The organism is Agreia sp. PsM10 (assembly GCF_030433855.1).
GTDB lineage: Bacteria > Actinomycetota > Actinomycetes > Actinomycetales > Microbacteriaceae > Agreia.
This window is the reverse complement of sequence record NZ_JARUXC010000020.1, coordinates 1-47,231: the sequence shown is the minus strand read 5'-3', so window position 1 is coordinate 47,231 and position 47,231 is coordinate 1. Positions and strand designations below refer to the sequence as shown.

At 68.0% G+C, this 47,231-nt stretch carries 37 protein-coding genes and 1 pseudogene; 24 read left to right on the top strand and 14 right to left on the bottom strand.

The genetic code is table 11. From position 1 onward, the window contains the following. The 3 genes and pseudogenes from QCD70_RS18040 to QCD70_RS18030 all read right to left on the bottom strand — a co-directional run. Positions 1 to 536, bottom strand: a pseudogene (locus QCD70_RS18040) (DEAD/DEAH box helicase); the annotation flags it as partial. A gap of 357 nt (positions 537 to 893) precedes the next feature. Continuing rightward, positions 894 to 1,355 (bottom strand): DUF805 domain-containing protein, encoded by a 462-nt coding sequence (locus tag QCD70_RS18035; RefSeq protein ID WP_301218860.1) that lies wholly within the window; start codon positions 1,353 to 1,355, stop codon positions 894 to 896. Positions 1,356 to 1,468: 113 nt separating this feature from the next. Further along, complete coding sequence (locus QCD70_RS18030) at positions 1,469 to 4,729, bottom strand: efflux RND transporter permease subunit (protein WP_301218858.1); 3,261 nt, start codon at positions 4,727 to 4,729, stop codon at positions 1,469 to 1,471. Between the two features lie 172 nt (positions 4,730 to 4,901). Here QCD70_RS18030 and QCD70_RS18025 point away from each other — a divergent pair, with 172 nt between their 5' ends. Then, entirely contained in the window at positions 4,902 to 5,264 is a 363-nt protein-coding gene (locus QCD70_RS18025) for a hypothetical protein (RefSeq protein WP_301218856.1), read from the top strand. 4 nt (positions 5,265 to 5,268) lie between these two features. Here the strand turns inward: QCD70_RS18025 and yczR are convergent, their stop codons facing one another. Continuing rightward, positions 5,269 to 6,705 carry a MocR-like transcription factor YczR gene (gene yczR / locus QCD70_RS18020; RefSeq protein ID WP_301218854.1) on the bottom strand — a complete coding sequence of 479 codons (1,437 nt, stop codon included), beginning with the start codon at positions 6,703 to 6,705 and terminating at the stop codon, positions 5,269 to 5,271. 61 nt (positions 6,706 to 6,766) lie between these two features. On the opposite strand from yczR, the gene yczE reads away from it, so the two are divergent. Both yczE and QCD70_RS18010 read left to right on the top strand, forming a co-directional pair. Next, positions 6,767 to 7,543, top strand: coding sequence for a membrane protein YczE (gene yczE, locus QCD70_RS18015; protein ID WP_367316748.1), 777 nt, complete (start codon positions 6,767 to 6,769; stop codon positions 7,541 to 7,543). Next, positions 7,458 to 8,237, top strand: coding sequence for a peptidylprolyl isomerase (locus tag QCD70_RS18010; RefSeq protein WP_367316749.1), 780 nt, complete (start codon positions 7,458 to 7,460; stop codon positions 8,235 to 8,237). Before yczE ends, QCD70_RS18010 begins: the two co-directional genes overlap by 86 nt. A gap of 6 nt (positions 8,238 to 8,243) precedes the next feature. Here the strand turns inward: QCD70_RS18010 and glgX are convergent, their stop codons facing one another. Continuing rightward, positions 8,244 to 10,316, bottom strand: coding sequence for a glycogen debranching protein GlgX (gene glgX, locus QCD70_RS18005; RefSeq protein ID WP_301218850.1), 2,073 nt, complete (start codon positions 10,314 to 10,316; stop codon positions 8,244 to 8,246). A 220-nt stretch (positions 10,317 to 10,536) separates the two neighbouring features. Between glgX and QCD70_RS18000 the strand changes: the two genes are divergently transcribed. Further along, positions 10,537 to 11,010 (top strand): DUF805 domain-containing protein, encoded by a 474-nt coding sequence (locus tag QCD70_RS18000; protein ID WP_301218848.1) that lies wholly within the window; start codon positions 10,537 to 10,539, stop codon positions 11,008 to 11,010. A 43-nt stretch (positions 11,011 to 11,053) separates the two neighbouring features. Here QCD70_RS18000 and QCD70_RS17995 read toward each other — a convergent pair whose 3' ends face one another. Continuing rightward, on the bottom strand, positions 11,054 to 11,839 hold the full coding sequence (locus tag QCD70_RS17995; protein WP_301218845.1) for a MerR family transcriptional regulator: 786 nt from the start codon (positions 11,837 to 11,839) through the stop codon (positions 11,054 to 11,056). Positions 11,840 to 12,028: 189 nt separating this feature from the next. Here QCD70_RS17995 and QCD70_RS17990 point away from each other — a divergent pair, with 189 nt between their 5' ends. After that, a complete protein-coding gene (locus tag QCD70_RS17990; RefSeq protein WP_301218843.1) occupies positions 12,029 to 13,804 on the top strand; it encodes an alkaline phosphatase family protein in 1,776 nt (591 codons plus the stop codon). A gap of 475 nt (positions 13,805 to 14,279) precedes the next feature. Here the strand turns inward: QCD70_RS17990 and QCD70_RS17985 are convergent, their stop codons facing one another. Beyond that, positions 14,280 to 15,662, bottom strand: coding sequence for a glycine--tRNA ligase (locus QCD70_RS17985; protein WP_301218841.1), 1,383 nt, complete (start codon positions 15,660 to 15,662; stop codon positions 14,280 to 14,282). A 71-nt stretch (positions 15,663 to 15,733) separates the two neighbouring features. On the opposite strand from QCD70_RS17985, the gene QCD70_RS17980 reads away from it, so the two are divergent. The 3 genes from QCD70_RS17980 to QCD70_RS17970 all read left to right on the top strand — a co-directional run bounded on the left by QCD70_RS17980 (position 15,734) and on the right by QCD70_RS17970 (position 19,269). Then, positions 15,734 to 16,810 carry a hypothetical protein gene (locus tag QCD70_RS17980; RefSeq protein ID WP_301218839.1) on the top strand — a complete coding sequence of 359 codons (1,077 nt, stop codon included), beginning with the start codon at positions 15,734 to 15,736 and terminating at the stop codon, positions 16,808 to 16,810. A 109-nt stretch (positions 16,811 to 16,919) separates the two neighbouring features. Continuing rightward, positions 16,920 to 18,950 carry an APC family permease gene (locus QCD70_RS17975; protein ID WP_301218837.1) on the top strand — a complete coding sequence of 677 codons (2,031 nt, stop codon included), beginning with the start codon at positions 16,920 to 16,922 and terminating at the stop codon, positions 18,948 to 18,950. An 85-nt stretch (positions 18,951 to 19,035) separates the two neighbouring features. Beyond that, positions 19,036 to 19,269, top strand: a complete 234-nt coding sequence (locus QCD70_RS17970) for a DUF3073 domain-containing protein (protein WP_055926778.1) — start codon at positions 19,036 to 19,038, stop codon at positions 19,267 to 19,269. Here QCD70_RS17970 and QCD70_RS17965 read toward each other — a convergent pair. Beyond that, positions 19,266 to 19,658, bottom strand: coding sequence for a hypothetical protein (locus tag QCD70_RS17965; RefSeq protein ID WP_301218836.1), 393 nt, complete (start codon positions 19,656 to 19,658; stop codon positions 19,266 to 19,268). The genes QCD70_RS17970 and QCD70_RS17965 overlap by 4 nt on opposite strands. A gap of 59 nt (positions 19,659 to 19,717) precedes the next feature. On the opposite strand from QCD70_RS17965, the gene QCD70_RS17960 reads away from it, so the two are divergent. Next, positions 19,718 to 20,509 (top strand): putative protein N(5)-glutamine methyltransferase, encoded by a 792-nt coding sequence (locus tag QCD70_RS17960; protein ID WP_301218835.1) that lies wholly within the window; start codon positions 19,718 to 19,720, stop codon positions 20,507 to 20,509. On the opposite strand, the gene QCD70_RS17955 is transcribed toward QCD70_RS17960, so the two are convergent. Further along, a complete protein-coding gene (locus QCD70_RS17955) occupies positions 20,506 to 21,420 on the bottom strand; it encodes a LysR family transcriptional regulator ArgP (protein ID WP_301218834.1) in 915 nt (304 codons plus the stop codon). The genes QCD70_RS17960 and QCD70_RS17955 overlap by 4 nt on opposite strands. Before the next feature lie 68 nt (positions 21,421 to 21,488). Here QCD70_RS17955 and QCD70_RS17950 point away from each other — a divergent pair, with 68 nt between their 5' ends. Further along, positions 21,489 to 22,118, top strand: a complete 630-nt coding sequence (locus tag QCD70_RS17950; protein WP_301218833.1) for a LysE/ArgO family amino acid transporter — start codon at positions 21,489 to 21,491, stop codon at positions 22,116 to 22,118. A gap of 34 nt (positions 22,119 to 22,152) precedes the next feature. Beyond that, positions 22,153 to 22,557 carry a RidA family protein gene (locus QCD70_RS17945; protein WP_301218831.1) on the top strand — a complete coding sequence of 135 codons (405 nt, stop codon included), beginning with the start codon at positions 22,153 to 22,155 and terminating at the stop codon, positions 22,555 to 22,557. A 35-nt stretch (positions 22,558 to 22,592) separates the two neighbouring features. Here QCD70_RS17945 and QCD70_RS17940 read toward each other — a convergent pair whose 3' ends face one another. Next, positions 22,593 to 22,958 carry a sterol carrier family protein gene (locus tag QCD70_RS17940; RefSeq protein ID WP_301218829.1) on the bottom strand — a complete coding sequence of 122 codons (366 nt, stop codon included), beginning with the start codon at positions 22,956 to 22,958 and terminating at the stop codon, positions 22,593 to 22,595. A 516-nt stretch (positions 22,959 to 23,474) separates the two neighbouring features. Between QCD70_RS17940 and purD the strand changes: the two genes are divergently transcribed. Together purD and QCD70_RS17930 are read left to right on the top strand one after the other, a co-directional pair. Continuing rightward, positions 23,475 to 24,746, top strand: a complete 1,272-nt coding sequence (gene purD / locus QCD70_RS17935; protein WP_301218827.1) for a phosphoribosylamine--glycine ligase — start codon at positions 23,475 to 23,477, stop codon at positions 24,744 to 24,746. Beyond that, on the top strand, positions 24,743 to 25,621 hold the full coding sequence (locus QCD70_RS17930; RefSeq protein ID WP_301218825.1) for a phosphoribosylaminoimidazolesuccinocarboxamide synthase: 879 nt from the start codon (positions 24,743 to 24,745) through the stop codon (positions 25,619 to 25,621). The genes purD and QCD70_RS17930 overlap by 4 nt, the downstream gene beginning before the upstream one ends. 85 nt (positions 25,622 to 25,706) lie before the next feature. On the opposite strand, the gene QCD70_RS17925 is transcribed toward QCD70_RS17930, so the two are convergent. Further along, positions 25,707 to 26,078: a hypothetical protein gene (locus tag QCD70_RS17925; RefSeq protein ID WP_301218824.1), complete on the bottom strand. Its 372-nt coding sequence runs from the start codon at positions 26,076 to 26,078 to the stop codon at positions 25,707 to 25,709. A 358-nt stretch (positions 26,079 to 26,436) separates the two neighbouring features. Between QCD70_RS17925 and QCD70_RS17920 the strand changes: the two genes are divergently transcribed. Further along, complete coding sequence (locus QCD70_RS17920; protein ID WP_301218822.1) at positions 26,437 to 27,147, top strand: hypothetical protein; 711 nt, start codon at positions 26,437 to 26,439, stop codon at positions 27,145 to 27,147. A gap of 63 nt (positions 27,148 to 27,210) precedes the next feature. On the opposite strand, the gene purM is transcribed toward QCD70_RS17920, so the two are convergent. Then, complete coding sequence (gene purM, locus QCD70_RS17915; RefSeq protein ID WP_301218820.1) at positions 27,211 to 28,311, bottom strand: phosphoribosylformylglycinamidine cyclo-ligase; 1,101 nt, start codon at positions 28,309 to 28,311, stop codon at positions 27,211 to 27,213. Between the two features lie 133 nt (positions 28,312 to 28,444). Here purM and QCD70_RS17910 point away from each other — a divergent pair, with 133 nt between their 5' ends. From QCD70_RS17910 to purF, 4 genes are read left to right on the top strand one after another with little or no spacing between them, the layout of a single operon-like run. After that, complete coding sequence (locus QCD70_RS17910; RefSeq protein WP_301218818.1) at positions 28,445 to 28,702, top strand: BatC protein; 258 nt, start codon at positions 28,445 to 28,447, stop codon at positions 28,700 to 28,702. Further along, positions 28,702 to 29,961: a cupin domain-containing protein gene (locus tag QCD70_RS17905; protein WP_301218816.1), complete on the top strand. Its 1,260-nt coding sequence runs from the start codon at positions 28,702 to 28,704 to the stop codon at positions 29,959 to 29,961. The genes QCD70_RS17910 and QCD70_RS17905 overlap by 1 nt, the downstream gene beginning before the upstream one ends. Then, a complete protein-coding gene (locus QCD70_RS17900; RefSeq protein ID WP_301218814.1) occupies positions 29,958 to 30,902 on the top strand; it encodes a sucrase ferredoxin in 945 nt (314 codons plus the stop codon). The genes QCD70_RS17905 and QCD70_RS17900 overlap by 4 nt, the downstream gene beginning before the upstream one ends. Before the next feature lie 46 nt (positions 30,903 to 30,948). Continuing rightward, the gene (gene purF, locus QCD70_RS17895; RefSeq protein ID WP_301218812.1) at positions 30,949 to 32,421 is read left to right on the top strand and encodes an amidophosphoribosyltransferase; all 1,473 of its coding nucleotides are present in this window, start codon (positions 30,949 to 30,951) and stop codon (positions 32,419 to 32,421) included. Positions 32,422 to 32,536: 115 nt separating this feature from the next. On the opposite strand, the gene QCD70_RS17890 is transcribed toward purF, so the two are convergent. Together QCD70_RS17890 and QCD70_RS17885 are read right to left on the bottom strand one after the other, a co-directional pair. Next, positions 32,537 to 34,744 carry a bifunctional metallophosphatase/5'-nucleotidase gene (locus QCD70_RS17890; RefSeq protein ID WP_301218810.1) on the bottom strand — a complete coding sequence of 736 codons (2,208 nt, stop codon included), beginning with the start codon at positions 34,742 to 34,744 and terminating at the stop codon, positions 32,537 to 32,539. Positions 34,745 to 34,916: 172 nt separating this feature from the next. Next, on the bottom strand, positions 34,917 to 39,119 hold the full coding sequence (locus QCD70_RS17885; protein WP_301218808.1) for a fibronectin type III domain-containing protein: 4,203 nt from the start codon (positions 39,117 to 39,119) through the stop codon (positions 34,917 to 34,919). Positions 39,120 to 39,341: 222 nt separating this feature from the next. On the opposite strand from QCD70_RS17885, the gene QCD70_RS17880 reads away from it, so the two are divergent. The 6 genes from QCD70_RS17880 to QCD70_RS17855 all read left to right on the top strand — a co-directional run bounded on the left by QCD70_RS17880 (position 39,342) and on the right by QCD70_RS17855 (position 46,995). Next, on the top strand, positions 39,342 to 40,463 hold the full coding sequence (locus tag QCD70_RS17880; protein WP_301218806.1) for a heme/hemin ABC transporter substrate-binding protein: 1,122 nt from the start codon (positions 39,342 to 39,344) through the stop codon (positions 40,461 to 40,463). A 127-nt stretch (positions 40,464 to 40,590) separates the two neighbouring features. Further along, positions 40,591 to 41,571 (top strand): FecCD family ABC transporter permease, encoded by a 981-nt coding sequence (locus tag QCD70_RS17875; RefSeq protein ID WP_301218862.1) that lies wholly within the window; start codon positions 40,591 to 40,593, stop codon positions 41,569 to 41,571. Next, a complete protein-coding gene (locus QCD70_RS17870) occupies positions 41,571 to 42,431 on the top strand; it encodes a heme ABC transporter ATP-binding protein (protein WP_301218804.1) in 861 nt (286 codons plus the stop codon). The genes QCD70_RS17875 and QCD70_RS17870 overlap by 1 nt, the downstream gene beginning before the upstream one ends. Then, the gene (locus tag QCD70_RS17865) at positions 42,428 to 43,321 is read left to right on the top strand and encodes a hypothetical protein (RefSeq protein ID WP_301218802.1); all 894 of its coding nucleotides are present in this window, start codon (positions 42,428 to 42,430) and stop codon (positions 43,319 to 43,321) included. The genes QCD70_RS17870 and QCD70_RS17865 overlap by 4 nt, the downstream gene beginning before the upstream one ends. Beyond that, the gene (locus QCD70_RS17860) at positions 43,321 to 46,053 is read left to right on the top strand and encodes a hypothetical protein (protein ID WP_301218799.1); all 2,733 of its coding nucleotides are present in this window, start codon (positions 43,321 to 43,323) and stop codon (positions 46,051 to 46,053) included. Before QCD70_RS17865 ends, QCD70_RS17860 begins: the two co-directional genes overlap by 1 nt. Before the next feature lie 66 nt (positions 46,054 to 46,119). Next, positions 46,120 to 46,995 (top strand): VOC family protein, encoded by an 876-nt coding sequence (locus QCD70_RS17855; RefSeq protein ID WP_301218797.1) that lies wholly within the window; start codon positions 46,120 to 46,122, stop codon positions 46,993 to 46,995. Positions 46,996 to 47,231: the final 236 nt, after the last annotated feature.

The following is a 47,231-nucleotide window of genomic DNA, read 5'->3' as shown; positions in this document are numbered from 1 at the left end:
TACGAGGGACGCTCGGAACGCTGCGGGCGGTCACCGTATGAAGGGCGGTCGTTGCTGCGCTGGGGACGGTCACCGTAGGAGGGACGCTCGGTGCGGTCACCGTACGAGGGACGCTCGTTGCTGCGCTGCGGACGGTCACCGTACGAGGGACGGTCGTTGCTGCGCTGCGGACGGTCACCGTACGAGGGACGCTCGGAACGCTGCGGGCGGTCACCATAAGACGGGCGATCGTTGCTGCGCTGCGGACGGTCACCATATGAGGGACGGTCGTTGCTGCGCTGCGGCCGGTCACCGTACGACGGACGCTCGGAACGCTGCGGACGGTCGCCGTACGACGGGCGCTCGTTGCTGTAGGAGGGACGCTCGGACGCGCGGGCCGCGCGCTCGTCGGCGTTCCAGCGGGCCTTCTTGGGGGCTCCGGATGCGGGTGCCGCCTGGTAGCCGCGGTGGCCGGGCGACTTGCTGCCCGACTTCGAGCCGTTCGGCACGTAGTTCTTGGCGGGCTTGAAGCCGCCGGATTTGTTGGATTTAGGCATGGTACTTTCCGGGTTTTATTAGATTGCATGGCGAAAGAACAACCCGAATTGGCTGTTATCTCGCTAGAACCCGGAATCTCTGCAGTCCGGGGCCGTGTCATACGTTGACAATTTCTTTATGAGCAGCGGGGATATTCGCATACGACACGAATGACCGCTGGCCAGTGCGTCCATACACTGACAAAGAAAAACCGGCCCACCAGACTTACAAACCCTTCCGCGACGAAATCGCGGTGTCTAGAGCCGACCTGTAAACGTTACACGTCGCGCGGCGCTTTGTCACTCGCATCGCCCGAACCGCCCCTTAACGACGAGATGCGAGGCCCGGCGGGCCTCGCATCTCGCAGTGAGATCGTGTTACGCGTCGAAGCGCGCGCCCTCCGGCTTCGAGGGGAGCAGAGCGAGAACGAAGATGATGATCGGTCCGAGGAACGGTATCAGCAGCAGGAAGGCAAAGAAGCCCGAGAAGTTGCCGTCGTGCAGCCGCCGTACGAGCAGCGCGAGCGTGGGAACAAGCACGGCCAGTGAGTAGATGAAGAGAATGATGTTGAAGATCAGGTAGCCCGCGCCGGGGCCCTCATAGGTGGTGCCGTCGGCCGAGACTCCACCCGGGCCGCCGGTGATGAAGGCGAGAGACTGCAGCACTGTGATGACGATGAACGACACCAACGCCCACCACCAGTACTCGCTGCGGCTCGCACGACCGGTGAACGTGGCGTACTTCTTGAAGAAACGACGCACGGCATCGCCGAGCGAGGCTCCGTACAGCGGCTGCGAGAGAGGAACTGCGTTGGAGTATCCGGGCTGGGGCGTTGTCATCATGTGCTCCTTTGGTTCTGACGAGAATTCATCACGATCATAGGAGAACTGCGAGAACTTCCCCAGCACATTTTCAGGTGTTACGCCGTGCGTCTCCGTGGACGGAGCCGCATTCAGGACGTGGCGGGCTCGTCGCTCCGGCGCCGCGGCCCGGGGGTCGAGGCTCCGTCGCCCTCCTCGCGCTCTATGCGGCGCAGCTTCCGCCGTTCGAGCCATCCGTACACGACCGAGTACAGCACGGGCAGTACGACGAGCGTCAGAACGGTCGATGAGACCAGACCTCCGATCACGACGAGGGCCAGCGGCTGCGAGATGAATCCGCCGTGCCCCGTGAGCCCCACGACCATGGGAAGCAGCGCGAAGATCGTGGCCAGCGCCGTCATGAGGATCGGGCGGAGCCTGCGGCTCGCTCCCTCGATCAGAGCCTCTCGCACCGAGCGGCCCTTGTCGCGGTACTGGTTCACCAGGTCGACGAGCACGATCGCGTTGGTCACGACGATGCCGATGAGCATCAGCACACCGATGATCGAGGGCACACCGAGCGGGATGCCCGAGACGAGCTGAAGGATGATCGCACCGGTGGCCGCGAAGGGCACCGAGACGAGGAGCAGCACAGGCTGCAGGAGGCTGCGGAAGGTCGCGACCATCACGACGTAGACGATCAGGATCGCGACGAGCAGGGCGATTCCCAACTGGCTGAACGCGTCCCCCTGGTCGCTCGTCACGCCTCCGAGCGTGGCGGTGGCCCCGGCCGGCAGCGTGGTGTCGTCGACGGCGGCCTGCACCTCGGCGCTGGCCGTGCCGAGGTTGTCCCTGGCCGGCGTCGCCGTGATCGTCGCCGTGCGCACACCCTTGACGGTGGTGATGGATGCCGGTCCGTCGACGGTCGCGACGGTCGCCAATGAGTCGAGTCGGGCGGGCCCGGCCGCGGTCGGCACCTGCAGCGCGGCGAGCTCGTCGACCGTGGCGGGCGACGTCTGCGACTGGATGTAGATCGAGTAGCTCGCGTCGTCGATGAAGATCGTGCCGATCGTCTGCGGCTGCATGGCCTGCGACACGATGCCGCCCACGATGGTCTCGCTGAGCCCCGCCTCGGCGGCCTTGACCCTGTCGACCGTCACGGCGATGTAGGGCCTCGAGTTGCTGAGGTTGCTCTCGCTCTGCGTGATCGCATCGAGCTTCGACACCTTCGCGAGAACGGCGTCGGATGCCGTCTGCAGGTCGGCCGCGCTGGTCGCGGTCACGTCGATGGCGATGTCACTCGAGGTTCCGAATCCGGCCGAGGCGGCCACCTGGATGTCGCCGGCGTCGCTCGTCTTCTCGAGGGTCTTTCGAACCGTCTCGGCGAGGGCGTCTTGATCGGCGCTCTCGTCGGTCGTGATCGAGTAGGTGATCGCGCCGGCGCCGCCGCCCACGAACGCGTCCCGCAGGGCCGAGCCGCTCGATCCGATGCTGAGCTGAACGGTCTTGATGCCCGAGATGCCGAGCAGCGCCTTCTCGACCGACTCCGCGGCCGTGTTCTGCGCATCCAGGCTCGTGCCGACGGGAACCGTCTGCGTGACGGTCAGGGTGTTCTGGCCGGAAGAACCCAGGAAGTTGGTCTTCATGAACGGCGTGAGCCCGAGGGTGAGAATGAGGAGCAACCCTGCCGACACGAGCGTGATCACGGGCCGCTTGAGCGTGCCCTCGAGGATCGGCAGGTAGCGCCTCTGCAGCGCCGTGGGCTTCTCCTCCTCGGCGACCTGCTGCTCCTGTCGGCGAGCGCGCCGTGACTCGAGCCCGGTGGCCGGGTCGACGGGCACCACAGGGGCGGATGCGATGTCGTGCGCGTGGTTCTTCGGCGCACGTGAGCGCAGGAACCAGTAGGCGAGAACGGGCACGATCGTGAGCGCCACCACGAGCGAGGCGAGGAGCGCGATGGTGACCGTGAGAGCGAAGGGCCGGAAGAGCTCCCCGGTGGTGCCCTCGACGAACGAGATCGGCAGGAAGACCGCCACGGTGGTGATGGTCGATGCGGTGATGGCACCGGCCACCTCTCGCACCGCCTCGACGATGATGGCGGCACGTGCGGCGCCGGCGCGGTCGGTGCCGCCCTGCATGCGGGCGACGCCGTCGGGCGACGCGAGATGGCGTCGGATGTTCTCGATCACCACGATCGAGTCGTCGACCACCCGGCCGATCGCGATCGTGAGGGCGCCGAGGGTGAGGATGTTCAACGAGTATCCGGCCGTCTGCAGGCCGATGAAGGTGATGAGCAGCGAGGTCGGGATGGAGATCGCGGTCACGAGCGTCGAACGGATCGAGAGCAGGAACACCAGGATCACGACGACGGCGAAGAACAGGCCGAGCAGGCCCTCCTCGGTGAGCGACTGGATCGACTGCTGGATGTAGGGGGCCTGGTCGAACACCACCGTGAAGGTGGCCCCGTCGAGCGCGGATTCGAGCTTCGGCAGCAGGTCTTGAACCGCGTTCGACACCTCGACCGTGTTCGCCGCGGGCAGCTTGGTGATGGCGATGGTGAGCGCCGGCTTGCCGTCGACCCGCGAGATCGACGTGACCGGGTTGTCGGTGAGCGCGACGGTGGCCACGTCGGCGATCGTGTAGACGCCGCCGCCGGGTTTCACCGCTCCCCCGAGCGGCAGACCCTGGATGTCTGCGACGCTCGTGAGCTTCGTTCCGGCCTGCACCGAGAGGGTCTTGTCGTCTTCGGTGAGCGAGCCCGCCGGAATCAGCAGCCCGTTGTCGCCGACGGCATCCCGGATCGCCTGCGACGACAGGCCCGCCAGGGCCAGCGCCGCCGTGTCGGGCGTGATGGTGACCCGCTGGCCGATGTCGCCCACGAGCTGCGCATCGCGCACCCCGGCGACGTCGGTGATGTCGGGGAGCGTGTTGGCGCGCAGAAGGCCCGCGAGCGCCTTGGTGTCGGTGTCTCCGTCGGCGGGCGTGACAGCGATCTGCACGACGGGGAAGTCGTCGATGCCTCCCGAGAGCACTTGCGGGTCGAGGTCTTCGGGGAGCGTCGACTTGATGCGGTTGATCGCCTGGTTGATCTTCTGCTCGGCGGTGGCGAGATTCGTGCCGTAGGTGAAGGTCGCACTGATGATCGAGAGGTTCGTGCTCGATGTCGCCGTCGTGGTCTCGATGCCGGCGACACCCTGGATGGCCGTCTCGATGGGCACGGAGACGTCGTCGTTGACGACCTCGGGAGACGCACCCGGATAGTTCGTCAGCACCGCGAGCTGCGGGAACTCGATCGAGGGGATGAGCTCCTGCTTCAGGCTCGTCAGCGCGAGACCGCCGAAGACCGCCGCCACGATCGTGACGAGCGCGATGAGCGCGCGGTTCTTCATGCTGAGGATGGCGAGAAAATGCACAGGGCTGCCTTCTGTCGAACGGTGCCGCGCACCGTTTCGCGAGCAGTATCCACTATGACATCCAGAACTCTCCGTCTCGCCATGGTCGACAGCACGCGGTTTCGCGCCTAGGGCGAACACGCCGAACGCGCAAGGAGTTGTGACAGCGGATCATCACCGCGAGGATCGAGAGATGAAAAGGATTCTGTACAGCGGCGGTTCCGTGGTGACCGGTGACCGGGTGGCCGACGCCGTGCTCGAGTACGCCAGTGAACTGGCTCGACAGGAATCCAGTGACACGCTGCAGATTCCGAGTGTGAACGACGTCGGCACCGCGGGTCACACGCAACTGCTTCTCGGCCCGGCGAGCCAGTTCATCGTCGAAGAGGTCGAGTCCTCGGCAGACGACCCGACCGACGCCGAGCTCGTGGAGAGCATCCGCGAGAAGACCGCTCACCTGCAGGCGCCGAAGCCCGTCGCATCGACCGACCTGACCGACTACCCCGATATCGACGACACGACCGAGGTGCCCGACCCGCCCCTCGCCGACGCCTGACGCGTCAGGCGACGTCGCCGAACGCCTGTGCGCCGGGCATCGGGTTGCGCATGATCGCCTGCCACGCGCGGGCCAGCGCATCCATGCCCTGTTCGAGCTGCGCCGTCGGGTAGCCGAGCGGGATGCGCAGAAACCGTTCGAGTGCGCCGTCGAGCCCGAAGCGCGGCCCGGCCGTGATGAGCAGCCCTTCGGCGCGGGCGGCGAGAGCGAGCTGGGATGACACGGCGGAACCCAGCCCCACCCAGCTCGCGATGCCGCCGGCGACCCGGGGCGCACTCCACGCCGGGAAGCGCTCATCGACGATCTGCTCGAGGCGGTCTCTGCCCTCTCGCAGCTGCTCGCGGCGTCCGTCGAGGATCGACGGCATGTCGGGCAGCATGCGTGTGACGATCAGCTGCTCGAGCACGGGTGTGCCCAGGTCGCTCGACGGTCGCGCTGCGGCGAGGGTGCGGATGAGCCCGGGCTCCGCGCGGATCCAGCCCACTCGGAGGCCGTCCCAGATGGTCTTGCCGACCGAGCCGATGGTCACGACAGTGCGTTCGTCACCCGGTGTCGCGTACGACGCGAACGGCAGCAGGCTGTCGACCCGGTCGATATCGAGTTCGCCCGACGTCTCGTCGACGAGCAGCGTCGTGCCCGCCCGCGTCGCCTGATCGATGGTCTGCTCACGAAGCCCGGCCGGCATGGACTCGCCCGTGGGATTGTGGAAATCGGGCATCAGGTAGCCGACCGCGGGGTTCGTGCGGCGTATCAGCTGCTCCAACGCCGACTCGTCCCAGCCCTCGCCCGGGGTCACGCTCACGGGCACGAGCCGCGCTCCCGCCTGTGCGAGGGCCTCGTAGGCGTGCGGATAGCTGGGCAGCTCGACGAGCGCGCGGTCGCCGCGTGCGAGGAGCACGCGCGACAGGAGGGCGATGGCGCTCTGGGCGCCCGTCGTCACCAGGATCTGGTCGGGTGTCGTGGGGAGACCGCGGACCGTGTAGCGCGTGGCGACGGCCTCGCGAAGCTCAGGGATTCCCTCGAAGTTGTACCCCGGCCCCTGCAGGTAGCGCCCGAAGTCGTCCATCGACTGCTGGGTGGCCAGGGCGATTCCGGGGCTCGCGGGCATGATCGCCTTGGTGAAGTCGAGGTATCCGCCGACGGCGTCGACCGCGAGGTTGGCGCGCCCCGGCACCCGGGTCACGCTGCCCGACCCGCGGACGCTCGTGGTGTAGCCGCCCTCGCGCAGCTCGCGGTACGCGCTCGTGACGAGGGTGCGGCTCACCTCGAGCGCCTGTGCGAGCTCGCGTTCAGCCGGGAGCCGCGTGCCCGCGGGGATGCGGCCGTCGAGAACGAGAAGGCGGATGCGGTCGTACAGCGCCTGATACAGGGGCCCGCCGCCGTCCTTCCACTCGCCGAGCAGCGAGCGCAGGGCGCGAGTACCGAGGAACGCATCAGTCATGCAACCACTTTAGCAAGATTGGCTTCTTGATCTAAAGCCAATTCTGCAATTGGATTCAGACATGACTTTCCCGCTCGCCCGACGCATCGCCCGCCTCATCTCCGGTCTGGCGCTGTACGCGTTCGCCGACGCCCTCATGATCAAGGCGGCGCTCGGCGTCGATCCATGGACGGTCTTCGCCCAGGGCCTCATGGCCCAGACCGGACTCGGCATCGGCGTGCTGACCAACATCATCGGCGTGCTGGTGCTGCTGCTCTGGATTCCGCTGCGGCAGAGGCCCGGGCTCGGAACGGTGCTGAACGTGCTGCTGCTCGGGCCCATGATCGAGCTGAGCCTGTGGGTGGTGCCTGCCATGCCGAACATCTGGGCTCAGGCCGCCATGTTCTCCGCCGGGCTCGTTCTGCTGGCTGTGGCCAGCGGCATCTACATCGGGGCCCGGCTGGGGCCGGGCCCGCGCGACGGGCTGATGACCGGCATCCACAATCGTCTCGGATGGCCGATCTGGGTGGGCCGATTCGGGGTCGAGGCCACCGTGCTGCTCGTCGGCTGGATTCTCGGCGGCAACGTGGGACTGGGAACGCTCGCGTTCGCGCTGCTGATCGGCCCCCTCTGCAACATCACGCTCCCGCTGATGGGTGTCGGCTCTGCCAGAATGGCCGCGGCGCTCGATTCCGACCCCGCCCCGTCGCCGAGGAGCCCCGATGACCGCACCGTACTCTCCGACCAGCAGGAGCACGAACCCGCTCGCGATCGTGTCGTTCGTCTCGGCGTTCGTCGTCTCGCTGGTGGCCGTCATCACCGGTCACATCGCGCTGCACCAGATCACACGCACCGGTGACAAGGGGCGCGGACTCGCGATCGCCGGCGTCATCATCGGTTACGCGGGCCTTGTCGCCGGAACGCTCACCCTCGTTCTGCTGGTCACGAACCTCGCGGGAATCCGCGACCAGATCCAGACCCCCGAACTCGGTTCCACCCAGGCGCCGTCGTCGTCAGGCGAGGTCGACGGGGTGCCATCACCGTCTCTTGCACAGGGTCGCGACTGGACCGGCACGATCGAGATCAACGGCCAGGATGTCGGCGTGACGCTCGACGGTGCCGCGGCTCCCCAGGCCGTCGCCTCGTTCCTCGCGCTGGGCGACGCGGGTTTCTTCGACGGAACGTCGTGTCATCGCCTCGTCACCCAGGGCATCTACGTGCTGCAATGCGGCGACCCCACGGGCACCGGTTCCGGCGGCCCCGGCTACTCCTACGGCCCGATCGAGAACGCGCCCACGGACGACGTGTACCCCGCGGGCACCCTCGCGATGGCCAGGATCGGCGGCGACGGCGAGAGCATGGGCAGCCAGTTCTTCATCGTCTACGACGAGTCGACCATCCCCTCGGATGCCGCGGGCGGCTACACCGTGCTGGGCACCGTCACGAGCGGCCTCGATGTGATCACCGGCATAGCCGACGCCGGCACCACGAGTGGCGCCAGCGACGGCCCGCCGGCCGACCCCGCCGTGATCGACGGGGTCAGCTTCGAGTAGCCGCGCTCAGCCCCGCGAGCGCAGCAGCGTGAACGAGCCGCCCGATGCGATGAGTGTCGTGACCGGGCCCTCGACGACCTGACCGGGGTCGCTCGACGCCGCCAGTTCCCACTCGGCACCCGGTGCCGACGGCACCTGGAACTCGACCCCGTTCTCGGCGGCGTTGAGCAGCAGGGCGAACGAGTCCGCGCCCTCGTGGGTGAACACGAGAGTCTCGGTACGCGCGTTCGGGTTGTCCCAGTCGTGGTCGTCGAAGTTCTCGCCGTCGCTTCGCACGATCTCCACGGCGTCGGCGGCGATCGCATCCGGAACCTCTGACTGCACCTCGGGGGCCTGACGGAACCAGGCCGGCCGAAGCGCCGGGTGCTCGCGGCGCAGAGCGATGAGCTCCCGTGTGAACGAGAGCAGGTCGGTGTCTGCGGCGGCCCAGTCGAACCACGAGATCTCGTCGTCCTGGCAGTAGGCGTTGTTGTTGCCTCCCTGGGTGCGACCCATCTCGTCGCCGCCCAGCAGCATCGGCACGCCGGCGGAGAGCAGGAGCGTGGCCAGCAGGTTGCGCCTCTTGCGGTCGCGCCGGGCGTTCACCGACTCGTCGTCGGTCGGCCCCTCCGCTCCGCCGTTCGACGACTTGTTGTCGCTCTCGCCATCGTTGTTGTCCTCGCCGTTCGCCGCATTGTGCTTGTCGTTGTACGACGTGAGGTCGTGCAGGGTGAAGCCGTCGTGTGCGGTGACGAAGTTGACGCTCGACAGGGGCGAGCGTCGCGACGCCTCGTAGACGTCGGGAGACCCGAGGATGCGCTGCGAGACCGTGCCGAGCACCGAGTCGGTGCCGTTCCAGAAGTCGCGCACGTCGTCGCGGAACTTGCCGTTCCACTCCGACCAGTCGGCCGGGAAGCCGCCGACCTGGTATCCGGCCGTGTCCCACGGCTCGGCGATCATCTTCACGGGGGCCAGCACCGGGTCCTGTGCGATGAGGGTGAGGAAGGCGCTGTGGATCTCGGCATCGCCGCCCTGCCGGGTCAGTGTCGTTGCGAGGTCGAAGCGGAATCCGTCGACGTGCATCTCGGTGACCCAGTAGCGCAGGCTGTCCATGATCAGACCCAACGCGGCCGGATGCGAGACGTTCAGGCTGTTGCCGGTGCCCGTGGTGTCGAAGTAGTGCGCCTCGTCGCCCTCGACCAGCCGGTAGTACGACGCATTGTCGATGCCCTTGAAGCCCAGCGTCGGTCCGAGATCGTTGCCCTCGGCGGTGTGGTTGTAGACCACGTCGAGGATCACCTCGAGGCCGGCGGCGTGAATCGCCTTGACCATCTGCTTGAACTCCGTGACCTGACCGCCCGCCTGGCCCGCGGCATCCGACACGTACTCGTTGTGCGGCGCGAAGAACCCGATCGAGTTGTAGCCCCAGTAGTTGCGCAGGCCCTTCTCCGAGAGGTGGCTGTCCTGCACGAACTGGTGCACGGGCATCAGCTCGACGGCGGTGACCCCGAGATCGGTGAGGTGCTTGAGGGCGGCCGGATGGGCCAGGCCCGCGTAGGTGCCCCGGATATCCTCGGGCACGTCGGGGTGCAGCTTCGTGAAGCCCTTCACGTGGGTCTCGTAGATGACGGACTCCGACAACGGGGTGAGAGGGGCCCGGTCGTCCTCCCAGTCGAACGCCGGATCGGTGATGACGCAGCGTGGGCTGTGCGGAGCCGAGTCCGTGTCGTTCCGGGTCTGGGGCTCGTTCATGTCGTGGCCGAAGAACGACTGGTTGTCGGCCTCCCAGTCGTAGCCGCCCTCGATCGCCGTGGCGTGCGGGTCGAGCAGCAGCTTGTTCACGTTGTGCCGCAGGCCGGCCTCGGGATTCCACGCCCCGTCGACCCGGATGCCGTAGCGGGTGCCGACGCCGACCCCGTCGACGAAGCCGTGGAACACGTGCCCGGTGCGCTCGGGCAGCTCGACGCGGGTCTCATCGCCCTTCTCGTCGAAGATGCACACGAACACGGCGTCGGCCGTCTCGGAGTAGAGAGCGAAGTTGTGGCGGCCCTCGATGAGCGAGAAGCCGAGCGGGTAGGGAAGGGAGCGGGCGGAAGCCATCGGTGGTCCTGTCTGGAAAGGGGCGAAACTGTCGCCTTCGCAGGATAGAAGCGCGCGGCCCGCGGCGCCGGATCGTCCGTGGGGGCTAGCGCTCCGCCCGTCTTTGTGGTGGGGATTCCCGCACCTGCTGGTGTGGGCCGCGTGCAAGCCCCCTTTCGAGCGACTCAGACCGTGCCCTATGCTCGGCGACGATCACGTTCATCCTCGTCTAGGAGAAACCATGTCTTATTCGTCGCAGCCCGCCGCCGCCCAGCCCTACTCGCAGGGCGGGGAGCCGCCCCTCGACCAGCCGTACTACGGCGCCCCCATCGGAGCCGCCGCCAAGCGCTTCTTCAAGAAGTACGCCACCTTCTCCGGCCGGGCCAGCCGCAGCGAGTACTGGTGGTGGACGCTCATCGTGATCATCATCAGCTTCGTTCTGAACATGCTGTCCCTCGCCCTCGGCGGCAACGGCGTCGACCAGAACGGTACCATGACGATGTCGGCCGGCGCCTCGGTCATCAACATCATCGCCGGCCTCTGGGCCCTGGCCACGATCATTCCGAGCCTCGCCCTGGCCTGGCGTCGACTTCACGACACCAACCGCAGCGGCGCCTGGTACCTGCTGATCCTCATCCCGCTCGTCGGAGCGATCATCCTCATCGTCTGGTTCGCCAGCCCGGCGAAGCCCGAGGGCGCGCGCTTCGACCGCTGACGCCCAAGAGATCCCGGCGCCTTTGCGGCGCCGGGATCTCGCGTTACCGCCTCGCCGCGTTCTCGGCGTACAACGCGAGCGCATCGCGAACGAATCTCGCCGCATCATTCCCGCCGGCCTCGTAGGTCTTCGCGAATCGCGGGTCTGCGACATAGAGCTCTCCGAGTCCGACGAGGTAGTCCGCCTCGGGGCCATTCGGATAGCCCGGGGTGCCGGGCACCTCGCTCAGCCACGCCACGTGACGTTCGACGATCGCCTGCACCTCGGCACTGTCCGCCCGGTGACCGGCCGCCGCGGCCGACACGAAGTCGGCAGCGATCTCGGCCTGCACCGCCTGGAATTCACGCTTCTCGTCGGCAGACTTGCCGTTCCACCAGTCGGCACCTGATGCGTATGCCGTCGTTCCCCACCGCTCCGAGACCTCCGTCTCGTGCCGCTCGGGCGCGAACCCGTCGAGCATCTCCTCCGCCATCAGTCCTTCTCCTCGTCTCATCTTTCGGATGGTCGTGTCGATCGAGGCGATCTGCCTGTCGATCCTGTTCTTCTCGTGCACCAGGTCATGGCGATGCCGGGTCAGGGCTCCGACCGCGTCGGGCTCCTCATCGAGCACCCTGGCGATCGCCGTCAGGCCGAGCCCGAGGTCACGCAGCAGCAGGATGCGCTGCAACCGCACAAGGGCCGGCTGGTCGTAGCGGCGATAGCCGTTCGAGGCGATACGGGTCGGTGCGAGCAGTCCGATGTCGCCGTAGTGGCGCAGCGTCCTGCTCGTCGTTCCGGTCAGGCGTGCGATCTCCTGGATCGACCAATCCGTGCGGGGTGCCCTCGACATCTCGTCGTCCGCTCCTGCTCTCGTGTTCCGTGTCTCGTACGCCGATAACATCGGCACAGGACCGAGGCTAGAGGTTGACGCCGCGGCAACGTCAAGGCCGGATCTCGCACGAAGGCGGCATTTGCCCGAATGTGCGCACTGGGTACGATGACAAGCACCCCGTCCGCCTCGTGAGGATCGAGCCGAGAGATGCCACCGTTCCCGGGCAAACGTTCCCGCTCGTCGCAGCCTGCGGCATCCGGCACCTTCGCCGGGCCGAACTCACCGTCGAGGCGGGCCTTCCTGCAGAGCGCCGGCATTCTCGCCGCCGGTGCCGTCGCCGGAGGGGCGGGCGGAGCCGCGATCGGCGCGGCGGTCGGCGCCGGCCGTCCTGAGCTCGACTTCGAGGCCGACAAGGCGACGCCCAGGAAGGCGTTCGAGCACGTCGTCGTGGTGATGTACGAGAACAGGTCGTTCGACAATCTGCTCGGGTGGCTGTACCGCGACGACGAGGTTCCGTCCGGCTCGTCGTTCGACGGGCTGCACCAGGGCGACTATTCGAACCCGGCGCCCCACGGGCATCCGGATGTGAAGGCCCACGTCTACACCGGATCGACCGACGTCATCATGTCGAGCCCGCAGCCCGACCCCGGCGAAGCGTACCCCCACGTCAACACGCAGTTCTTCGGCACCGTCGACCCCGAGCTGCACAACACCCCGCCCCTCGGCGCGAAGCCCACGATGAAGGGGTTCGTCACCGACTACATCGCCAACTACGAGCGGCTCTCCGGAGGGAAGAAGAGTCCGAGCAGGGCCGAATACTCCGTGGCGATGGGCGGCTTCTCGCCCGCGATGCTGCCCGTGTTCTCGACCCTCGCCAAGAGCTTCGCCGTCTACGACCACTGGCACTGCGCCGTGCCATCTCAGACGTTCTGCAACCGCTCGTTCTTTCATGCCGGCACCTCGCACGGCTATGTCACCAACCGGGGCGACGGGGGCTACGACAAGTGGCTCGACGATGACCGGGCCGGCTCCCCCACCATCTTCAACCGACTCGAAGACGCCGGCATCCCCTGGCGCGTCTACTACGACGCAGCCCAGCTCGTGTCGATGACCGGCGTGCTGCACGCTCCGGCCACCGAGAAGTACTGGAAGACCAACTTCCGCACCCTCGACCAGTTCTACCTCGACGTCGAGAGCGGCAACCTGCCCGCCTACTCGTTCATCGAGCCGCGAATGGTCTTCAACCACAACGACATGCATCCGCCCTACGGCGAACTGCGCGAGGGGCCCGACGGCTTCGGCGGCATGGTCGAGGATGGCGCTGTCAGCGACGTGCGGGCGGGCGATGCGCTGCTGCACTACATCTACACCGCCATCAAGGATTCGACGAGTCCGACGGGGTCGAACGCCATGAACACCATGTTGTTCGTCACGTTCGACGAACACGGGGGAACGTTCGACCATGCCACTCCCCCGTCCGCGGTTCCCCCGGGAGACGGACGGCCCGGCGAGATGGACTTCGGATTCGACCGGCTCGGCGGTCGCGTTCCTGCGATCGCCATCTCGGCGTACACGGCGAAGAACAGGATCATCAACGACCCGATGCAGCACAGTGCGCTGATCGCCACTTTGTCTCGCCAGCACGGTCTCGAGCCGCTCACCGAACGTGACGCCAAGTCGATGGACATGTTCAACGCCGTCAACCGCACGACACCGAGACCGGTGTCGGACTGGCCGACGACGCTGCCGCACTACGTTCCGCCGAACCCCGACGAGAATCTCGACCCCGAGGCACCGGAGCACCGCGCGAAGAAGATCTCGAGTCCTGCCAAAGGGCTGCTCGGTCTTCTCATGGCCAAGTACGCCGGCGACGGCGAGCAGGCTCCCGAGACCTACCAGGAGGCCTTCGCCGCACTCGTGCTCCACGGGAAGGGCCTCTTCGGCACCCTCGACGGCAATGCGAACGAGGGCGACGAAGACTAGGTCTCGATAGTCGGTTCGTTCCTCGCTACTCGACCGGCGCGGAATGCGCCGATCGAGTAGCCGCGCGAGGAACGAGCCGGCGTATCGAGATCACGCCGATGGTGGCCCCGATGCGGCCGCAGGCGGCCTACTCGACAGCGCAGACAGGCTGGACGGCCGCCCGTTCCCTTCGACAAGCTCAGGGAACGAGAGGGCGGTGGGTGATCTCCTAAGAAACGCGGCCCACGATGCCGACGCCCCCGTGGCTGCCCGGCCCAGAGAGGCCACAGCCTCACTGAAGTGCGGAAAGTGGCCGCGTCATCCGTTGACGAAGCGGCCTCTTTCCGCACTTCAGTGCGCCACGCGACCAGCGCATCAGCGCGAGCGGCCGGATCGAGGCCACCCGTGAGCGGATTTCGATCCGCCGACTCGTTCCTCGCGCGGCTACTCGATCAGCGCAATGGGTGGGGCACGTGTCCTAGGAGATCACATCCGGCTAGGCGCCGATGAGCCTCTCGGCCAGGTAGGCCTGCAGGCGGTCGAGCGACACGCGCTCCTGCGCCATGGAGTCGCGCTCGCGCACGGTCACGGCGTTGTCCTCGAGCGACTCGAAGTCGACCGTGATCGCGAACGGCGTGCCGATCTCGTCTTGACGACGGTAGCGACGACCGATGGCCCCGGCGTCGTCGAAGTCGACGTTCCAGCTCTGGCGGAGGTCCTGCGCCACCTTGCGGGCGAGCGGCGAGAGGGCCTCGTTGCGCGACAGCGGCAGCACGGCGGCCTTGACGGGCGCGATGCGCGGGTCGAGCTTGAGCACCGTGCGCTTGTCGACGCCGCCCTTCGAGTTCGGGGCCTCGTCTTCGTGGTACGAGTCGACCAGGAAGGCCATGAGCGCTCGGGTCAGACCGAACGACGGCTCGATCACGTAGGGGATCCACCGCTCGTTCGACGTCTGGTCGAAGTACGACAGGTCGGTTCCGGATGCCTCGGAGTGCGTCTTGAGGTCGAAGTCGGTGCGGTTGGCGACACCCATGAGCTCACCCCACTGGCTGCCCGGGAACTGGAAGCGGTACTCGATGTCGACGGTGCGCTTCGAGTAGTGCGACAGCTTCTCCTGCGGGTGCTCGAACTGCCGGATGTTCTCGGGATTGATTCCGAGGCCGACGAACCACTCCCAGCTCTGGTCGATCCAGTACTGGTGCGCCTCCTCGTCGGTGCCGGGCTGCACGAAGTACTCCATCTCCATCTGCTCGAACTCGCGGGTGCGGAAGATGAAGTTTCCGGGGGTGATCTCGTTGCGGAACGCCTTGCCGACCTGGGCGATACCGAAGGGCGGCTTCTGCCTCGACGTGTTCAGAACGGTGGCGAAGTCGACGAAGATGCCCTGCGCCGTCTCGGGCCGCAGATACGCCATGCCGCTCTCGTCCTCGAGCACGCCGAGGGTGGTCTTCAGCATTCCCGAGAACTTCTTGACCTCCGACCACTGGCCGACGTTTCCGGTGTCGGGGTCGCGCACGTCGGCGAGGCCGTTGACCGGCGGATGCCCGTGCTTGGCCTCGTAGGCCTCGAGCAGGTGGTCGGCGCGGTAGCGCTTGTTGGTCGCGAGCGACTCGACCATCGGGTCGTTGAAGACCTCGACGTGGCCGGAGGCCTCCCAGACCTGGCGCGGAAGGATCACGGCCGAGTCGAGGCCGACGACGTTGTCACGGCTCTGCACCATGAACTTCCACCACTGCCGCTTGATGTTCTCTTTGAGCTCGACGCCCAGCGGCCCGTAGTCCCAGGCACTGCGCGTGCCGCCATAGATCTCTCCGGTCGGAAAGACGAATCCTCGGCGCTTGGCGAGGGCAATGACAGAATCAAGAGGAGATGTGGGCATAACGGCTTCCGTAAGTCGCCCACCGGCCGGCTGCCAGCGGGTGGATAAGCCACAATCTTATGGGAGGGGCCATGGCGGACCGCGACACCGAGCACTGGCTGCGGCTGCACGGTCTGCCGTATTTCGTGAGACCGGATGCCCGGGCGCGGCATCTCCTGCCCCGCACCGCCCCGTTTCTCGTCTTCGCCGTGGCGGTCGACGTGCTCAGCTCGCTGGTGCTGGAGGTCGACATCGACCCGGAAACCGCGTCGGCGAGTGACTGGGGATACGCCCTCGTGGCGCTGGCCCTCGTCGTCGCGGTTCCCGTCGTTCCGTCGTTGCTCGCCCTGGTGACCGCTCGAGTGCTGCGCTCGCGCACGGGAGCGAAGACCCCCGTTGCACTGGTCGCGCTGGGCCTCTACCTCGTGGTCGATCCGCTCTGGTTCGGTCTCGTCGCACACGAGAACCCTCTCGTCTCGGTCGCGCAGAACACGGCCGTCGTGGTCGCCGCCCTCGCGGCGACCTGGCTGGGCGTCGGCGCTCTCCTCTCGTGGGCCCTGCGCGCCGCCCTGCGTCAGTTCGGGGCCCTGGGGCAGCTCGCGACGCGCGCCCTGCCCATCCTCATGCTCGTGGTGGTGTTCGCCTACTTCGCCCGCGCACTCTGGGAGGTGACCGGCAGCATGAGCGCATCGCGGCTGCTCGGCGTCGCCGTGTTCTTCCTCGTGCTCGGGCTCCTCTTCACCGTTCCGATCATGCGGCGTGAGCTATCGACGCTCGACGGCGGCGACGAGGCGCAGGGACCAGCGCTGAGTCGACTCGAGCGATTCAATCTCGCCGTCGTCATGGTGCTGGCCCAGGCGTTCCAGGTCGCCATCTTCGCCGCACTCGTCTGCGTCTTCCTGGTCGTTCTCGGCCGCCTCGCCTTCAGCGACGAGGTACTGAATCTCTGGCTCGGCGCGAACGCCGGCAATGCCGAGGTGCTCGGCATCGAACTTCCCGTGCGCAGCGGCATGCTCAAGAGGGCGGTCTTCCTGAGCTGCGTCTCCTCGCTCAACTTCCTCGTCTCGGTCTCGACGGCGGCGGCGTACAGGGCGTCCTTCTATGATCCGCTGCTCGACCAGGCTCGCGCGGCCCTGGCGGTGCGAGCCGCCTACAGGGCCGAGCGATGACGTCGCTGCCGGGCCCCGGCATCCAGGGCCTTTCGCCGTAGTGAATCGTGACCCGAGCGCCGTCTCAAGCGCATTGACATGATGATCGCGCGGAGTAGTGTTCTCACTCGTGACTAACGAAGTCAAGTCGGCCAAACGCTGGTTTATCGGCGAACCCCTCCCGACCGACAAACTCGAAGGACAGCTCCTCCCGAAGCGGCTCGCCCTTCCGATCTTCGCCAGCGACCCGCTCTCCTCCGTGGCGTACGCGCCGCAGGAACTCCTGATGATCCTGCTCATCGGCGGTCTCGCCTTCTTGAGCTTCGCGCCCTGGGTCGCCGCCGCCGTCGTGCTGCTGCTCGTGGTGGTCGTGGCGTCGTATCGCCAGCTGGTCAAGGCCTACCCCTCGGGCGGCGGAGACTACGAGGTCGCCCACAAGAACCTCGGAGAGAAGGCCGGGCTCGTCGTCGCGTCGGCGCTGCTCGTCGACTACGTGCTGACCGTCGCCGTGTCGGTGGCGTCGGGAGTCGACAACATCATCTCGGCCCTGCCGTTCCTCAACGCCTACCGCGTCGAGATCGCCGTCTTCTTCGTGATCGTGCTGGCCGCCGTCAACCTGCGTGGCGTCGCCGAGTCGAGCAAGGCGTTCGCCATCCCCACCTACCTGTTCGTCGGCAGCGTCGCGCTGATGATCATCGTGGGCCTCGGTCAGGCTGTGCTCGGCCACGCCCCCGTCGCCGAATCGGCCGACTACGGCGTGAAGGCCGAGGGACTCACCCAGGCCGCCGTCATCCTGCTTCTCCTCCGCGCGTTCTCGAGCGGCTGCAGCGCCCTCACCGGCGTCGAGGCGATCTCGAACGGCGTGCCCGCGTTCCGCACCCCCAAGGTCAGGAACGCCCAGCGCACGCTGGTGCTCATGGGCACCATCGCGATCGTGCTGTTCGCGGGCCTCGTCGCTCTCGCCCTGATCGCACGCGTGCACTACGCCGAGAACGCGTGCCATCTCATCGGCTTCGAGAACTGCGAAGGCCAGCCGCAACGCAGCCTGATCGCGCAGATCGCCTCGGCCGTCTTCGGCAACAACTCGGTGCTGTTCTACGTCATCCAGGCCGCCACCGCCGCGGTGCTGCTGCTCGCGGCCAACACGGCGTTCAACGGTTTTCCCCTGCTCGGGTCGGTGCTCGCCAAGGACTCCTACGCCCCGAAGTCGCTGCTCACCCGCGGCGACCGGCTCGTCTTCTCGAACGGCGTGCTCATTCTGGGCCTGTTCGCGACGCTCATCCTCGTGGTCTACCAGGCCAGCCTCACCCAGTTGATCCAGCTGTACATCATCGGCGTCTTCGTCTCGTTCACGCTCGGGCAGACGGGCATGGTCAAGCACTGGTGGGGCATGCTCAAGGCCGGATGCTCGAACCGCGGCGCCGTCTGGCGCGGCCTGGCCATCAACGCGTTCGGTGCGTTCCTCACCGCTGTGGTGCTCATCGTCGTGACCATCACGAAGTTCACCCACGGAGCCTGGCTCGTGTTCGCGATCATGCCCGTGCTCTACACGCTGATGCTGGGCGTCAACCGCTACTACCGCGACGTGAACAAGGAGATCGAGGTCGACGCGACCACGACCTTCGGCTCCGAAGGCGACCACGCCATCGTTCTCGTCGGCCGCATGCAGAAGCCGGTGCTCAAGGCGCTCGACTATGCGATCGCGGCTCAGCACGACAGCATCGAGGCCGTTCACCTCTCGATCGACGACGAGTCGACGAATGCCCTCGAAAAGGCCTGGAGGGAGATGAACATCTCCGTTCCCCTCAAGATCATCGTCTCGCCCTACCGGGACGTGGCCGAGCCGCTCTGCCAGTACATCGAGAAGCGACGCGCCCTGCACGGCTCCGAGGTCGTGACCGTCTACACGCCCATCTACATCGTCGGCCACTGGTGGGAGACGCTCCTGCACAACCACAAGGCGCGCCGCATCCGCAAGCGCCTGATGCTGGTGCACGGCGTCACGATCGCCCTTGTTCCCTGGCTTCTCGACTCCTCCGAGGTCATCTACGGGCGCAGGTCGCGCCCGCTGCCCGGATCGGAACGTCGCGGCGAGCCGGTGCGACCGGTCGCTCGCACGCCGCGGCAGGAACGGCGACACGCGAAGGCGCAGCAGCAGTAGGTGCTAAACTGACGCAAGTTTTGTAAGTTATTCGACTCCCGGGTGGCGTTCTCATCCCCCGGCCCGAAAGGTGAGGGGGTCTCGCATGGGGCGCGGCCGTCAAAAAGCTAAGCACACCAAGGTTGCTCGCGAGCTGAAGTACTTCAGTCCCGACACCAACTACTCCGCGCTCGAGCGCGAATTGAGCCACCCCTCCGACGGTGAGCCCGACTACTCCAAGTGGATCGACGAGGACGACGACGAGTCCGACACAGACGACGTCATCATCGTGAATCCCGAACTCCTCGACTCCGACGAGCGGCAGCAGAAGCGCGCTTAGTCCTCGCGAGTCTCCTCGACAGGAGCGTTCTGGTCAACAGGAGCTTTCTGGTCGACGGCAGCGTTCTGGTCGACAGGCGCCTCGACCCGTTCGCTGGTGGTCATGACGATCGTTCGGGCGCGCCTGCTCGAGAGGCGGTCGACGACCACGGCGATGGCGGCGGCGAGCCCGACGAACACCGTCACGAGGATGATCCCGACGAAGCCGAAGACCTGTGCCCGCGAGTAGTTGGGCTGCTCGGGGAACACGAACGTCAGAACCAGAGTGGCGAGGATGGCCACGACGGCTCCCACCACGATGAAACGCACGTACCGCGGCGAGCGCCGCACCACCACGTCATGGGTCGAGGAGGCGGAAGCGGGAGAAGTCGAGTCGTCGGGAAGAGCCACACCCTATTGTCTCGCACATTGCCGGGTGCTCCCCGTGCACCGACGGTCATAATCGTGTGATGGACTCCGACCGCCCGCTGGACTTCGACGGCACCGTGCTCGCCCTGCGCGCGGCCGGATGCGTGTTCGCCGAAGACGAGGCGCGCCTGCTCCTCGACGCGGCACCGGATGCGACCGCCCTCGACGCCCTTCTGGCCAGACGAGTGTCTGGGGTTCCGCTGGAGCACGTGCTGGGCTGGGCCGAGTTCGCCGGTATCCGGGTTCTCGTCGACGATGGGGTCTTCGTGCCCCGACGCCGAACCGAGTTCCTCGTGTCGCGCGCCATCGACCTCGCACGCGAGCACGAGCATCCGGTGATTCTCGACCTGTGCTGCGGGTCGGGCGCTCTGGCGCTGGCGATCGGTTCTGCCGTGCCGGGCTCCCAGCTCTACGCGGCCGACATCGATTCTGCGGCCGTGGCCACCGCACGACGCAATCTCCCCTCAGCTGCCCTGGTCGTCTGCGGCGACCTGTTCGAGCCCCTGCCCGACGACCTCCGCAGCCGCGTCGATGTGCTCGTGTGCAACACCCCCTATGTTCCGACGCACGCGATCGGATCGATGCCTCCGGAGGCCCGGCTCTTCGAGGCTCGACTCGCGCTCGACGGAGGCGGGGACGGCCTCGATGTGCAGCGACTCGTCGCGGCTCAGGCGCGCGAGTGGCTGGCGCCCGGCGGCCGGGTTCTCGTCGAGGCGAGCGAGGACCAGGCGCCGGAGTCAGCGCTGCTCTTCGAGAGCGCGGGGCTCGTGAGCCGGGTCGAGTACTCCGAGGAGTACGACACGTCGATCGTGCTGTCGACGGGACCCGGCTAGGTCCCGCCGAATTCGCGCAACGATGCCCTCGCGCCCGCTCGCACGGCATCGGTGACCGCGTCGAGGAGCGGGGACGTGAGATTCCACCGCTGCCAGAACAGCCTCACCTCGGTGTACCGCCCGGGCGCGATCTCGATCAGCCGTCCCGTCTCGAGCTCGACACTGCACTGCTGATCGGGCAGCATCCCCCAGCCGAAACCGAGCAGCACTGCGCGGGCGAAGTCGCTCGATGTGGGAATGAAGTGGCGAGCCTGCATCGCGGCCGCGTCGGAGTCCCCGACCCCGCGCACGATGGTCGCCTGCAGGTCGTCGCGCCTGTCGAAGTCGATGCGCGGCACCCTGGCCAAGGCCGCACGGTCCCCTGACGCGATCGCATGATCAGACTGGAATCCCGGGGTGCACACCGCGCGGTAGCGCATCGCACCCAGGGGCTCGACCGAGCAGCCCTGAACGGCGTCGGCGGTCGACGTGACCGCGGCCATCACCGTTCCCGATCGCAGCAACGACGTCGTGTGCTCCTGATCCTCACGATGGATGTCGAAGACGACGTCGCCTGATCGGGCCAGCGGGGCGACGGCCTCGAGGAACCAGGTCGCCAGGCTGTCCGCGTTGACGGCGAGCGCCATCGGGAACGCGGAGCCCTCGGCGCCACGGACGTGCAGTGCACTGCGAGCGTCGGCGTCGAGCAGCGATGCCTGCCTCGCCAGTCGCAGGAGCACGGTGCCCGCGTCGGTGGGGAGTACGGGATTGTACCGCTGCACCAGAACCTGACCCGCCGACTGCTCGAGGGCCTTGATGCGCTGGGAGACCGCGGATTGGGTCAGACGCAGCCGACGGGCCGCCGCATCGAACGTGCCCTCCTCCGCCAGCGCGAGCAGAGTCTCAAGGTGGTCGTACTGGAACCCCGTCATAAGCTCTCCTTATCCGTAGTTAGAAACATTAGCTGTACGAATCCGGCGTGCGCTCGTACGGTCGAGGAATGCCCCTCGACTCGACCCTTCTGCCCGCACTCCTCGGTCTCGGCACGGGTCTCGCCCTGATCATCGCCATCGGCGCGCAGAACGCGTACGTGCTGCGGCTCGGAATCGCGGCGCGCCTGAAGATCGTCACCGTCATCGTGACGATCTGCGCAGTGTCCGACGCGGTGCTCATCGCGGCCGGGGTTCTGGGAATCGGCGTGGTGATCGAGAAGGCGCCGATCGCCCTTGTGGTGATCCGCGTCCTCGGCTCGGGATTCCTCATCGTCTACGGGCTCATGGCGGCGCGCCGGGTCTTCCGACCGCAGACCCTCGAGCCCGCTGGGCAGACCGGGTCGATCTCACTGAAGACCGCGGCGCTCACGACCCTCGCCCTCACCTGGCTCAATCCGCATGTCTACCTCGACACGATCATCTTCCTCGGATCCGTGGCGAATCAACAGGGCGCCGACGAGCGCTGGTGGTGGGCCGCCGGGGCGATGACCGGCAGCCTGCTCTGGTTCAGCGCACTCGGCTTCGGCGCCCGCCTCCTCCGCCCGTTCTTCGCGCGTCCGAATTCGTGGCGCATTCTGGATGCCGTGATCGCCGTCGTCATGCTGGCCCTCGGCATCCGCATGGCCGTCGGGTTCTGACCTCGCCGCGCGGCACCGTCGTTAGGCTGGCGGAATGACCGTCGTCTCGCTCATACGTTCCGATTCGCTGGCCCCGACCGCTCCGTACGCCTACGCGTCGACCGCCCCGGCCGATGCACGCCTCGTCTTTCTGGCGGGCGCGTGTCCCCTCGATGCCCACGGTCAGGTCGCCGCGCCTGGCGACATCGCCGCTCAGGCGCGGCTGTGCGTCGAGAACCTGCACGCCGCCCTCGACGCGGCAGGCGCCACGCTCGGAGACGTGCTGTCGACGCGCGTTCTGGTCGCGACGACGCGGCAGCCCGATCTGGTGACCGCGTGGGATGTCGTGCGCGCAGCCTTCGGCGAGCATGACGCGCCCAGCACCCTGGTCGGTGTGACGGTGCTCGGCTATCCCGACCAGCTGGTCGAGGTCGAGGCGATCGCGGCCGTGCGCGACTGACCGCGGCGGGCTTCCCGCCCGCGGTGCGCTCGACGCTACGGGCGCTCGACGGGCACGTAGCCGGTGAGGTCCGCCCGCTGGCCGGAGGCGTGGATGCGCGCGGCGGCGATCCCCGCCGCCCACGTGAGGCGGCCGGTCGCCAGTTCGAGCCAGGTCGCGGCATCCATCTCCACCACGTTCGGCGGGGTTCCGCGGGTGTGGCCGGGGCCTTCGATGCACTGCACCGCACCGAATGGCGGCACCCGAACCTCGACCGTGTTTCCCTGGGCGGTGTCGGCCAGACACTGGAGGAGGTAGCGCGTGGCCGTGGCCGTCGCGTCGCGGGAGGCGGCGACCCCGTCTGCAGTGGCGGCGGCGATGGCCGCTTCGCCGTCGAGGGGGCGGATGCGAGTCTTTGCCATGACTCCAGCGTAGGACGCCGGGTCGGCACAGGGTTGTCATGCAGCACAGGGTTGTCGTGCGGCAGACCGGCCTCGGGGGGGGGATGAGTGGTCTGCCGCACGAACATGGTTCGTGCGGCGGCGCTGCTTGGGGGGACAGTCGGGCCGCCGCACGAAGTGCTTCCGCACGGAGCACCGAGTCGGGGGGGATGAAGGGTGCTCCGTGCGAAAAAGGCTTCGTACGGCGGCGCGAGATGGGGGAAAATCGGGCCGCCGTACGAAGTGTTCTCGTACGACGGCAGGCCGAGGGGGGATGGGCTGCCGCCGTACGAAGCTCTGTGAAGTTGTCTCGCCGACGGTGTCATCGACCGCCTTCATAGATAAGAGAGTCGACCTGTCTGCATCTATTACGTCGATCGGGAGAAAAGTTTTCGACGAGTTGCGGGCGACGCGAAACGACCGACGGGGCGCGCGAGCGGCCCGAGACGATCACGGTCGATCGGGGCACGGACGCAGCCGAAAGCTAAGCTGTGGGCTGTGAAGATTCTTGTCCTCGGATCCGGCGCGCGAGAGCATGCCATCATCACCGCGCTTCTTTCGGAGCCCGGGCAGCACGATGTCGTCGCGGCGCCGGGAAACGCGGGCATCGCCCTCGTGGTCCCGGTCGTCGGCATCGACGCGAACGATCCCGATGCCGTGGTGGAGTTCGCGCAGGACGGAGACATCGATCTGGTCGTCGTCGGGCCCGAGGCTCCCCTGGTGGCCGGCGTGGCCGACGCAGTGAGAAGCAGGGGAATCCCCGTCTTCGGCCCCGGTCGCGAGGCCGCTGCGCTCGAAGGCAGCAAGACGTTCGCGAAGCACATCATGGCCGAGGCAGGCGTTCCGACCGGTCGTGCCGAGCGCGCCGGCACTCTCGCCGACGCCGAGCGCATCCTCGACGAGTTCGGTGCGCCGTACGTGGTCAAGGCCGACGGTCTCGCGGCAGGCAAAGGGGTTCTCGTCACCGAGAACCGCGACGAGGCGATCGAGCACTCGAGGCACTGGCTGGGTCACGGAGAGGTGCTCATCGAGGAGTTCCTCGACGGGCAGGAGGTCTCGCTGTTCCTCCTCAGCGACGGGCACACCGTGCGTCCTATGTCTCCCGCGCAGGACTACAAGCGGCTGTCCGACGGCGACGCGGGTCCGAACACCGGGGGCATGGGCGCGTACTCGCCACTCCCCTGGCTCGACGAGCGGTTCGGCAGCGAGGAGGCCTTCGTCGACGAGGTCATCGAGACGATCGCCCTTCCCACGATCCGGCAGCTCGCGGCCGAGGAGAAGCCGTTCATCGGCCTGCTCTACTGCGGCCTGATCCTCACCGACGACGGCATCCGCGTCATCGAGTTCAACGCGCGCTTCGGCGATCCCGAGACGCAGGTCGTTCTTCCTCGCCTCGAGACGCCTCTGAGCGACCTGCTGTTCGCCGCGGCGAGCGGCACGCTCGTCGACCAGCCTCGCCCCGCCTTCTCGAGCGACGTCGCGGTCACGGTGGTCGTGGCGAGCGAGAACTATCCGGGCACGCCCGTCACGGGCCGCGTGCTGTCGGGCCTCGTCGAGGCTGAGGCCGTGCCCGGCACCCATATCGCCCACGCGGCGACCGCCGTGCGCGACGGCGAACTCGTCGCCACGGGGGGCCGCGTGCTGAGTGTCGTGTCCACCGCATCCGATTTCTCCGAGGCTCGGCGTCGCGCCTACGAGGCCATCGACCTGATCGGGCTTGAAGGCTCGCAGCACCGAACCGACATCGCTGCGAAGGTGGCCACCTCGTGACCATCGAGATCGAGGGCTTCACCGACGTCTACAGCGGCAAGGTGCGCGACCTCTACATTCCGACCGACGCCGTGAGCGTCGACGATGCCGACACGCTGCTCGTCGTGGCGAGCGATCGGGTCAGCGCCTTCGATCACGTGCTCGAACCGGGGATTCCGAGCAAAGGCGAGCTGCTCACGAGCCTGAGCCTCTGGTGGTTCGACCAGCTGTCGGGAATAGCGAACCACCTGGTCGGCGACCAGGCCGACGTGCCGGTCGAGGTCGCGGGGCGCGCCATGCTGGTGAAGCCCCTCGACATGTTCCCCATCGAGTGCGTCGTGCGCGGCTATCTCTCCGGCTCCGGCTGGAAGGAGTATCAGCAGTCGCAGTCGGTCTGCGGCGTCGCGCTGCCGGCCGGACTCGAGAACGGCGACAGACTGCCCGAGCCCATCTACACCCCGGCGTTCAAGGCCGAGCTGGGCGAGCACGACGAGAACATCACGTTCGAGCGAACGATCGAGCTGGTCGGCGCCCAGGTGGCCGAGCGCCTGCGCGACCTCTCGCTCGAGATCTATTCACGGGCATCCGCCATCGCCGAGGCACGCGGCGTCATCCTCGCCGACACCAAGTTCGAGTTCGGCGCCGATCGCGTCTCCGGCGAGATCACCCTCGCCGACGAGGTGCTCACAAGCGATTCCAGTCGGTACTGGGATGCCGAGGCCTACGCGTCGGGCGATCGCCTCGCCAGCTTCGACAAGCAGATCGTTCGCAACTGGCTGGCGGCAAACTGGGACACGACGGATGAGTCCGCCGGCCCTCCGCCCGCCCTGCCCGAGAACATCGTCGAGCAGACCGCGGCCCGGTACCGCGAACTCCTGGCACGGCTCACGGCCTGACCCGGCTCGGCCGCGCACGTCGACCGTGCGCGTGCCCGGCAGCGACGGATGCTGCCGGTCGCCCGGCACCATCCGTCGCCTCGGGTCACAGCCGCCTCGTCGACGCCAGGGCGTAACGCGGAACGTGAGCCGCCTCGGGCAGCAGGGGCGACCCCGCCTCGGCGAAGGCCCTGATGGCCGAACGCACGAGCGCCCCGCTCCAGACCTCCGGATGCGGCAGGCTGCGGTCGACCAGAAGGCAGTCGAGCCGTGTCGGGTAGGCGGACGACGCCGGACCCCACCAGATGGCACGAGCGAGCGGACGGCCATCGAGGAAAGCCAGCCAGGTCCACTCGTCACGGTAGGTGCCGGCGTCCTGACCTGCGAGGAAGTGCAGGGCGTCGACCCACGGCTCAGGGCCGGGCGACGAGAAGGAGAGAACGGCGCCGAGGTCGGCACCGGTTGTTGAACGAAACACGAGAGTGTCCTCCGAGAGAAGTGGAGGCGCTGGTCGTCTTCGGGATCAGTCGATGAGAACCGAAGGGAGGAGCGCCGGGATAAGGGATACCGTGCGGGAATCGCGTGTCGCGATCGCATCGTTCTTGTCCATTGCCATCAACTCCCTTCCTGATCAGGCACGCCCGGTTTGGCGTGCTTCTCGAAGGTAGCGCCGCCCCGTTACTCGGCGCAAGACGCCGTTACCGATCCGTTACTCCTCGCTATAACGTGCTGGTTTTATGATTCATATCGTGACATAGTCTCAACTATGGCGCCGTGGGGAGCGGAACGGTATCGACCCTCATGGCCACTGTGTGCCTCTCAGCAAAGGACTGATGATGAACTGTCTCGCCCAAACAGGACTCGAAATCTGGGGTCCGCTCGGCGGTGCCGCCGCGGTGATCGCGATCGGAACCATTGCTCTTCTCGCCTTCCGGCGTCGAGGCCGATCGGCAGGAGCAGCCCTGGGCCTCGTCGTCGCGCTCGTGCTGGGAGGCGGACTCCTCGCCACGAGCGGAACGACGTCGGCACAAGCCGCGACTCCGTGCCCCGCCTCGGCGACTCCGCCGCCCGTAACGGATCCGGCGATTCCCTCGGCCCCTCCTACGACTCCTCCGACGACCGCGCCGCCCGCGATCCCCTCGACGATCGACCTGACGCCCAGGATCACCGTCAGCCCGAGTATCCTCCAGTCCGGCGATACCACGACCTTGGCGCTGCAGGTCTACAACCTGTCGGACGACCAGGAGGCGGTCGGCCCCATCGTCGCCCGAATCCCCAAGTCGCCGTTCATCACCCCCATTGTCGCGACGACCGCGAACTGGTCGGTGGACACAACGTCAGACCCCGCCAACTACGTCTTCACCTACACGGGGAGCGTTGCTGCGGCCAGCGGCTCGATCGAGGGCGAGTTCGACACCACCTGGGTATCCAACTCCAACGGGAACTACCAGTTCATCGTGACCCTCGACCAGGGGACGGCAGGCGATATCGACGCGTCGAACGACTCCGACAGCGAGACGATCACCTACTTCGGCAGCCCCGCCTGACGAGCGTGATCTAACCAGTACGGACCTCGCACTGCGAGGTCCGTACTGTAGGAGGGCGGTCGATCAGTCGGCGAACGCGCCGGTGAGACGCACGGCGCCGCCGTCTACGCCCTTCGCGCCCTGCTCGAAGCCGGCGAGGTCCCGGGTGCCGATCGCGACGACGCCGGCCCGCCAGGTGGGGATGCCGTCGGCCGTCAGTGCCGCAGCGACGGCAGCAGCCGCATCCGCTCGCACCACGGCGAACATTCCGATGCCGAGGTTCCACGTGCCCTCGGAACTCTCGAGAGTGGAGCCGGCCAGGTCGGAGAGGACCCGGAAGACGGGGGCCGGCGACCAGGTCGAGCGTTCGAGCTCGACCCACGATCCTCGCGGCAGCACGCGGGCGAGGTTCGCCGCGATGCCGCCGCCGGTGACGTGCGACAGGGAGTGCACGGCGCCCGCGAGCGCAGGCTCGCCGAGCACGCGCAGCAGCGGCGACGTGTAGAGGCGAGTGGGCTCGAGGAGGACCTCGCCGACGACTCCGCCGAACTCTGCAGAGGTATCGGAGTAGTCGATGCCGCGCGACGAGAGGATGTGGCGAACGAGCGAGAATCCGTTCGAGTGGAGCCCCGACGACTCGAGCGCGAGCACGACGTCGCCGTCTTCGACGAGGTGCGCACCGAGGAGCGCGTCGGCCTCGACGGCGCCCACTGCCGCACCCGCGACGTCGTAGTCATCGGGGCCCAACAGGCCCGGATGCTCGGCCGTCTCGCCGCCGACCAGTGCCGTTCCCGTGTCGGAGCACGCCCGGGCGATCCCTGCCACTATGTCGGCGATCCGCTCGGGCACGACCTTTCCGCACGCGATGTAGTCCGTCATGAAGAGCGGCCTGGCTCCCACGACGATGATGTCGTCGACGACCATGCCCACGAGGTCTTGCCCGATGGTGTCGTGCTTGTCGATCGCCTGCGCGATGGCGACCTTCGTGCCGACGCCGTCGGTCGATGTCGCCAGCAGGGGGCGCTCGAACTGCTTGAGCGCGGACACGTCGAACAGACCGGCGAAACCGCCGAAGCCGCCGACGACCTGGGGGCCATGAGTGTTCGACACGGCCGCCTTCATCAATTCGACGGCGAGGTCTCCGGCGTGGGTGTCGACGCCGGCCTGGGCATAGCTGTTGCTCATGCCGTTCATTCTTCCCTACTTGCGCCGCATACAACTGTCGTAGCAACATCTGTCCACCCCTCCCCCGCTGTCGGTCGACGGGAGTAGCGTGATGCTCGAAGGTGGCCAGACATCCACCGTGGGAGGAGAACCGATGGGTATCAACGACGAGGACATCACATCAGGAACCGATAACGCAGGCGAAGGCCCCGCCGATGGCGGAGCCAACGTAGGCGGTCACGATGGTGGCGCGGACGGCGCGGCTTCTGCGGGCGAAGGCCCTGCAGACGGCGGCGCGAACCCCGACGGCCACGACGGCGGAGCCGACGGATCGGCCGACGAGGGAGAGGGCACCGCTGACGGCGGAGCCAACCCCGACGGCCACGACGGCGGAGCCGACGGATCGGCGTGATGAACCCTAGCCCTCACGAAGCGAGGGCCGAGCGCGGGTCGGGAAACCGGCCCGCGCTTTCTCGCTGCATCAGCATCGACGCCCACGAGTTCGCCGACGACTACTGGGGCCGACGCCCCCTGCTCTCCCGCACCGACAGCCTCGTGAGCGACTTCTCCGACCTCTTCTCCGCCGAGGCCGTCGACGAGCTCGTCTCGGAGCGCGGCCTCCGCACTCCGTTCATGCGCATGGCCGTCGAAGGCCAGGTGCTCGCGAAAGACCGGTTCACCGCATCGGGCGGTTTCGGAGCCGAGATCTCCGATCAGGTCTCCTCCGACAAGGTGCTCGCCGAGTTCGCGGGCGGAGCCACCATCGTTCTGCAGGGCCTGCATCGCACCTGGCCCCCGATCATCGACTTCACCACGCGTCTGGTCGACGACCTGGGGCATCCCGTGCAGGTCAACGCCTACATCACCCCGGCGTCGTCGCGCGGCTTCGACCCCCACTACGACGTGCACGACGTGTTCGTTCTGCAGATCTCCGGCGAGAAGCGCTGGAGGATCCACTCCCCCGTTCATCCCGATCCGCTCGCCGACCAGCCGTGGTCGCAGCATTCGAAGGCCGTCGCCGACGAGGCGAAGAACGCACCCGTCATCGACGAGGTGCTTCGGCCGGGCGATGCGCTCTATCTTCCGAGGGGGTGGATCCACTCGGCCGAGGCCCTGGGCGACACGTCCGTGCACCTCACGATCGGCATGAGCGCCTTCACGCGCGCCGACCTCGTGGCCCAGGTGATATCGAAGACGCGCGCCGACGCATCCCTTCGTTCGTCGCTGCCGCTCGGTCTCGACCTCGGCGACCCGGATGCGTTGGCCGACGTGCTCGCCGAGACGCTGGCCGACCTCGTGGCCGCCATCCAGAGCGACCCGGTCACGCCCGCCGCGGCCGCGGCATCCCTCGCCCGCCGGCTCACGAACATCACCCGCCCCGAGCCGGTGAGGCCGCTCGCGACCGTGGCCGGTCTGGCCCGACTCGACACGGCATCCGTTGTCCGCTGGCGGCTCGGACTTGCGGGCTCGGTCACGTCTCGCGGCGACACCGTGAGCCTCGTCGCCGGCACCCGAACACTCACGCTGCCCGCCACGACCCTGGGCGCGCTCGAACACCTGCTGCTCGGCGAATCCACCTCCGTGGGCTCGCTGCCCGGGCTCGACGACGAGGATTCGATCGTCGTGTGCCGCCGCCTGGTGCGCGAGGGTGTTCTGGTGCTCGAGGCGTGACCGACCTCAGCGCTCGGGCCGTGCTGCCCGACTGGCGGCCCTGCAGCGATCGTTCCCGCGAGCGCGGCGATCCGCTGCCGGGCACGGGATCGCGCGGAACCGAGTGGTTCCTCGTGGAGATCTCGGGCGCCTGGGGCCAGCACGCCTTTCTCGAATCGACGCTGCCCGCCGAAGTGGGTCGGGCGCTCGTGAAGAAGGTCGAGGGCGCAGGCATGCGACCGCTCGCGATACGGAGGACGGGCAGACGGGCGCCGCAAGACGGCTACCGCTGGGCCTACGTCGACTCCCGGCCCGGATCCGAGGGCGTGCGCTGGGGATGGGTCGAGACGGCCGAAGAGCTGCTCGACGTTCCGCTCGACGGGTCGACCGGCGTCGTCTCGCACAAGCCGATCGTCGCGGTATGCGCCCACGCGCGCCACGACCAGTGCTGCGCCGTGCGCGGTCGGCAGGTCGTGAAGACCCTCGCCGAGGCCTTTCCCCAGGAGACGTGGGAGTGCTCGCACCTCGGCGGCGACCGCTTCGCGGGCACCCTGGTGCTTCTGCCGCACGGCCTCTACTACGGCCGGGCAGACGGGGCGGATGCGGTCGGCCTGGTCACCCGCTACCTCGAGGGCCGGGTCGACGAGCGCTTCTTCCGCGGCCGCAGCTCGCTGCCGAACGCCGTGCAGGCCGCCCAGCACCACGCGCGAGCCACCCTCGACGACGAGCGCATCGACATCCTCGGCCCGACCTCGGCGCAGTTCGCCGACGGCGTCTGGCGCATCGAGCTGGAATACCCGGCCGCGACGATCAAGGTCATGCTCGCCGAAACACTGTCGGAGCCGCTGCTGTCGACCTGTTCGGCCACCCGACCGGGCCGCAGCCGCGAGTACCGACTGCTCTCCGTCGAGATCGCAGACGCCCCACTGGCCGAGGGACAGGTGTCGCCGACGCTCCCGTAGACTGGAGCACGGCCTATTTCTCTACAGTGTCTGGAGTCCGCCCGGTATGTGCGGCATCGTCGGTATCGTCTCGTCCGGTCCGGTCAATCAACAGGTGTACGACAGCCTTCTCCTGCTTCAGCACCGCGGGCAGGACTCGACCGGTATCGCCACGGCCGACGGCTCGACCTTCCACATCACGAAGGCCAAGGGGCAGGTCCGTGAGGCGTTCCGCACACGAGACATGCGCTCCCTTCTCGGAAACGTGGGACTCGGACACGTGCGCTACGCCACGAAGGGCGTCGCGGGCAATGAGCAGGAGGCCCAGCCGTTCTACGTGAACGCGCCCTACGGCATCGTGCTGATCCACAACGGCAACCTCACGAACACGCGCGAGCTCAACCAGGAGCTCTTCCACATCGACCGCCGGCACCTCAACACCTCGAGCGACACGGAGCTGCTGCTCAACGTTCTCGCCACCGAGCTGCAGGGCCAGGTCTCGGGCCTCGACCTCGAACCCGACCAGGTCTTCGACGCGGTCGCCAACGTGCACGAGCGCATCGAGGGCTCCTATGCCGTGATCTCGATCATCGCCGGACACGGGCTCCTCGCATTCCGCGACCCCTTCGGCATCCGCCCGCTCGTTCTGGGCAAGCGCAGCGACGCGAACGCTCTCGTCGGCGTGCAGCGCGACGAGTGGATCGTGGCCAGCGAGTCGCTCGTGCTCGAGGCCTCCGGCTACGAGGTCGTGCGCGAGGTCGCTCCGGGCGAGGCGATCTTCATCACGCAGAACGGCGAGATGTACTCGCGCCAGTGCGCGAAGAACCCCGTGCTCGTGCCCTGTTCGTTCGAGTACGTCTACCTCGCCCGCCCCGACAGCGTGATGAACGGCATCTCGGTCTACGAGGCCCGCCTCCGGCTCGGCAACCGCCTGGCCACGACCATCGCCGACCTCACGCCGATGGGCGACATCGACGTGGTCATGCCCATTCCCGACTCGTCGAGGCCCGCCGCGATGCAGGTCGCCCAGAAACTCGGCGTCGAGTACCGCGAGGGCTTCTACAAGAACCGCTACGTGGGCCGCACCTTCATCATGCCCGGGCAGGCCGAGCGCAAGAAGAGCGTGCGGCAGAAGCTCAACGCCATGTCGACCGAGTTCAAGGGCAAGAACATCCTGATCGTCGACGACTCGATCGTGCGCGGCACGACCTCGAAGGAGATCGTCGAGATGGCCCGCGCCGCCGGCGCCAACAAGGTCACCTTCACCTCGGCCGCTCCCCCGGTGCGCTTCCCGCACGTCTACGGCATCAACATGCCGTCGCGTGAAGAGCTCGTGGCCCACGGCCGCAGCTTCCCCGAGATCGCCCGCGAGCTCGGCGCAGACCACCTCATCTACCAGGAGATCTCCGACATGGAGAGCGCCATCCTCGAGGGCAGCCAGGTGAAGAACCTCGAGATGAGCTGCTTCACGGGCGAGTACGTCACCGGCACCGTGAGCCCCGAGTACCTCGCCTGGGTCGAGGCCACGCAGCGCTCCTAGCGCCCCGCTCCCTGAGCCCGTCGAAGGACCCGTTCCCTGAGCCTGTCGAAGGGCACTACGAGATCAGGCCCGAGGCATTCGCCCCGGGCCTGATCTCTGTTGTTCTCAGATCGCGCTAGCTGTTCAGCGCTCCGCGGCGACGGCGCACGACCAGCAGCGCGCCCAGGGCGAGAAGCAGGCCGGCCCCGAGAAGCGGAACCGTCGCATCCAGGCCCGTGGCGGCCAGCTTCGCCGGCGAGGCAGGCGTATCGGAGCCCGGGGTGCCGGCGCCTGTCGACGGCGAAGTGGGATCGACGATCGGGTCGTCGAAACCGCCCGTGATGACGACAGGGAACGGAGCTGGAACAGTTGCACCTCCGACGCGGAACGAGATCGTATGGTCGCCGTTTCGCAGTGACGCCGGCAGCGTGAACGCGACGTTTGCCTTGCCCTGCTCGTCGTACTTGTCGACGACCGCCGGATCGATGTCGGCGCTCCCGATCTGCACGTCGTCGAAGAACACCTGCACCTCGGTGGCGGGCGTCGGGATGCCGCCCAGCAGCAGCGAGCTGAGAGTGAACTCGTACGACGTGCCGGGCTCCGTGGTGCCGAAGTCGACGGGCGTGCCGGCCGGGTCGGCCAGGTTCGCGATGCCGACGGAGCGCGTCGAGTAGTCGGGCGTCAGAGGCTCGTTCGCGCCGATGTAGTTCACGAAGGCGTCGAGGTCGACGCGACCGGTGTCGGCCTTGCCCTGGCCGTTCGCGAGCTCGAGGAACCCGTCTCCGCCGGCGGCGAGGAAGCTGTTCGTGACGATCTTGAACGTGTCCTCCGCAGCGATGGGTGCGCCGTTGTAGAAGATCTGCGTCACATGCGAGCCGTCAGCCGCAGCAGGGTCGTAGGTGTAGGTGAGCTCGGCGTTGATGCCGAGCTTCAGGAACGGACGGGTCTGGCCGGTCTGCCACTGCTGCTCGAGCACCGTCTTGACCTGTGCACCCGTGATGGTCTGCGTGATCAGCGTGTTCGCGAAAGGCTGCACGGTCGCGGCCTCCTCGTAGGTCACGTTGCCGTCGCTGTCCTCCGGGTTGGAAGCGTTGGCTGCGAAGTCGATGTTCGTGCGGAGTCCGCCCGGGTTCATGAACGCGAGCTGGGTTCCGAGATCCCTCGTCGCCCACAGCTGGCCGTCGGCGACCTCGTTCCCGAGGTCGGACTCGCCACCGCGGTTCTCCGTCGTGCCGTCGCTCTGCAGCGCTCGCGTGAACGATGCGGCGATCGTGCCGATGGACACGCGTCCGAGTTCGCTGGACTTCACCTTGGCCGCCGCCACGAGCGCCGCGACCTCCGGATCCTGCGGGTACACCGCCGCGGCCGCAGCTCCGCCGGGTACAGCCGGCGTCACCAGCCGGATGGTCTCGCCGGTGGCCGACGAGATCTCTTTCGTTGTGGGGTTCACCTGGAAGTTGAAGTGGCCCAGGTTCGACCCGTAGCTTCCGGTCTGCAGCACGGGCAGCGACTTGCCGCCGACCGTGACGGTCTGCGAATACAGGTTGTGCGTATGGCCGGATGCGATGGCGTCGACGTACGGCGCGGTTCCGGTGACGATCTTGCCGAAGACGGTGCTGACGTCGGTCATGTTCGCGGTCGGGCTCGCGGCGCCCTCGTGGATGAGGAGGACGAGCACGTCGGCCTCGGCGTTCGTGCCGTCGTCGACGCCATCGGTGAGCTCCTGCGCGACAGCGTTGACGCTGTCGACGATTCCGCCCACGGCGAGCGTGTCGATGCCCGTCGGGCTCACGAGAGAGGGCAGGTCTTCGGTGACCGCACCGATGAAGCCGACCTTGACGCCGTCGAAGGTCTGGATGTCATAGGGGGCGAAGGCGTGGTCGCCCGTGGCCTTGTCGAACAGGTTCGCCGAGATGAGATCGAAATCGGCCAGATTCTCGACTCGCACTGCGAGGTCCTCACGGCCATGGTCGAGCTCGTGGTTTCCGATGGCCGAGACGCTCAGGCCGATGTCGTTCAGCGCTTTGATCGTGGGCTCGTCGTTCTGTGCCTGGGAGATGAACGGCGAGCCGCTGATGTTATCGCCGGCCGACACGAGGGTGCTGTTGGGGTTCGCGGTCTTGAACGTGTCGAAGGCGGTCGCGATGCTGGCCGCGCCGGCCTCTCCGCTCGGCAGGTTCTGCTCGAGGTGACCGTGGAAGTCGTTCATCGTGTAGACGTCGATCGACACGTCTCCGGGTGCGGCCGCGGCGGGAAGAGCCGCGAACCCAACGAGGGCGATGGTGGACGACACGAGAAGCGCGGCGGCGCGCACGGGGCGCCGCCGTGGTGAGGATGGCTGCATGGGGTGTGATTCTCCAGGAATTGATTCAGGGGCGACTCCCAGCAAACGCGACCCGATCGACGCAGTCAACGAACACCCCGAAACGAAATCTGTTGTTCACAAACGATAAAAGCTCAGCCCGCGCAACCTCCAGTTGTGGGGGTGCGCGGGCTGAGCGTTCGCTATGCGGAGGCTACGAGCGAGCGGCGGCCTTCCGTCGTGCGAGCAGCAGCACGAGGCCTCCTGCCAGCAGCATTCCCGAGAGCGCGATCCAACCGCCGACCTCGAGTCCGGTGTTCGGCAGAGTCGACGATCCGTTCTTCGGGGTCGTCGTGCCCGCCACCGCGGTGTCCGTCACTATTGCACCGCCGTCGGTGCCCGGCGTCGTCGGAGCCGCCGTCACGGTGACCGCAGCCCACCCGACCAGCCCGCCGTCGACATCCTGAACCGCCAGGTGGTGATCGCCGGGAACCACGCCGGCCAGAGCCACGGTGATCTCTCCGTCGGCGTCGGCCCTGAACCAGCCGAGCTGCACAGGCTCGGAGAAGGCGGTGACGAAGTACCACTCGCCGGCCTTCAGTCCGCTGACGACCACGGTGCCGTCCTGCCCCACCGTTCCCGGATCGACGGACAGGCCGTTGCGCGTGTCGTCGGTGAGCTCATCGATCGAGACCGTCGTGGCGGGCGCCGCGGTGGGGCCGCCGGTGACGACCGAGCCCGACGGCTCGGAGAGCGCAGACGAGCCGACGGCATTCGTCGCGAGGACCGTCGCCGAGTACGACGCGGAGTAGCCGAGCCCCGAGAACGTGGTGGAGAGCGCGTCTCCGGCCACATCGATCGTGTCGACCACCTCGCCGTTGCTCGAAAGTGCGACGGTGTAGCCGGTGATCGCAGATCCGCCGGTCGCGGGTGCGACCCACGTGACGGTCACGTCGGTGCCCGACACGGATGCCTGCGGCGCGGCAGGCGTCGAGGGTGCGACGGCCGGAATGGTCACCTCTGCCGATGCGGCCGATGCATCCGACGCCCCGACGCTGTTGTTCGCCGTGACCTGTGCCGTGTACGACTGGCCGGGCAGGAGTCCCGGGAACGCGGCCGTGAGCGTGTCGGCCGAGACCGTCTGGCTGCCGACTGCAGAACCGTTGCTCGAGAGAGCGACCGTATACCCGGTGATCGGGGTTCCCCCCGTCTCGTCGGGAGCAACCCACGAGACGTCGATGCCGGTGGAGCCCGAAAGCACCGCCGTGGGGGTCTTCGGGGCGTCGGCGACATCGAACGTCGTGACCGGGGTCGATTCGGCGGAGGCCGAACCGGTTCCCTCAGCGTTCGTCGCGGCGACGGTGAAGGTGTACTCCGTGCCCGGGGTCAGGCCGTCGACCAGCACCGAGGTGCCGGTCGCCGGAACGGTCTTGACGACCGAACCGCCCTGCAGAACGACCACCGAGTAGCCGGTGACTGCGGAGCCTCCGTCTGCGGGGGCCGTCCAGCCGAGGTTCACCGAGGTGGCGCCGGCGACCGTGGCGACGGGAGTGCCGACCTCGGCCGGAGCCTCGGCGGGCGTGCGAACCGTCGCGGCCTCCGAGGCGTCGGACGTGCCGACGGTGTTCGTGGCCGTGACCGTGACGCTGTAATCCGTGGCCCGGGTCAGTCCGGTGATGACCGCGGTCGTGGTGTCCGCACCGATCGGGGTCGTGGAGACGACCGATCCTCCGGTGCTGACGACGACCGAGTAGCCGGTGATCGCCGAACCGTTGGCGGCTGGAGCCGCCCAGGCGACCGACACAGAGGTCGTGCTGGCGGCGGTCGCCGTCGGCGTTGCCGGGGCATCCGGGGCCAGCGCCGCGATCGTGGCCGATGCGGATGCGGCGGATGCGGTCGACGAGCCGACCGCGTTGGTGCCGACGACGGTGGCCGTGTAGCTCTCACCGCGAACGAGGTTCGCGAACGAGGCGGTCAGCGTAGAGCCGGAGACCGTCTGCGAGGTGACGACGCCCGAGCCCGAGGTCAGCTCCACCGTGTAGCCGGTGATCGCCGATCCGCCGTCGGCGGGCGCGGCCCAGTCGACGGTCACACCGGTGCCGTCTGCGGTCGCCGTCGGCGCCGCCGGAGCGGTAGGAACCACCGCGGCGAAGGAGAGCGGCGTGTAGGTCTCGAACGCCGCATACGTGGCGCCGCCACCCGGGTAGGTGTAGATGCCGTAGTTGCCCGTGGCCGGAGCGCCGGTGTAGTCCTTCTTCACGGTGATCGTGGTCTCGAAGGTTCCGTCGGCCTTCAACTCGATCGCTCCCGCGTTCGCGCCGCCGATCGTGGCGATGCTCGATGCGGGCACGGCCCACTTGGTGACGTTGTTGTTGCGCGCAGAAGCTGCGGCGCCCGCAGTGGGCTTCCACACGTCGGCGTACTTGCCGAAGGTCACGTACGATCCCGTGAACGCGTTCGCGAGCGGGGGACGCGTGCCGTTCGTCGCGGTGCCGTTCGGGAAGAAGCCCGTTCCGGTCACCGTGACGGTCTCGCCTGCTGGGTCGATGCCGCTCGTCTTCGACACGGTCACCGTGGGGGTGGCGGCCGTGATGGTGTGCGCTGCAGCGTTCGAGGTCACCGATCCGTTGTCGTCGGTCACGACCACGCGGTAGCTCGTGGCCGATCCGACGGTGGTGCCCGTCGCCTCATACGACGACGCTGTCGCGCCGGAGATGTCGGCGAACGCCGCACCCGAGGTCGACGACTGCCACTGGTACGACAGGATTCCGGTTCCGCTGGCCGCGACGGTGAAGGTCGCCGATGCGCCCTGGGCGCTGGATGCAGCGGTCGGCTGGGTCTGGATGCTCACCACGGGCGTCGCGAAAGTGATGGGCGTGTAGGTCTCGAACGCGGCATACTTCGCGCCGCCGCCCGGGTAGGTGTAGACGCCGTAGTTCCCGGTCGCCGGAGCGCCCGCGTAGTCCTTCGCGAGAACGAGTGTGGTCTCGAAGGTGCCGTCGGGCTTGACCTCGATCGCACCGGAGGATGCGCCGCCGATCGTCGCGATGTCGGCGGCCGAGACGGCCCACTTCACGTCGGAGTTGCTTCGAGCCGCGGTCGCGGCGTTCTCGGTCGGCTTCCACACGTCGGCGTACTTGCCGAAGGTCACGTACACGCCGGTGAACTTGCCACTGAGGGGCGGCCGGGTGCCGAGGGTCGAGGCGCCGTTGAGCAGGAAGCCCGAGCCGGTGACGGTGACCGTCTCGCCGGCGGGATCGAGGTTGCTCGTCTTCGACACGACGACGGTCGGTGTGGGCACGGTGACGGCGAGCGCCGCAGCCTCGGAGGTCACGGACTCACCGTTCGCGGTGACGATCACGCGGTACTGGCCGACGGCAGACGAGGTGCCGGCCACGCTGTAGGTGGCGTTCGTGGCGCCGACGATGCTGGTCCAGCCGATACCGTCTGTCGACTTCTGCCACTGGTAGCTCAGCTCGGCCGGGCTGGTCGCCGCGACCGTGAAGGTCGCGGTCTCACCGAGGGCGATACCGGATGCCGCGGGCTGGGTCGTGATGGAGGGCGTCAGCACCGGGGGCTCCTCGGCCGTGTAGCTGACCTCGATCGGCAGGGGCTTCTTGAAGGCGTCGGTGCTGCCGCCCGACGAGTACCAGTACGAGGACTGGCCCGTCAGCAGCTGGTAGTCAACGAAGGTCTGCGGGAACGAGCCCCAGTTCGCCCCGGTTCGCACCTGAGGTGACGCCGCATTCGGATCGATGGCGACCTCGACACCTGCATAGTCGGGGGTCACGACAACACCCGTCTCGGTTACATCGACGTTGCTCAGGCTCGCGAGAGTGACCTCGCGCGTCGGCAGCTGCTCGAAGAGGTCGGGGTTGTCCATGCTCGTCCCGAAGCCGCTGAGGGTACCCGTGAGGGTTCCGACGCCACCATCGACCACGAGATGCGGGTCTGAGACGTAGAACTGGGCCATGCCGCTGTAGTACGCGACCGTGAACGATCCGTTCCACGAGATGTCCGCGTCGTCGGTGGTCGGCTCAAGCGTGCCCGTGCCCTGCGAGATCGCGACGCGGTGTCCGGTGAAGGTCCCGGCCGACGGCTGACCGAGCGTTGCACCGGAGGCGGTGGTCTTCAGCCCGGCCCACGTTGCGGTGGCATAGGAACCGTCGGCCTGCTTCTTCTGAATCGTGACGTCGCCCGAAGTCGCCGACCACTCGGATTCGGAGATCGTGTCGGAGGCGCTCGTCTTGGGCGCCTGGCCCGCGCTCATGAAGTTGAACGTGCCGGGCGCGAACGCGCGGTTGTTGGCCTCGTTGCTGATGCCCCATGTGAAGACGGCGTCATCCACCGTCAGGTCGGCGGCCGCGGCGGGAAGCGCGGCGAAGGTCGAGAGGCCGACAGCGACTGCAGCCGCCATGGCCATCGCCGCGAGTGGGCGGCGAGAGGTTCTGATTTTCAAGACAACTCCGGGGATCGTGACGGGTCGGCGCGGACAGGCGCAGGTTCGACGAGGCCCGCCATCAGGCGTGGCTCTCGAGCGGAGTTAGCTTAGCCTTAATTAGGTTAGGTATTCCTAATTAACTTTCGTAGACTGCTTACCGGCCCCTCTCTCCGCCCTCGCTCGAAATGACGCTCTGCCATGTCCTCCACCGAACGCTCCCGGCGCATCCCCCGACTCCTTCTCGGGTCGGTGATCGTGCTCGCCGTCGCGCTGACCGGATGCTCGGCCGGCGCATCCGGGTCGGAATCGGGCGAGGCATCCTGCGCGGCATCGACCACCCCGCTGGCAGAACTCGCCGTCGATGACACACCGCGCGAGACGGTCGGCGCATCCACGGCCTGCCTGACCGACACGGGCATCGACCCGGTCGCCGACGACGTCGTCTCGCAGCTGCCCGTGACCGTCACCGACAACCAGGGCACTCCTGTCACGATCACCGACACCTCGCGCATCCTCGCGCTCGACCTGTACGGATCGCTCGCCGCCACGGTCTACGGCCTCGGCCTCGGCGACAACGTGGTGGGGCGCGACACGTCGACCGGCTTCGACGAGGCGAAGGACCTGCCGCTCGTCACGCAGAACGGCCACGAGCTCAACGGCGAGGCGATTCTCGCGCTCGAGCCCACGGTCATCCTCACCGACTCGTCGATCGGGCCGTGGGACGTGGTGCTGCAGATGCGCGAGTCCGGCATCCCCGTCGTGGTGATGACCCCCACCCGAAGCCTCGAGAACACGGGCGAGATCGTCACGGCCGTCGCCGCAGCGCTCGGCGTGCCCGAACAGGGCCGGATGCTCGCGGACCGCCTGCAGGACGAGACGGCTCAGACCGTGGCCGACATCGCAGCGATAGCCCCGAAAAACGAGACCGACAAGCTGCGCATCATGTTCCTCTATGTGCGCGGCAACGCGGGCATCTACTACATCTTCGGCACGGGCTCGGGCACCGATTCGTTGATCACCAGCCTCGGCGGCGTCGATGTGGCCGCCGAGATCGGCTGGCAGGGCATGAGACCGATGACGGCGGAAGCGATGGTGGACGCGTCGCCCGACCTCATCCTCATGATGACCAAGGGCCTCGAGTCCGTCGACGGCGTCGACGGCCTGCTCGAACGCATCCCGGCCGTGGCCGAGACCCCCGCCGGCCAGCACCGACGCATCGTCGACATGAGCGACACCGAGGTTCTGAGCTTCGGACCGCGCAGCCCGGCGGTTCTCGACGCGCTCGCTCGCGCCATCTACGCTCCGGCAGAGGCGGAGTAGCGTGACCGCCGTCGACGACCGGTCGCGCACAGACGCCCCCGAGTCCTCCGCCGATCCTCTGCCCCGCACCGTCACCGCACGACGCCGGCTGCTGCTGATCGCGGGGCTCGCCATCGCCCTCACGGCCATGGCGCTCGTGTCGGCGGGAACGGGACAGCTCTACGTGTCGCCGGCCGAGGTGTTCGGCTCTATCATGCACGCCATCGGGCTCGACCTCGGGCCCCTCCCCGCGCATCCGAACGGCGAGAGCGCGCTCTGGACCATCCGCTTCCCCCGCGTCGCCATGTCCATCGTGATCGGCGCAGCCCTGGCCGCCGCCGGGCTGCTGATGCAGGCCGTGTTCGGCAATCCGCTGGCCGACCCCGGCGTGATCGGCGTCTCCTCGGGGGCCGCGCTCGGCGCATCCGCCACGATCGTGTTCGGATGGGCGTTCTTCGGCGAGTGGACCATCGCCGTCGCCGCCTTCATCACGGGCCTCGCGGCCACCTTCGTCGTCTACTTCATGAGCCGGTCGGGGGGAAAGACGGAGGTCGTGACGCTCGTGCTCACGGGCATCGCGGTCAACGCGTTCACCGGAGCGGGCCTCGCCCTCATGACGTTTCTGGGCGATCAGGCGGCTCGCGAGCAGATCGTGTTCTGGCAGCTCGGCAGCCTCAACGGATCGCGCTGGCAGCAGTTCTGGATCGTGCTGCCGCTCATCGTCGTCGGAGTGGTCGTCGCGTTCGTCATCTCGCGCCGGCTCGACCTGCTCTCGCTCGGTGAGCGCAGCGCCCGGCACCTCGGGGTCAATGTCGAGGGGCTGCGCATCGTGGCCATCGTCGTGACCGCGCTGCTGGTGGCCGCCGCCGTCTCGTTCGCGGGCATCATCGCGTTCGTCGGTCTCGTGATCCCCCACCTCATGCGCATGATCATCGGCCCGGCGCACCGCCCCCTGCTCGTGGCCAGCGTGCTCGGCGGCGCACTGCTGCTGCTCACGGCCGATCTCGTGGCCCGCACCGCCGTTCCCATGGCCGACCTGCCGATCGGCATGCTCACCTCGCTGGTCGGCGGCCCCTTCTTCTTCTGGCTGCTGCGACGCGCGCGCCGCAGCGCGGGCGGGTGGGGCTGATGCGCGCCGCAGTGGATGCCCGGGGCGTGTCGGTCGAGATCGACGGCAGGCAGATCCTCGCCGACGCATCGATCCGGGTCTCCTCGGGCGAGATCGTGGCACTCATCGGCCCCAACGGAGCCGGCAAGTCGACACTTCTCGCCGCCCTGACAGGAGACCAGGCGCGAACGCGCGGAACGATCGAGATCGCGGGCCGCCCCCTCGAGGACTGGAAGCTGAAGGAGCTGTCGCAGCAGCGCGCCGTGCTGCTGCAGGAGAACGGCGTGTTCTTCCCGTTCACGGTCGAGCAGGTCGTCGAGATGGGCCGTGCTCCGTGGCAGCGCACACCCCTTGACCACGACGACGAGGAGGCCGTCGACGAGGCGATCCGACTCACCGACATCGAGCGGTTCCGGCACCGCCAGGTTCCCTCGCTGTCAGGCGGCGAGAGGGCCCGCAGCGCGTTCGCGCGCGTGCTGGCGCAGCGCACCGGCATCCTGCTGCTCGACGAACCGACGGCCGCGCTCGACCTGCGGCATCAGGAGGACGTGCTGCGTCTCGCCCGGCAGCGCGCCCACGCGGGCGATGCCGTGATCGTGGTGCTGCACGACCTCAACCTCGCCGCCGCATACGCCGACCGCATCGCGCTGCTCAGCTCGGGCCGCATCGTGGCGCAGGGCTCGCCCCGCGAGGTGCTCACCGTCGAGCGCATCTCCGACGTCTACGCGCAGCCGGTCGAGGTCATCACCCACCCCGAGACAGGGGCCACCATCATCCTTCCCGTGCGCGAGGCCATGTCCGTCGGCCGCGCGAACGATGACTCCCTTCCCCGCACAACCGCGCGCTCCCGCATCGCGCTCCCCCGAAAGGCCTCCTCATGACCCTCCGTTCCCGAATTCGAGCGACCGGACTGATCGCGACCGCGGTCATCGCGGCAGGTCTCGTCGCGGCGCCGCTGGCCTCGCTCGCGCCGGCCGAACCCGCGCGGGCGGCGGGCGCATCCGTGTCTGTCAGCGTCGTGGGTCGACCCGACCTCACGGGGGTCGCCGATCCGACATATCTCACCGAGCTGCAGCTGACCGGGTCGGGCTTCCAGTCGATCGTCAACGGCTTCGGCGGGGTCTACGTGTTGTTCGGCTGGGTGGATGGCGACGGCTGGCAGCCCAGCCGGGGCGGCTCGACGGGAACCGACTACCGCTACGTTCCCGACGACGAGTCGAACCCCGTGGGCTACGCCTCGTTCGTGTCGTTCCCCGGAAGCTCGACCGAATACGCGGCGAACGGAGGCATCCTGGCGGCCGACGGCACGTTCTCGGCGACACTTCAGGTCCCCGGGGCCACGTTCACCTCGCTCGACCGCTCGGGGGCGGCATCCGAGGTGGACTGCACGCAGGTGCAGTGCGGCATCATCACGATCGGCGCCCACGGCGTGCCGAACGCGAACAACGAGACCTTCACGCCGATCACGTTCACCGATCTCTACGGATCGGATCCGGCGGCCGCGGTGGAAGCCCCCGTTGCCGAGGCGCCCGCAGCGGCCGAGGCGGCGACCCCGGCACCCACCACCACGAGCTACGTGACCCAGCCCGCTGTGGTGGCGGCCGCGGACTCGACCGCGCAGCTCATCCCGCTGATCACCGGTGTCATCATCGGCGTGGGAGTGCTCGTCGTGCTGTCGATCGCGTTCCTGGTGTGGGCGGTGCTCTCGGGACGCAGGCGCCAGCGCGCACTGCTGGCGGCTGGCGCCGGCGCCTCTCCGGAGGCGAAGTGATGGGCATCCGCGCCCGTTCGGGCGATGCGCGCCCCGACGACCGGCAGCGGATGCGCCCGGCGGGCGCGGATGACCGGCGACGCGCGGCGCGTGCGGTCGCGGGGGGCGCCATCGCGAGCCTCGCCGCCGGCACGATGCTCGCGTTCGGGGCACTGCCCGCGAGCGCCGACGACACCGGCGCTGCCGACACGATCCCCGGCGAGCCGGCCGCGGCATCCACGTCGTTCACGGTCGACGACGCCGTGTTCGCCTGGGGCATCAGCAACGAGGCGAACAACCGCGCCTTCGCTCCGGGAACCTACAACCTCATGTCTGCGGGCGTGACCCCCAAGACGAGCGGCGCCGACACGATCTCCGAGTCCGAGTGGGCCGCGAACTCCGGCGACGTCACGATACAGAAGAAGAGCGCCGACGGCACCTACGCCACGGCGGCGTGGGCTGGGCTCACGACCACGCCGTCGGGCGAGCCGATCCCGAGCCCCACGAGCGGCCGTTTCAGCGACCACCGCGTGGCGATCTCGAACGGCGGCGGAACCCTCGACGCCGCATCGGACGACGCGGACATCGCCTGGAGCGGCACCTTCACGGTCGCGTTCTACAGCGGCATGACCCAGTTCTCCGTATCCGATCCGCACCTCTCGGTCACGGCGGGTGTCGGCGCCGTCACCGCAACGCTCAGCGGCTACGGCACCAGCATGGACGACCCCGACGTCTTCGAACAGCTGCCCACCCGCGAGGTGACGATCGCGACCCTCACCGGCGTCGACGTCACCGAGAGCGGACTGATTGCGACTCCGGACTATGACGGCGTGGCGGTCGAGCTGCCCGAGTCGGCATCGCCGCAGGTGCGCTCCGGCTCGGCCTGGGGGTCGTTTCCGCAGAGCTACGTCGACTACCAGCTGCTCACGGGTCAGTCGTCGTACTGGTACTCGAGCGGCCTGAGCACCGACGGCTTCAAGAAGCCGCTGCCCATCGAGGTGACGTTCGACTCCGTCGTGCCCGTGGTCACGGCCCCGACAGTGCAGACCCAGCCGGTGGATGCGCGAACAAGCGCGCGCCTCGGCACCTCCTTCGCGATCGAGGCCCGCGGCAGCGCTCCCCTCACGTACCAGTGGGAGCGCAGCGACGACGAGGGCGCGACCTGGACTCCGGTCGGAGACGGCGCCGCGACGCTGTCGCTCGCATCCGTCTCCCTCTCCGACAGTGGAGCGCTCTTCCGGGCCACGGTGACCAACCCGGCCGGCTCCGCGGTCTCCGACGCGGCGCGACTCACGGTCGATCCCTACGTACTCGGGTCGGTGGCACCGGCCTTCGACGGAGTCGCCGCCATCCGCGCCGCGGTGAAAGCCGGCCATGCGAGCGACGAAACGTCGTCGGCGACCGGCCTGCCGGCATCCGTCGCCTCGAACGAGACGATCGATCTCGGGCTGCCCTGGGCCGGCCCCTCGCGCACCGGGGAGGTCTGGCTCTTCCCGGGCGCCGTCTACCTGGGCTCGTTCAGCGCGGCCGGTGGAACCGCATCGTCCGAGGTGACGCTTCCGGCACTCGGGCCGGGCGATTACTCCCTTCTGTTCGTCGGCGACGACGGTGCGTCGAAGCCCGCCGCGGTGTTCTTCTCGATCACGCCCGACCAGCAGGGCCTGCACGACGTCAGCTACGCCACCTTCCGCTGGGGCGTCAACAACGAGAGCAACAACTCCGCCTTCGCGCCCGGAACCGTCAACTTCTTCTCGGCCGGCAAGGTCGCCGACACCGGCGGGCACGGCACGACGCTCCCCGAGTCGTCGTGGAAGCAGTCGGAGGGCAACGTCGCCATAGAGAAGCAGCAGGCCGACGGGTCGTTCGCTCCCGCGACCTGGGCCGGGCTCAAGACCTCGCCCTCCGGGGCTCCCCTGGGCTCCCCCACCACGAAGACGTTCAGCAACCATCAGGTCGTGCTGAGCCAGGGCGTGGGGCGGGTCGATCCCGGCTCCGACAACGCCGATATCCAGTGGGATGGCGACTTCACCGTGGCGTACTACAGCGGCATGACCTTCTTCTATGTGAGCGACCCGCGACTGGTCGTGGCGAACGGCGTCGGCACGCTCACGGCCACCCTCGGCGGTTACGGCACGGACATGGACGACATGTCGAAGTGGGTTCCGCTCGACGACACGGTGGTGACGCTGGCGACGCTGCCCTCGGTGGATGTGAAAGCCGCCGGTTTCGTGGTGACGCCGGCATACGACGGGGTGCGGGTGAGCATTCCCGCCGGCGGTGTGGCGCAGAAGACCGACGAGGCCGGATGGGGATCGTTCCCCCAGGACTTCGTCGACTTCCAGGCCCTCACCGGCCAGGCCGCCTACTGGTACAGCTCGGGCGGAAGCGTCGACGCGAACAAGACCGCGCTGCCGATGACCGTGTGCTTCGACAGCCCCGAGTGCTCGCCTCCCGCATCGGCGATCCAGCCCGAGTCGACGGCCGCGTCGGTCGCCCAGACGGCGCTGACGGCTCCGCGCGCCCTGCGTGCGCCGTCGCTGCCGCCCGTGGCCGAGGCCGTTCCCGCCTCGATGGCGCAGGCGGCCGGTTCCTCCCAGGTCGTCGTCGTGCAGCAGCAGGCCGGGAGCACCTCGGATCCCGGGCCCCTCGTCCTGCTGCTGGTCATCCTGCTCGCCGCCGCCGGGGTGCTGCTCGTCGTGACGGTTCCTGCGGGCGGCCTGATCGCATCCGGTCATCTGCTGCGCTCTCGATAGTCTCTGCGTGGCACATTACTTGTAGCTACAAGGAATATCGTGCCCGATGGTGTAGTTGTAGAGGGCATGAGCACACGCAGCGATCTCTTGTCGGCCCAGACCGGAATGGGAGCCGTCACCCTTCGCGTCGGCGACCTCGACGGGATGATCGCGTACTACCGTGACGCGGTCACGCTCGATCTGCAGAGCCAGGAGGGCGACGTGGCCGTGCTCGGGCGGGGCGGCGTTCCCGCCGTCATCCTGCAGCACGCGCCCGAGCTGAAGCATGCCGCGCCCCGGTCGGCGGGGCTGTACCACACGGCCATCCTGTTCGAGACGGAGGCGGCGCTGGCTGCCGCCCTGTATTCGGTGGCCCGCCACGCACCCGGAACGTTCACCGGAAGCGCCGACCACCTCGTGTCGAAGGCCTTCTACTTCACCGACCCGGAGGGCAACGGCGTGGAGCTCTACTGGGACCGCGCGCGCACCGAGTGGAGCTGGGCGCATGGGCAGATCGAGATGGGCACCGTGTATCTCGACCCGAACGCTTATCTGCAGCAGCACGTGACCCCCGCGCTGGTCGAGGATCCTCGCGTCGGGGGCGCTCTCGTGGGGCATGTGCACCTGTCGGTGGGCGATGTCGCCTCGGCCAAGGAGTTCTACGTCGACAAGCTCGGTTTCGAGACGACGACGGCCTTCGGCGACTCGGCGCTGTTCGTCTCGGCGGGCGGCTACCACCACCACATGGCGATGAACGTGTGGGAGTCGAAGGGGGCCGGCCGGCGACCGCTCGCGCTCGGGCTGGGGCTCGTGGAGATCGTGGTTCCGACGCCTGACGAGGTCGGGCAGGTCGGCGAGCGGCTCGGGCACTACGGACTGCAGACCCGCGATGACGGACGGTCGCTCATGGTCGCCGATCCGTGGGACAACCAGATCAGGATCGTGCCGGCGCCCGCGGTGTAGCCGCGTCACCTCGTTCTTAGAGCTTGTCGTGACGTGGTCCGTTCCCTGAGCCTGTCGAAGGGCCCCCGGCCCACCACGCCCCATGCGCCGGTCGAGGAGCGCTGCGGGCTGCGCCGGTCGAGTAGCGCTCGTGAGGAACGAGCAGCGCGTATCGAGGCCAGCCGTTCCCTGAGCGAGCCGTTCCCTGAGCGAGCCGTTCCCTGAGCGAGCCGTTCCCTGAGCGAGCCGTTCCCTGA

What these genes read in the sequence shown, in the direction of transcription:
- QCD70_RS18035 (WP_301218860.1), bottom strand. Translation starts at nt 1,355, where the DNA reads ATGACAACGCCCCAGCCCGGATACTCCAACGCAGTTCCTCTCTCGCAG.
- QCD70_RS18025 (WP_301218856.1), top strand. Translation starts at nt 4,902, where the DNA reads ATGAAAAGGATTCTGTACAGCGGCGGTTCCGTGGTGACCGGTGACCGG.
- yczR (WP_301218854.1), bottom strand. Translation starts at nt 6,705, where the DNA reads ATGACTGATGCGTTCCTCGGTACTCGCGCCCTGCGCTCGCTGCTCGGC.
- yczE (WP_367316748.1), top strand. Translation starts at nt 6,767, where the DNA reads ATGACTTTCCCGCTCGCCCGACGCATCGCCCGCCTCATCTCCGGTCTG.
- glgX (WP_301218850.1), bottom strand. Translation starts at nt 10,316, where the DNA reads ATGGCTTCCGCCCGCTCCCTTCCCTACCCGCTCGGCTTCTCGCTCATC.
- QCD70_RS18000 (WP_301218848.1), top strand. Translation starts at nt 10,537, where the DNA reads ATGTCTTATTCGTCGCAGCCCGCCGCCGCCCAGCCCTACTCGCAGGGC.
- QCD70_RS17995 (WP_301218845.1), bottom strand. Translation starts at nt 11,839, where the DNA reads ATGTCGAGGGCACCCCGCACGGATTGGTCGATCCAGGAGATCGCACGC.
- QCD70_RS17990 (WP_301218843.1), top strand. Translation starts at nt 12,029, where the DNA reads ATGCCACCGTTCCCGGGCAAACGTTCCCGCTCGTCGCAGCCTGCGGCA.
- QCD70_RS17985 (WP_301218841.1), bottom strand. Translation starts at nt 15,662, where the DNA reads ATGCCCACATCTCCTCTTGATTCTGTCATTGCCCTCGCCAAGCGCCGA.
- QCD70_RS17980 (WP_301218839.1), top strand. Translation starts at nt 15,734, where the DNA reads ATGGCGGACCGCGACACCGAGCACTGGCTGCGGCTGCACGGTCTGCCG.
- QCD70_RS17970 (WP_055926778.1), top strand. Translation starts at nt 19,036, where the DNA reads ATGGGGCGCGGCCGTCAAAAAGCTAAGCACACCAAGGTTGCTCGCGAG.
- QCD70_RS17960 (WP_301218835.1), top strand. Translation starts at nt 19,718, where the DNA reads ATGGACTCCGACCGCCCGCTGGACTTCGACGGCACCGTGCTCGCCCTG.
- QCD70_RS17955 (WP_301218834.1), bottom strand. Translation starts at nt 21,420, where the DNA reads ATGACGGGGTTCCAGTACGACCACCTTGAGACTCTGCTCGCGCTGGCG.
- QCD70_RS17950 (WP_301218833.1), top strand. Translation starts at nt 21,489, where the DNA reads ATGCCCCTCGACTCGACCCTTCTGCCCGCACTCCTCGGTCTCGGCACG.
- QCD70_RS17945 (WP_301218831.1), top strand. Translation starts at nt 22,153, where the DNA reads ATGACCGTCGTCTCGCTCATACGTTCCGATTCGCTGGCCCCGACCGCT.
- QCD70_RS17940 (WP_301218829.1), bottom strand. Translation starts at nt 22,958, where the DNA reads ATGGCAAAGACTCGCATCCGCCCCCTCGACGGCGAAGCGGCCATCGCC.
- QCD70_RS17920 (WP_301218822.1), top strand. Translation starts at nt 26,437, where the DNA reads ATGAACTGTCTCGCCCAAACAGGACTCGAAATCTGGGGTCCGCTCGGC.
- purM (WP_301218820.1), bottom strand. Translation starts at nt 28,311, where the DNA reads ATGAGCAACAGCTATGCCCAGGCCGGCGTCGACACCCACGCCGGAGAC.
- QCD70_RS17910 (WP_301218818.1), top strand. Translation starts at nt 28,445, where the DNA reads ATGGGTATCAACGACGAGGACATCACATCAGGAACCGATAACGCAGGC.
- QCD70_RS17905 (WP_301218816.1), top strand. Translation starts at nt 28,702, where the DNA reads ATGAACCCTAGCCCTCACGAAGCGAGGGCCGAGCGCGGGTCGGGAAAC.
- purF (WP_301218812.1), top strand. Translation starts at nt 30,949, where the DNA reads ATGTGCGGCATCGTCGGTATCGTCTCGTCCGGTCCGGTCAATCAACAG.
- QCD70_RS17890 (WP_301218810.1), bottom strand. Translation starts at nt 34,744, where the DNA reads ATGCAGCCATCCTCACCACGGCGGCGCCCCGTGCGCGCCGCCGCGCTT.
- QCD70_RS17885 (WP_301218808.1), bottom strand. Translation starts at nt 39,119, where the DNA reads ATGGCGGCTGCAGTCGCTGTCGGCCTCTCGACCTTCGCCGCGCTTCCC.
- QCD70_RS17880 (WP_301218806.1), top strand. Translation starts at nt 39,342, where the DNA reads ATGTCCTCCACCGAACGCTCCCGGCGCATCCCCCGACTCCTTCTCGGG.
- QCD70_RS17875 (WP_301218862.1), top strand. Translation starts at nt 40,591, where the DNA reads ATGGCGCTCGTGTCGGCGGGAACGGGACAGCTCTACGTGTCGCCGGCC.
- QCD70_RS17870 (WP_301218804.1), top strand. Translation starts at nt 41,571, where the DNA reads ATGCGCGCCGCAGTGGATGCCCGGGGCGTGTCGGTCGAGATCGACGGC.
- QCD70_RS17865 (WP_301218802.1), top strand. Translation starts at nt 42,428, where the DNA reads ATGACCCTCCGTTCCCGAATTCGAGCGACCGGACTGATCGCGACCGCG.
- QCD70_RS17860 (WP_301218799.1), top strand. Translation starts at nt 43,321, where the DNA reads ATGGGCATCCGCGCCCGTTCGGGCGATGCGCGCCCCGACGACCGGCAG.
- QCD70_RS17855 (WP_301218797.1), top strand. Translation starts at nt 46,120, where the DNA reads ATGAGCACACGCAGCGATCTCTTGTCGGCCCAGACCGGAATGGGAGCC.